Origin of the sequence: Micromonospora sp. NPDC047670 (assembly GCF_043204915.1) — a bacterium.
GTDB lineage: Bacteria > Actinomycetota > Actinomycetes > Mycobacteriales > Micromonosporaceae > Micromonospora.
The window spans coordinates 56,718-112,910 of sequence record NZ_JBIDDA010000017.1 but is presented as its reverse complement, the minus strand read 5'-3'; the positions used below and the strand labels follow the sequence as shown (position 1 = coordinate 112,910).

Genomic DNA, 56,193 nt, shown 5'->3' with positions numbered 1-56,193 from the left:
TCCCGATAGGAGTGCGATTGGGGTGGCGTCCGGGACATCGACCGGGACGTCCCGCGCTTTCCACCCTGGCAGTCGGGCGGCCCTTTGGTGGCAATTAACGAGAATTGTCCTCGCGATCCGCAGTTCCTGGGTCTTGCCTGGGAATCGGCCCTGTTTGCGAACCACCCATTCCCTGCGAACTGACCGCAGGAAACCGTGAACGGCGCGGAAAGGCGCAGGCGGGCACGCCGATGCTGATGTTCGCGGGGCGGTCGCGGGCGGTAACGTCAGCGCCGGCGGGCACGGGGGAGGAGGCGGCGTGGCGCGCGGTGGCGTCTTCTGCATCGAGGGCCAGTGGCACCGGGACCTCAACGAGCGCGGCTCCGTCCTGCCCACCCTCGAACTGCTCGAACGGCTCGGGAAGATCCGTTTCATCCACAAGGACGCGGCGACCCGCGACGAGCTCTTCTACTTCGTCGACCGCTGGCTGCTCAAGCAGTACGCCGACCACCGGGTGGGCTTCTTCGCGATGCACGGCGAACCGAGCCGGCTCTGCCTCACCGACTGGGAATCCGTCGAACTCGCCGACGTCGCCGAGTTGATGGCCGGCCGTTGCGAGGGCCGGCGGCTCTATTTCGGCAGCTGTTCCGTGCTGCGCGCCTCCGACGCCGCGCTGCGGGACTTCCTGGACGCCACCGGAGCGGCGCTGATCTGCGGTTACACCCGGGAGGTGGACTGGGTGGAATCGGCGGCCTTCGAGACCGTGCTGCTCGACGTGCTGGCCAACGGTCAACGGCACAACGCCGCCGAGCTGCGGATGGGCTCGGCGCACTGGGCGCCCCTCGCGTCGTATCTCGGCTTCCGGATCATCTACGCCAACGGCCGCGCCTGGCGGCCCTCGGCCCGCCCCCGGGTGCCCGCGCAGCCCGCCGCCGGCCGTGCCGCGCCCCGCCCGCGCTGACCGACTGGTAGAAACGGGTGGTGGCACGCAGCATCGCGACGAACACCCGGGTCGACCGGGCCGAGCTGGTCGAGTTCCTCCGGCCACGGCACCGGGTGGTGCTGATGACCACCCGCGCCGACGGGCGGCCGCAGTCCTCACCGGTCTCCGCCGGGGTGGACGCCGAGGGGCGGCTGGTGATCTCGACGTACCCGGAGCGGGCCAAGGTGAGCAACATCCGACGCGACCCACGGGTCTCCGCGTGCGTGCTCTCCGACGACTGGAACGGGCCCTGGGTGCACCTCGACGGCACCGCCGAGGTGCTCGACCTGCCGGAGGGGCTGGAGCCGCTCGTGGAGTACTTCAGGTGCATCTCGGGCGAGCACCCGGACTGGGACGAGTACCGGGCGGCGATGGTCCGCCAGGGCAAGTCGCTGATCCGGGTCACCATCGACGCCTGGGGCCCGGTCGCCACCGGCGGTTTCCCCGCCCGCCTCGCCGACTGACGCCGGTGTCGCCCGGCCCGGCCGCCCGGCCGCGCCCCGGCCGCCCGGCCCGCCCGCCCTCAGTAGGCGGCGGTGAACCGCGCGTTCTCGTGGCGCGGGGTCTCGATCTCGTCGACGATGGCGACCGCCAGGTCCTCGTAGCTGAGCACCGAGCGCCCCTCGTGGTCGGTGACCGGCTGGTCGCCGCCGGTGCGGTAGTGCCCGGTGCGCTCGCCGGGGTGGAACTCCAGCGGTGGCGGGGAGACGTACGTCCAGCTCACCCCGTCGGCCGAGGAGCGGTAGAAGTCGAGGGCGTCGGCCTGGCCCCGCGCGGCGTCGCGGTACTCGTCGGGGAAGTCCGGCTCGTCGAGGTAGCGGGTGCCCCTCGGGGTGAGCAGGGTCGACCCGCCGCCGACGTGGATGATCCGGGGCGCGGCCGGCAGGCCCCGCAGCGCCCCGACCAGGCTCCGCGCGGCGTCCAGCCAGAGGCCGCGCTCGCCGCCGCCGATCGCCACCACCATGGCGTCGGTGTCCGGCGCCAGCTCCCGGACGCTCCGCTCGCTGGTGGCGTCGCCGGTGACCACCTTGACCGCCGGCGGGAGATACGACGTGGCCTCCGGGCGGCGGACCGCCGCGGTGACCCGGTGCCCCCGGTTGACCGCCTCGGCGGTGATCCGCGAGCCCGCGGTGCCCCCCGCCCCGAACACGACGATGTTGCTCATGACCGCCTCCCGCCCCGCCCGTCCGGCCCGGCGGACGTAGCCGACTCCAGGCTATTGAGCGGCGCCGCCGCGCGCTGGCGGACCGGGGATCCCGGCGGTCCCGCCGGGCCCTCGCGCTGTCGCGCGGCGTCGGGGACGCGGCGGAGCGGTGCGCGGGCGCGTGACGATGCCCGGCGCGCTCAGTCGAGCAGGGCGGAGTAGACGAGCTGGCGTAGCTGCGGCCGCAGCGGGTGGGTGCTCGACGGCATGAGCTGGGTGAAGAGGAGCGCGGTGACCTCCTCCACCGGGTCCACCCAGAACGCCGTGCTCGCCACGCCACCCCAGTAGTACTCGCCGACGCTGCTCGGCACCCGGCTGGGCACCGGGTCCTGCACCACGGCGAAGCCGAGCCCGAAACCGATCCCGTCGAGGGTGGTCTCGGCGAAGCCGCCGGTGGACAGCGTGCCCAGGTCCCGCCCGCCGGGCAGGTGGTTGCGGGTCATGAAGCGCAGCGTGCGCGGACCCAGCAGGCGCACCCCGTCCAGCTCGCCGCCGCGCAGGAGCATCTGGGTGAACCGGTGGTAGTCGGCGGCGGTGGAGAGCAGTCCGCCGCCGCCGGAGAGCAGCAGCGGCTTCTCGTACGCCAGGGCGCCCAGCCTGTCGTAGCGGACCGCCCGGCCGGTGCGCGGGTCGGGCGCGTAGAGCGCGGCGAGCCGGTCGGCGGCGGCACCCTCGGCCCACCAGTGCGTGTCGGTCATGCCGAGCGGACGGAAGATCCGGTCGGCGAAGAAGGCGTCCAGGCTCTGCCCGGAGACCACCTCGACCAGCCGGCCGAGCACGTCGGTGGCGACCGAGTAGCCCCAGGCCGTGCCGGGCTGGAACAGCAGGGGCAGCTCGCCGAACGCCCGGCAGGCGGTCGCCAGGTCGACGTCCGCCGGCGGGTACAGGTCGTAGCCGGCGGCCCGGTAGAGGCCGTCGACCACCGAGGTCTGCATGAAGCCGTACGTCAGGCCGGCGGTGTGGGTGAGCAGGTGCCAGACCCGGATCGGCTCGATCGCCGGCACCGTGTACGGCTTGAGGGCCGAGCCCTTGGCGTAGACCCGCAGGTCGGCGAACTCGGGCAGCCAACGGCTGATCTCGTCGGTCAGCTGGAAGCGGCCCTCCTCCCAGAGCATCATCGCGGCGACGGAGGTGACCGGCTTGGTCATCGAGTAGATCCGCCAGAGCGTGTCCGCCTCGACGGGCGCCCCCGCCTCGACGTCGCGCAGCCCGTACGTGGACGAGTGGGCGATCTCGCCGCGCCGGGTGACGACCACCTGCCAGCCGGCGAGCCGGCCGTCGTCGACGTACCTGCCGAAGTGCGCGTCGATCCGAGCCAGGCGCGCCGGGTCGAAGCCGATCACGTCCGGGTCGATGCTGCGTGCCACGCTCACGCCGCCGAAACTACTAGTTGGTACGCCCGCCCGGAAGGGCCGGCCGCCACACCTGTCGCACCCCGTCAGTAGCCTGGCCCGATGCCCGAGCTGACCGAGGACGCCACCTTCCGCGACGAGGACTGGTACGGCGAGGAGCTGTTCGACCGGCACTTCGTCCGCTGCTCCTTCTTCCACGTCGACCTGACCGAGGCGGTCAGCCGGGGCGCGGTCTTCGACGGGTGCACCTTCGGCAACGTGCGGTTCAACGCCTCGCGGCACACCGACTCGGCCTTCACCCGCTGCGCCTTCCAGCGCTGCAACCTCTTCGAGGCCGAGTTCACCGGCTGCAAGCTGGTGGGCAGCACGTTCACCCAGTGCGACCTGCGGCCGTTGACGATCGCCGGCGGCGACTGGTCGTTCGTCGCGCTGCCCGGCGCCGACCTGCGCGGAGTCCGGATCACCGACGTCCGGATGCGGGAGGTCGACCTCACCGGCGCCAACCTGACCGGCGCCACGGTCACCGGCGTCGACCTCTCCGCCGCGCAACTGCACAGCTCCCGGCTCTCCGGCGCCGACCTGCGCCGCAGCGACCTGACCGCGCTCGACCCGACGGTCGTGGAGCGGGCCGGGGCGATCGTCGACCCGGAGCAGGCCATCATGATCGCGCAGGCGCTCGGCTTCGAGATCCGCTGAGAAAACCCGCCGCGGGTTGTCCGGATTCACTGCGACGCTGGGTCCCATGACATGGTGGTCTGATCTTGTGCGGGAGGAGCCCGAGTTCGCCGAGCGCGTGCGGGCCCGCTTCGCGGTACGCAAGCACGGCACGATGGCGACGCTGCGCCGGGACGGTTCGCCCCGGATCAGCGGCACCGAGTTCGACTTCGACGCCGAGCACCTGCGGCTGGGCAGCATGGCCGGCGCGCTCAAGGCCCTCGACCTGCGCCGCGACCCACGGGTGGCGCTGCACTGCCCGACCGAGGACGCTCCCGAGGCCCATCCGGGGGCCTGGGGCGGCGACGCGAAGATCGCCGGACTGGCGCACGAGGAACCGCCCGGCGAGGACGGCTCGCACCGGTTCCGGATCGAGCTGACCGAGGTGGTGCTGACCCGGGTGGGCGACCCGCCGGACCACCTGGTCATCGAGAGCTGGCACCCCGGCCGTGGGCTGCGCCGTCGCCGGCGGCACTGAACGGCCCCCGGCCCGCAACCACCGTCCGGATCGATGTCCGCTACGGTCCGGTGACGAAACTGGATACGCCCGGCCGCCCCGTCCGGCGCGCCCGACGAGCCGGCGCCAACGCGGGACGCCCCCGGCGGGCGCTCGCGTACGCCCGGGCGGCGGCCGGTGGGGAGTGGAGGGTCGGTGGCGGAGGAAGACCTGACGCGGCAGGGTGTCCGGCCGGCGCGGCACGGCGGAGGCGACGGCGACCGGGCGAGCGCCGCCCCCGCCCGGCACCGGCCGTTCCTTCCCCCACCCGGGCGGCGGACCCGCGGCGACCTGCGGCGGCTGGCCCGCGTCCGGCAGCGGCGACGGTGGGCGATCGAGAGTGTCGCCGTGCTCGTCTGCCTGGTCGCCCTCGTGACGTACCTGAACTCCGGCGACCCCGGTCCGGGCGAGGAGACCGGGGGCGGGGTGCCGGCGGGGGTCGGCGGGCCGACCGGGCTCCCCGGCGTCGAGGGGCGCGACCCCGCCGCCGGCCAGGTCTCGCCGGGACTGCGGCCCCGGCAGCGCCCGCCGAGCCCGTCCGCCTCCCCGACGCCGCCGGTGCGCCCGACGCTCGACGCCGGGATGGCCGAGACGCCGGCCGAGGTGGACCTGACCGCGGTGGGCGGCCGGGACTGGGTCCACTGGGGGTTGCGCGGCGCGGACTCGACGGTCCGCAAGCGCGGCGGCACCGGCGACATCCGGGACGAGGGCGGCCGGGGCGCCCTGGGTGGCTGGGACGACAACCAGGAGAGCTTCCGGTGGCGCGACGGCACCCCGGTCGATTCGGTGGGCGGCTCGCCCCACGGGGTCTACCGCTGCGGCGCCGGCAGCGGCTTCAGCCTCGCCGTCGTCGCCGACGGCCGACCGCGCACCGTCCGCCTCTACGCCGGGGTGTGGATGGCCCGGGGGCGGCTCGACGCGCGCCTCTCCGACGGCGGTCCGACCCGGACCCTGCGGATCGAGGACCGGCACACCAGCCGCTCCGCCGAGTTCACCCTCCGCTTCCAGGCGCGCAAGGGGGCCCGGCTGGTGCTGAGCTGGACCGCGGAGGAGGTCTTCACCGACGACTGCGGCAACGTGGGCGTGCAGGCGGTCGCGTTGCGCTGACTGCCCGACGCCCCGCGTCCGCACGGGTCAGCCGGTGCGCGGCGGCGATCGCCCGGCGCTCGGGCGCGTCCCGGAGTAGCGTGGTCGCGACGAGCAGCCGCGGACGAAGGGCAGGGCCGATGACCTCGGGCGAGCAGGTGCTGGACAGCCCGCAGGGCTGGGTGGCCGAGCACATCCGGCGGTACGTGGAGACCGACGGCGCCGAGGGGCACGAGTGGCGGCCCGGCGTCTTCACGCTGCTGCTGACCACCCGTGGCCGGCGCAGCGGAAAGCTCCGCCGGACCGCGCTCATCTACGGCCGCGACGGCGACGCGTACCTGGTGGTCGCCTCGCAGGGCGGCGACCCGAGGCATCCGGCCTGGTACCTGAACCTGCTCGACGAGCCGCTGGCCGAGGTGCAGGTGGGCGCCGAGCGGTTCACCGCGCGGGCGCGTACCGCGACGGCCGAGGAGAAGCCGCGGATGTGGTCCACGATGGCCGCCATCTGGCCGGCGTACGACGACTACCAGGCGAAGACCGACCGGCAGATCCCGGTCGTCGTGCTCGAACGGGTCTGACCAGGGGCGCCACCGGCCCCGGTCGGTCCCTCGCGCGGGGGAGCCGGTCCACCCCCGCCGGGGAGCCGGCGCGCCGCGTACGACGGCATCGTCGCAGGCATGACCACCACGCTGCCGCCACCGGCCCCGACCCGCGCCGCCGTCCGGCGGCGCCACCCCGTCCTGCCGTACGCCGTCATCGCCTGGGCCCTCGCCCACGGTGCGGTGCGGGTGCGCTGGGCCCTCGTCGGCGCGCCGGAGTTCCCGCCGCTCGACACGGACCTCGTGGTCTTCACCGGCTGGTGGGCCGTGGCGCTCTGCGCCGCCGCCGGTCTGGTCGGCGCGGGGCTCGCCGCCGCCCGCTCCTGGCGCCCGGCGCTGGCGGCGGCCGGCTGGGTCGTCTGCGCGGCGGTGCTGCTCTCCTGCGCGTTGCTGCTGCTGGACGTGGTCGGGCTGCTGATCCTCGACCCGGGCGCGGCGTTCCACCCGGGCGCCCTGCTCAGCCGGCTCGCCTGCCTCACCGGGGCCGCGCTGCTGCACGCGGCGCTCCTCGGTCACCGGCGTCGGCTGCGGGGGGACTGTCGCCGGTGCGGCCGCACCGGCCCGGTACGCGACGCGTCGGCGGCGGTGCCCGCCTGGGCCCGGGCGGCGGCCTGGGCGGCGGTTCTCGGATGCCTGCTGCGCCTGGCCGCCCAACTGTGGGTCGGCTTCGAGGACATGCCGCTCAGCCAGGGCGCGTCGATGATCGCCTTCGAGGTCGGCTTCCTGCTCGCCGGCGTGCTGCTGCCGCTGGCCCTGGTGTACTCCTGGGGGGTGTTCTGGCCCGGCTGGGTGCCGCTGCTGGCCGGCCGGCGCGTCCCCCGGCTGCTGCTCCTCGTTCCGGCGGCGCTGTTCTCCGTCGGCCTGGTCTGCTACTTCGGGGTCGGCATCGCCCAGCTCACCGTCGAGACGGTCACCGGCACGTTCGACCCGGGCGACGGCCGCTACCCGCTCGCGTTCTTCTGGGTCGCCGAGCCCGCGTACTGGCTGTGGGGCTGGGGGCTGGGGGTCGCGGCGGTCGGCCACCACCTGCGTACCCGGCGCCCGTGCCGGGGCTGCGGCCGCTGAGCCGGGACAGTTTGTCCGTCGCGCCGTGTTCAGCGTGCCGTAACTTTCTGCTGTCCACGCCCGACCATCCTCTGTGGAGGCACGACCGATGAGCAGCACCACCACCCGCACCGTCCGTCCGACCGCCCCGCGGGGCGCCGGGGAGCCGTCCGGGGAGGTGCTCCGGGAGATCCCGCTGCCGCCGTACGTCACCGCCGAGGACGCGCAGTTCGCCGTCCGGGCGGTGGTGGTGCACGCGCCCCGGCGCTGGTCCGGCGGGACGGTCTGCCGCAACGACGCCAGCCCGCACCCGTGCCGGCTGCACCGCTGGGGGACCCGGGTGCTGGCGCAGCGCGGCCTGCGCCCCGCCGACATCGCCGCGCTGATCGCGGGCGGCGACCCGGACGCCGAGCCGCCCCACCGCCCGAGCGCCTGAGCGCCGGCGGGGCCCTCGCACCGGGCCCCGCCGGCCCCGTCAGCAGGCGACGGGCTTCACCCAGGAGCACTCCCGGCCCTCCGGGACCCGGGGAGCGTCGGGCGCCCTCGGGGGCGCGACCCGCGCCGCGGTCGCGGCCTTCTCGGTGTACGAGGCGAGCGCGATGGCGATTTGGTCCTCCAGCCCCTTGACGGACGAGGCCAGGTAGTTGTTCAGCAGGATGGAGAACGCCAGCACCCGCCCGTCGGCGTCGGTGACGTAGCCGGACAGGCCGGAGACGCCGGTCAGGCTGCCGGTCTTGGCGTGCACGTTGCCGGCCGCCGGGGTGCCGCGCATCCGGCTGCGCAGCGTGCCGCCGACGAAGCGGTCCGCGTCGCCGGCGACCGGCAGGGCGGCGTACCAGGTGTCGAACCAGGGCTCGGCGCGGACGGCGGTGAGCAGGTCCACGAACTCGTCGGCCGGGATCAGGTTGCGCCGCGAGAGCCCGGAGCCGTCCCGCTGGCGCAGCGTGCCGGTGTCCATCCCGGCGTCGGCGACGTACTCGCTGATCGCCGCCAGTCCGGCGGGCCAGGTGCCGGAGCCGGTGAGCACCCGGCCGATCTCCTTGGTCAGCACCTCGGCGTGCCCGTTGTTGGAGAGCTTGAGGAACGGCACCATCAGCTGGGACAGGGGCATCGACTCGTGCCGCCCCACCTCGGCCGCCTCCTCCGGGGTGGCCTGGCCCAGCACGGTCCGGCCGAGCACCCGCACGCCGTGCTTGCGCAGCGACGCGCGGAAGACGTCGGCGGCGTAGCCGGTGGGCTCCCAGACGGTCACCCAGTCGCTCTGTGGTTGGTCGCCGAGCGCGATCTGGCCGGTGACCACGACGGTGTTGCTGCCGTGCGCGCGCTCGAAGGAGATCGAGGTCTCCCCGTCGGCGACCGTCTGCGCCCGGTTGTCGATCTTCAGGTAGCCGGTGGCCGGGGTGGTGGTGACGACCGGGCGCGCGCCGGCGCTCGCGCCGGGCGCGGCGTGCACGATGACGGTGCCCGCGTCGTAGTCGGTGTCCGGCGCCACCGTCAGGGCGGAGACCTGCGCCGCGTAGTAGTAGGGCTCGTCGTCCCACGTCCAGTCGGGGCCGAGCCGGGTGTTGTCGTAGCGGGTGTCGTCGGCGACCAGGTTGCCGGTGACCACCCGGACGCCCTTGGCGGCGACCTGCGCGGCCAGCGCGTCGTAGTCGGCGGCGAGCATGGTCGGGTCGCCGCCGCCGCGCAGGTAGAGGTTGCCGGAGACGAGGCCCGCGCGGCGGGTGCCGGTGGTGCGCGCCTCCGTGCTGAAGCGGTGCCCGGGCCCGAGCAGCTCCAGCGCCGCGGCCGAGGTCAGCAGCTTGGTGTTGGAGGCGGGCACCAGGCGGCGGTCCCCGTTGCGGTGATAGACGGGCGCACCGGTGGCGGCGTCCTTGACGACCACCGACGCCTGCGCTCCGGCCAGCCGGGAGTCGGCGAGGATCGCGTCGATGGTGGCGTTCAGACGGGTCGCCGCGGGGGTCGGCGACTCGGCGGTGGCGGTCGGGGCCCCGGCCGTGGCGGCGGCGGCCACCAGCGCCGCCAGCGCGAGCGTCCGGGGGAAGAGACGACGATGCATGCGCTGATGCTGCCACGGAGGAATCTTCCAGAGAAGACCGTTGACCGAAAGAAAAGTGCAGCGCTGGGATGTGAGCGGCGAGACGCCTTCCGGCGGGCAGCCGGGCGGCGCGTTCGTTGTTGCATTCGGCATGGACGAGCGCTCCGTCGACGTGCTGGTGATCGGGGCCGGACAGGCCGGCCTCTCCGCCGGCTACCACCTGCGCCGCGCCGGCTTCGCCCCCGGCGAGGGCTTCGTGATCCTGGACGGCGACGACGGGCCGGGCGGGGCGTGGCGGCACCGCTGGCCCACGCTGCGGCTCGACCGGGTGCACGGCTTCCACGACCTGCCCGGCCTGCCGTTCCCGGCGGCGGCGCCCGACCGGCCGGCGGCCGAGGTGGTCAGCGCCTACTTCGCCGCGTACGAGCGCGCGTTCGACCTGCCGGTACGGCGTCCGGTCCGGGTCCGCGAGGTGCGCGACCGGGCCGACGGCCGGCTGGACGTCCGGACCGACCGGGGCGACTGGTCCACCCGGGCCCTGGTCAACGCCACCGGCACCTGGACCCGGCCGTTCTGGCCGCACTACCCGGGCCGGTCCAGCTTCCGGGGCCGTCAGCTGCACACCGCCGACTACCGGGGCCCCGCCGAGTTCGCCGGCCGGCGGGTCGTGGTGGTCGGCGGCGGGACGTCGGCCGTCCAGCTGCTCGCCGAGGTCTCCACCGTCGCGGCCGGCACCACCTGGGTGACCCGCCGCCCGCCCGACTTCCGCGACGAGGAGTTCACCCCCGAGCGGGGGCGGGCGGCGGTGGCCCTGGTCGACGCGGCGGTCCGCGCCGGCCGGCCCCCGGCCAGCGTGGTCGCGGTGACCGGGCTGCCGCTCACGCCGGAGCTGCGCCGGCTGCGCGAGCGCGGCGTGCTCGACCGCCTACCCGTGTTCGACCGGATCACACCCGACGGGGTGGCCTGGGACGACGGCAGGTTCGTGCCCGCCGACGTGATCCTCTGGTGCACCGGATTCCGGGCCGCGTTGGACCACCTCGCGCCGCTGCGGCTGCGCGCGCCCGGCGGCGGTATCACCATGGACGGCACCCGGGTGGTCGCCGACGAGCGGATTCACCTGATCGGGTACGGACCGTCGGCGAGCACGGTCGGCGCCAACCGGGCCGGCCGCGCGGCGGTTCGCGAGATCCGGGCCCGGCTGACCCCGGCCGGCGCCCGGCACTGACCCCGCTCTATTTGACGGATCCCCCGACACGGGGCAACGTAGGCCGTGAAGGGGCTCTCACCTGCCCCAGGCTGCGACGGCGATGTGCGTGTCGCCCTTCCATCGCCTCCGACGTGCGCTCGTGCGCGGGCCGAGCCCGGTCCGCACCACGAATCCGAGAATCCACGAGGAGTTCCGCCATGCTCACCATGACCGACAACGCCGTGCTGGTCATCCGAGACCTCGCCAACCAGCAGGACGTCGCCGAGGACGGCGGGGTGCGGATCGCCGCCGACACCGAGGCGGGCTCGCTCACCGTCGAGCTGGTCGCCGAACCGGTCGAGGGCGACCATGTGGTCGACAACCAGGGCGCCCGGATCTTCCTGGACTCCGACGCCGCCGAGCTGCTCGGCGACGCCTCGGTGGACGCGAGCGTCGACGACGAGGGCATCGTGCAGTTCGGGTTCACCGAGAAGCAGTGACGGCCGGTCAGCCGGCCCGGCGGGTCTCCCCGCCCCGGTGCGGCCGGGCGGGCCGGCCCCGTTCCGGGCCCGCGTGACCGGACCGCCACGCCCCCGGCCGGGTCTCCCGGCCGGCGTGGGGCAGCGCCGCCAGCACGTGCGCCAGGTGGTGCGACGTGCTCCACGCCGCCCAGTTGCTGGCCGACCCCGCTCCGGCGCCCCGACGGGCGCGCCGGACGATCTCGTGGTCGCCCCAGGAGAAGTCGGCCCCGGCGGCCGGCCAGTGGGGCGCCGAGACCAGCGCCCGACACAGGTCCGCGAACCGGTCGTCGCCCCGCCCGCCCCGCCGGGACCAGCGGTACACCCACCAGGCGTCGTCGGCCGTGTAGCGCACGGTCGGCAGCCGGTCGCCCGGCTGCTCGGCGCCGGGCACCGCCGAGCCGACGCCGTAGTCGGCGTACCCGACGCCGAGGTGGGCCAGGCGCTGCCACAGCAGCCAGTCCCAGCGGTCGAGGCGGACCGGCTCGTCGGTGGGCAGGCGCGTCACCGCCGGCGGCATCCCGCCGGCCGCCACGCTCACCGAGCGCCAGGCGTGCCGGCGCGCCCACTCCAGCAGCCGGCGCAGCCGGGGCTCGGCCCCCCGCACGTCGGCCGCGCAGCACACGTCCCCGGCGTCGAGGAGCAGGTCGCACTGCTCGGGCACCAGGCGGGTGAACCGCCAGACCCGCTCCACCGCCGCCGTGGCCGCGTCCGGGCCGGTCCGGTCCTGGCCGACCCGCAGCCGGACCACCGCCCGGTGGGCGTGGGTCCGGGCCGCCACGCCGTGCGCCACGAGGCGCGGGTCGCTGTCCGCGAGCCCGATCACCGGCACCAGCGGTACGCCCCACCGGGCCAGCTCGGTCTCCGGAGCGTCGGGCAGGTCGGTGACATCGACGCCCGGGAGCAGCCCGTCGGGCAGCCGACCGAGCACGTCCAGTGTGTACGAGTCCAGGATGGACACCTGGAGGACCGGGGCGAGCAGCGGCGCCACGACGTCGTCGAGATGACTGAGCGCCTCCAGCTCGCCCCGCCGGTTGGCGAGGATGGGGCGGTAGACCGGTTCCGCCGCCCGGCCCCCGTGGGCGGGCACCATACCCCAATGTAGCCAGACATCGGTGTCGGTCACAGGGTCCTTCGGCCCCGGCCCCGGCCCCGCGCCCCGGTACGCCGTCCGCCCCGGTGCGCCTTGCGCCCCGGACCCGGCGGCCGTTCGGAGGCGATCCGCCGGGCCGACGACGACGCCGCCCCCACGGTGGGAGGCGGCGGCCCGGCGTCCCGGTCAGTCGTCGTCGCCGGAGTCGTCATCGTCGTCATCGTCGTCGACCGGCTCCTGCTCGGCCTTGACCACCGTGCCGTTGTCCCGGTCGACGTCGATCTCGTGCTCGGTCTGCCCGGCGACGATCTCCACGCTCCACACCGGGCGGCCGTCCTCCTGTTCGGCCTCGACCTCGACGACCTGTCCGCCGCCCGCCCGGGCCAGCGCGATCTCCCGGGCCCGCTGCTCGGACACGGCGTCCCCGCCGGCCGCCGGGGCGCCGCTGCCCGACGGCGTGCCGGGGGCGGCCGGAGCGCCGCCGGTCGCCGGGGCGGTGGCCGGGGAGGCGGTCGCCGTGCCGCCCGGGGTGGCGGCGGCGGTCGGGGTGGTCGTGGCGGCGGCCAGCGTGGTCGCCCGGGCCGGGCCGCCGTCGGCGGCCGCGACGCCGAGGGTCGCGCCGGCCACGGCGAGCACGGCCAGGCCGCCGACCGACGCCAGGATCAGGGGGTTGCGCGTCATCTCATTTCGCCTTTCCTCGGTTCCTGACCACGAGGATCGCGCCCGACCGGATAGCGCCACGCTGCCCGAACGCTAAGCCCGGGTTAAGGCTCCTCGGACGCGACGGCCGGGCTGCGCCGCGCGCCCGGGCGGGGCGCAGGGAGGGGCCGTGCGGTCCCGGTGTGGACGGGGGCCGGGGCGGCGCGTGCGCCATGGGCGGGCCGGCCGCCCCGCCGGCCCGGGGGCGGTGCGTGCGGTACGGGTGGGCGGGCCGCCCCGCCGGCCCGGGGCGGCGTCGTTCGGCGGGGCGGGTCAGGGCCCCGGCGGGCCGAGTTCGAGGCGCACCTCGGCGCCGCCGGAGGGTGCCGCGTGCAGGTTGAGGCGGCCGCCGGCGGCCTGGGCGGCGCGGCGGGCGATGTCCAGGCCGAGGCCCGTCGAGCCGGCGGTGCTCGCACCACGGTCGACCGTGCCGGGTGGGATCCCCGGCCCCTCGTCCGCCACGGTCAGCACCGCCCGGCCGGCATCGGCCGCCAGCCGGACGGCGAACGCGGTGCCGTCCGGGGTGTGCGCGAAGACGTTGCCGAGCAGGGCGTCCACCGCCGCCGCCAACTCGTCGGCGGGCACGCCCACCGGCAGCGGCCCCGGCGCCAGGTCGAGGGTGACGGCACGTCCGGTGTCCTCGGCCAGCACCGACCAGAACGCCACCCGCTCGGCCACCACCGCCGCCGCGTCGGCGCTGGCCGCCCTCGCCGTCGGCGCCCGCCACCGCGCCTGCCGGATCAGGCCGGTGACCGCCCGCTCCAGCCCGTCCACCGCCGCGGCCACCCGGGCCGCGTCCTCCGGGTCCCGCAGCGACTCGGCCTCCAGCCGCAGCGCGGTCAGCGGGGTGCGCAGGCGGTGGGACAGGTCGGCGACCTCCTCCCGCTCCTGGACCAGCAGCACCTGGATCCGGCCGGCGAGGTGGTTGAGGGCGCCGGCCACCTCACGCAGCTCGGGCGGTCCGGCGGGCGTGACGCGGGCATCCAGTTCGGCGTTGGCCAACCGGTGCGACACCGCGGAGAGCTCGCCGATGGGCCGGACCAGGGTGCGGGCGAGCCGGTCGGCGACGGCCAGCCCGATCAGCACCAGCAGCACGCCGAGCAGGGCCAGCACCAGCCAGGACCGGCTCACCCCGGCGGTCAGCTCCTCGGGCGGGACCACCGTCCGGATCACCCCGGTGCCGTCCGGGCGGCCCTGCACCGCGATCACCACCTCCCGCCCCCGCCCCGACTCGGCGGTGAGGCTCTGCCCCCGGGCGGCCAGCGCCACCGCGGGCGTCCGCGGGGCCGGCGCGCCGAGCACGGTGCCGTCGGGCAGGAACACGCTGACCGGCCGGCCGGACTCGGCGGCCCGTTGCTCGACCGTGAGCCGGATCGTGGCGGTGTCGGCGGTCCCGACGACGGTGACGAGACTCTGCGCGTCGGCCGTGGCCCGCACCGTGGCCCGGTCCTCGGCGACGGTACGCACCAGCAACGCCAGCGGCACCAGGAAGGCGACCAGGGTGAGCACGCTGACCGCGGCGACCAGCAGCGCCATCCGTGCCCTCATCCGGGGCTCCCGGGCACGTCCAGCCGGACCCCGACGCCCCGCACCGTGTGCAGGTAACGGGGTGCCTGCGCGCTCTCCCCGAGCTTGCGGCGCAGCCATGACAGGTGCACGTCCACGGTCTTGTCGGCGCCGCCGTACGGGATCTGCCACACCTCGGCGAGCAACTCCCGCTTCGTGACCACCTGGCCGGGGCGGCCGGCCAGATGGTGCAGCAGGTCGAACTCGCGCGGGGTCAGCTCGACGGGCTCGCCGTCGAGGGTGACCTGCCGCGACCTCGGGTCGACCCGCAGCCCGCCGACCACCAGCGCCGGGTCCTCCGGGGCGGCCCCCGCCCCGCGCCGGAGCACCGCCCGGATCCGCGCGTCGAGCTGCGCCGCCGTGAAGGGCTTCACCACGTAGTCGTCGGCCCCGGCGTCGAGCACCCGGACGATCTCGGTCTCGTCGTCGCGGGCGGTGGCCACGATCACCGGCACGACGCTGACCGCCCGCAACATGCGCAGCAGCTCCCGGCCGTCCAGGTCGGGCAGTCCCAGGTCCAGCACGACGAGGTCGGGCCGGTCGTCGAGCGCGTCGCGCAGGCCGGCCATCGCCGTCGAGGCGGCCGCCACCGCGTGCCCCCGCTCGCGCAGCGCCCGCAACAACGGCGTACGGATCGTCAGGTCGTCCTCGATGAGCAGCAGGCGGGCCACAGGTGGCAGGCTAACCGCCGCGGGACGTGCCGGCCCCCGCCTTAACCGTCCCTTAGCCTCGTCCAGGGCTCGGTCCAACCCGGGATCGGGGACACTCGGTGGATGCGCCGCCGTTCGTTCCTCGCCGTCGCCGGGTGGCTGGTCACCGCCGCCGTCGCCACCCTGATCGGGGTGGCCGCGATCCGGTGGGTCGGGGAGAGCATCGCCGGCACCCCGGGCGGGGTGCTCAGCCAGGAGGAGGTCGAGCGCGCCCTGGCGGCGCCGGCGCCGACCACTGCCGGCGGGGCGTCGACGTCACCGACCGGCGTCGCCCCGCACGGCGAGCGCAGGGTCTTCGCCACGGACGGGGGCACCGCGGTGGCCGAGTGCGGGCCCGACGGGGTGTGGCTGGTCTCCTGGGTGCCGGCGCAGGGCTACCGGGTCTCCGACGTCGACCGGGGGCCGGACGACGACGTGGAGGTCGCGTTCACCGGCCCGGCCGGGAAGTTCGAGCTGAAGGTCCGCTGCGTCGGCCGGGAGCCGGTGGCGGCCGAGGACGACGACTGAGCCCGTCACCCCCGGTGCGCCCGTGGCGACAACCGACTGCTCCACCGTGGACGTGCCGGTGGTACGGGCGGACCTGGCGTGCCGGCCGCATCGGGCCCGGACACGAGCGCACGGCGCCGCTCGACCTCTCGGGATCGGAACGTCGCCGCGCTCTGGCCGTCTCCCACCACCGCAGCCGTCCGGCGGTACGTCAGCGGGGACCTGGCTCGACCGGCGCTGTGCGCCCGTCCCTGTGTCGATCCCCGCTCACGGGGGCGGTAAACCTCCGGGCAGTGGGGAATTCCACCATCTGCGCGTCCCGGCGTGGCGTGGCGCCACAGCGGGTATGTGGGCCGACATGGAGCATTACACGATCGCGACTGTCGCCGAGAAGAGCCCGGATTTCCGGCGGGTGCTGTGGACCGGTGAACACAGCCAGCTGGTGATCATGACGATCCCGCCGGGTGGCGAGATCGGCGAGGAGGTCCACGAGGACATCGACCAGATCCTCACCTTCGTCAGCGGCACCGGCGAGGCCCGGGTGGCGGGGGAGAAGCGCGAGGTCGTCCAGGGCGACCTCGTGGTCGTGCCGGCCGGAACGAAGCACAACTTCGTCAACACCGGCCCGAACCCGCTGGTGCTCTACACCGTCTACGGCCCGCCCGAGCACGCCGACCAGGCGGTGCACCGCACCAAGGAGGAGGCCGACGCGGCGGAGGCGGCGGGCGAGGACGAGCCACCCACCTCCTGACGGAGCCGCCGACGGCCCCGCCTGAGGCGGGCGGAACGGGGTACCCGCAGCGGGTGGACCAGCCGGCGATCTCCGACTACGGATTCCTCTCCGACTGCCGCTCGGGCGCCCTGGTCGGCCGGGACGGCTCGGTCGACTGGTGGTGCCCGGACCGGTTCGACACCCCGTCGGTCTTCGGCCGGCTGCTCGACCCGACGGCCGGGCACTGGCGGCTGGCGCCCATCGCCGCCGGGCTGCCCGGGCACCGGACGGAGCGGGCGTACCTCGCTGACACCCTGGTGCTGCGCACCGTGCACCACACCCCGGAGGGGAGCGTCGCCGTCACCGACGCGCTCGCCGCCGAACTCGGCGCCCGGGGCCACGAGCTGGGGATGAACTCGCCGGCGGTGCTGCTGCGGGTCGTCGAGGGGCTGACCGGGCGGGTGCGGATGTCGCTGGACTTCCGCCCCCGCCCGGAGTACGGCCTGCTCACCCCGTACCTGCACGAGCAGCCCGACGGCGGGGTGCTCGCCGCGGCCGGCCCGGTGGTGCTGGCCCTGCACTCCGGCGGGGCTCCGCTGCCGGTGGACCGGGACCGGGTCCGGCAGGACTTCGAGGTCGCCGCCGGGCAGGTGGTCGGCTTCGACGCGGCGTACGGGCGGGCGTACGGGGCGGCGCCGGCCCGGCTGGACCCGGTGACCGCGCTGGCCGAGACGGTGCAGGCGTGGCGGGCGTACCGCGAGTCGCACCACTACGACGGCCGCTACGCCGACCAGGTGCGGCACAGCGCGACCGTGCTCACCGGGCTCACGTACGCCCGCAGCGGCGCGGTCGCCGCGGCCCTGACCACGTCGTTGCCGGAGCGGATCGGCGGCGACCGCAACTACGACTACCGCTACTCCTGGCTGCGCGACTTCGCGATGACCATGCGCGCCCTGTGGGTGGCCGCCTGCCCGTCCGAGGCGTCCCGCCTGTTCGCCTGGGCGGCCCGTTCGATCGGCCGGGTCGGCCCGGATCCCGTGCCGGTGCTCTTCGGCCTGGAGGGCGAGCGCGACGTCTCCGAGTACGAGTGCGCGCACCTGCGCGGCTACGCCGACAGCCTGCCGGTCCGGATCGGCAACGACGCCTGGCGGCAGCGCCAGCTCGACGTGCCGGGCGAGGTGATCTCGGCGGTCTGGCGGCTGCGCGACCACCTCGGCGAGACGTTCGACGAGGAGCTGCGCGAGATGGTGCTCGGCCTGACCGAGCAGGTGGCCGCCACCTGGCACCTGCCCGACCGGGGCATCTGGGAGACCCGGGACGCCGACCGGCACTATCTGTCGTCGAAGGTGCTCTGCTGGGCGGCGATGGACCGGGCGATGACCCTCGCGCCCCGGCTCGGCGGCCGGGGCGACCCGCGGCGCTGGGCGGCGATCCGCGACGAGATCCGGGCCGCCGTGCTGCGCGAGGGCTGGAACGAGCGGGTCGGCGCGTACACGGGGGCATTCGGCTCCCCCGAGCTGGACGCCTCCGCGCTGCTGCTGCCGCTGGTGCGCTTCCTGCCGGCGACCGACCCCCGGATGCGCGTCACCATCGAGGCGGTCGAGCGCGGGCTGGGCAGCGCCAACGGCCTCGTCCGGCGGTGGGACACCGACCCGGCGGGCTTCCTGCTCTGCTCGTTCTGGCTGGTGGAGTGCCTGGTGCTGGCCGGCGAGCGGGACCGGGCCGAGGCGCTCTTCGAGCGGCTGCTCGGGCACGCCAACGACGTCGGCCTGCTCAGCGAGCAGATCGACCCACGCACCGGCGCGCAGCTCGGCAACACCCCGCAGGCGCTCTCGCACATCGGCCTGATCAGCGCCGCCTGGCGCCTCACCGACCCCGGCACCGACTGACGGCGGGGGCGCGGAAGGGCCCCCGCCGGCCGGGGACTCGTGCGGGAAGACCTCTCCCTGTCATCCTCGGGCCGGCAGCACCGGCACGTCGGCGACGTCCACGGTCTCCGGATACTTCACCCCGGCCCCGGTGTTGAGCACCACCACCCGCTCGCCGGCCCGGATCCAACCGCCGGCGCGCAGGTGCCGGGCGGCGGTCAGGCAGGCGGCCCCCTCCGGGCAGAGCAGCAGTCCCTCCCGGGCGGCGAAGTCCCGCAGGTCGGCCAGGATCTCGGCGTCGTCGACCGCGATCGCGGTGCCGGCGCTGGCCCGCAGCGCGTCGAGGATCAGCTCGTCGCCGAGCGGGGCGGGCACGGTGATGCCGAACGCCACGGTGTGCGCGTCGGCCCAGGGCCGCGCCCGCTCCTCGCCGGCGGCGAAGGCGCGGACGATCGGCGCGCAGCCGGTCGACTGCACCGCGACCAGGCGGGGCAGCTTGTCCTCGATCCAGCCCAGCTCCCGCAGTTCGTGCAGCGCCTTGTGGATGCCGATCAGGCCGACCCCGCCCCCGGTGGGATAGATGATGACGTCCGGGACCTGCCAGCCGAGCTGCTCGACGATCTCGTACCCCATGGTCTTCTTGCCCTCGAGCCGGTACGGCTCGCGCAGCGTGCCGGCGTCGAAGACCGCCCCGCCGGATTCGGCGACCAGCTTCGCGACGTGCCGGCCGGCGTCGCCGATCAGCCCGTCGACCAGGCGCAGGTCGGCTCCGGCGGCCACGCACTCCCGCCGGCAGATGGTCGGCGCGGACAGCGGCATCACGATCGTCGCGCCCAGCCCGGCCCGCGCGGCGTACGTGGCCCAGGCCGCGCCCGCGTTGCCGTTGGTCGGCATGGCGATGCGCTCCACGCCCAGCTCGCGGGCCCGGCTGACGCCGACCGCCGCGCCGCGCGCCTTGAACGAGCCGGTCGGCGTCAGCCCCTCGTCCTTGACCATCAGGTCCGAGATGCCGATCTCGGCGCCGTAGGCGGGGGCGCGCAGCAGCGGCGTCCAGCCCTCGCCCAACGTGGTCTCGTGCCGCGGGTCGGCCACCGGCAGCAGCTCCCGGTAGCGCCACAGGTCTGCCGGGCGCAGCGGGAACCGTTCCGGGGTGAGCACCTTCGCCACCGCCGCAAGGTCGTAGCGGGCCAGCAGCGGCGAGCCGCAGTCGCAGAGGTTGGCCAGCCGGCCGGCGTCGTGCTCCCGCCCGCAGCGCGGGCACTCCAGGTGGGTCAGGTACACGCTGCTCCTCGCCGTCTCAGCTCGTGTCCCGGCCGGCGTCGATGCTCAGCCAGCGCCGGCTGCGCCGGCCGGGCTCGTAGGCCGAGTCCAGCCGCTTCGCCACCACGCCGGGCAGCCCCTGCTCCCGCCCGGCCCGCAGGGCCTCCGGGCCGGCGCCGGGGAACCAGGGCGGAGTCTGCCAGTGCGGGCCGGCGAGCGCCAGACCGTCGAGCAGCTCCCGGCGCTGCGCGTACGGCAGGTCGATGCTGGTCACGCCCTCCAGCCAGAGCAGGTCGAAGATCAGGAACTGCGCGTCCGGGGTCCGCCGCCCGCCGCGCACCGGACGCACCCTGCCGGCGGTGTCGATGCGGACCAGGACGCCGTCCAGCACGGCCTCCGTCGGGGCCAGCTCCTCGGCCAGCTCGCGCAGCCAGGGGTACGCCCCGGAGATGTCCTCGTCGTCCTCCGAGAGCAGCCGCAGCCGTCCCCCCGAGACGTACGCGACCGCGCGCACCCCGTCCCAGCGCAGCTCGTAGCCCCACTCCGCCTGGTCCCTCGGCAGCTTCGCCGCCCGCGTGGGGCGCATCGGGCGGACCAGTTCCGGCATGCTGGTCCAGCCCTCCGGCGGCGGGTCGGTGCGCCGGACCATCCAGTCCCGGCCACCCTTCCCGCCGGTGGCGAAGAGGACGTACCGCCCGGCGGTGCGCTCCCCGTCGAGGACCACGATCACCTCGTCGTCGCGCCACTTCTCCACGCGGTACGTGCCCCGGTCGTGGATGGTCATCCGCCCGCCGCCGTACTCGCCGGCCGGTATCTCGCCGTGGAAGTCCAGGTATTCCATCGGGTGGTCCTCGGTGTGCACGGCGAGATGGTTGCGCCCGTTGTCGCGGGGCAGCCCGCGCGGCACCGCCCAGGAGGCCAGCACGCCCTCGTGCTCCAGCCGCAGGTCCCAGTGCAGGCTGCGGGCGTGGTGCTGCTGGATGACGAAGCGGGCGGTGCCGTCGGCGGGCCTCCTCCGTCGCGGGGGTCGCTTCGGCACCGGCTCCGGGGTGCGTGCCGCGTCCCGTCTGCGCCGGTACTCCTCCAGCGGGTCAGCCACCCCCGTATTCTCCGGCACACCGCGCCCGCCCGCCGGCCTCCGGTGCGTCAGGCCGCCGCGCGCCGCCCGCCGCCCCCGGTGCTGTCGGCCCGCCGGCCCCGGGCGCCGGGTTGTCCGGATCGGCGGAGCATGTCGGGGAGCAGCACGGGTAGACCCGTCGGCATGGACCACGAGGAGCAGCCCACGGTCACGCTCCCGGGCGAGGTGCGGATGCCCCTGCTCGGCTTCGGCACGTGGCAGGCCACCGGCCAGGCCGGGTACGACGCCGTGCTCGCCGCGCTCGACGCGGGCTACCGGCACGTCGACACCGCCACCATGTACGGCAACGAGGAGGAGGTGGGCCGGGCCGTCCGCGAGAGCGGGCTGCGCCGTGAGGACGTCTTCCTCACCACGAAGCTGCCGCCGGACCGGGTCGGCCGCGAGCGGGAGACCATCGAGGCGAGCCTGACCGCGCTCGGCACCGACCACGTCGACCTGTGGTTGGTCCACTGGCCGCCGTCGAACCCGGCGGACGGCATCCCGGTGTGGCGGGAGCTGCTCGCCGCCCGCGACGAGGGGCTCGCGCGGGCGGTCGGGGTGAGCAACTACAGCACCGCCCAGATCGACGAGCTCATCCAGGCGACGGAGGAGAACCCGGCGGTGAACCAGATCCGGTGGAGCCCGTCGCTGTACGACCGGCAGCGGCACCGGGAGCACCGGGACCGGGGCGTGGTACTGGAGGGGTACAGCCCGTTCAAGACCAGCGACCTCGCCGACCCGGTGCTGACCCGCATCGCCGCCGCGCACGACGTCTCCCCGGCCCAGGTGGTGCTGCGCTGGCACGTCGACCACGAGATCGTGGTCATCCCCAAGTCGGTGACCCCGGACCGGATCCGCGCCAACGCCGACATCTTCCACTTCTCGCTCACCGCCGAGGAGATGCGCGACATCGACGCTCTCGGCAACCCCTGACCGACCCCTCCCGCGACCCCGGTCGCGGCGGTGCCGGGCGCCCGAACCGGGCCGCCGCTGCCAAATTCCTTCAGTCCGAATAGGGGCGATGAAGGGTATCGACATAGATGCTCGTGACGATATAGCGTGCGCGTCACCAGTTCATCGATCAGTCGGAACCCCTCCGCCCTCGCTGAAGGAGCCCCATGAACGCGTCACGACCCGCCCGCCTGCGCCGCCGCAGGCTGCTGGGCATGTCGGCGCTGATGGCCACCGCCGTGGCCGTCGCCGCCAAGCCCGCCGCGGCCAGCGCCGCGCCGATCGCCGCGCCGAAGGCAGAGTGCCTCGCCGACCTGCTCGGGGAGTCCTGATGGCCACGATTCCCTGGCTGGTGGACGTCCTGCGGGGGGCGGGCGTCCAGGTCGTCACCCACGGCGACTGGCTCAACCGGATGCGCCCGGGTGACTTCAACCCGATCGGCGTGCTCTGGCACCACACCGCCGCCACGTCCAGCGCCACGAACCCGCACCCGGCGCTGAACGTCTGCATCAACGGCCGCTCCGACCTGCCCGGCCCGCTCTGCCAGGCCCTCGTCGACTACCACGGCGTCTTCCACGTCATCTCCGCCGGCCGCTGCAACCACGCCGGCACCAGCGGCGGCAGCGGACCGATCCCGGCGGGGGACGGCAACACGCTGATGATCGGCTGGGAGATCGACTACAACGGGGTCAGCCAGGAGATGACGGCGGCGCAGTACAACGCGTCGATCGCCGCCACCGCGGCCGTGCTCAAGCGGCTGGGCCGGGACGCCAGCTACGCCCGGGGGCACCGCGAGACCAGCACCACCGGCAAGATCGACCCGTCCTTCATCGACCTGAACAAGATGCGCTCCGACGTCGCCGCGAAGATGGCGGGCGGCACCGCCTGGACCTCCACCGTGGACAACTCCACGGCCGGCCGGTTCACCGCGAGCGCCAACTGGGGCACCTCGACGTACTCGACCCAGCGCTTCGGCGCCGACTACCGGTTCGCGGATCCGGTGGCCGCCAGCGACGCCGCCTGGTACAAGTTCAACGTCCCGGCGACGGCGAACTACCAGGTGGACGCCTGGTGGCCGGCCAACGCCGGCTACAACGCCGCGACGCCGTACATCGTGTCCACCACGACCGGCAACCGGACCATCGTCGTCGACCAGCGGGTCACCGGCGGGCAGTGGCGCACGCTGGGCGCCTTCACGCTGCCGGCGGGCGACGCCAACCGGGTCGCCGTCAGCCGGTGGAGCTCCGCCGCCGGCCTGATCATCGCTGACGCCGTCCGCCTCACCCGGGTCTGACCGCCGGTCCGATCCGCACGACGTCCGCCAGGCTCGGGGTGGCCTGGCGGACGTCGCGCGTCCGGGCATCGCTGGCCCCGTGCGCGGGAGCGCGGGCGGGAGCGGCGATGGTGTCGACCGACCACCGAACGGTTGATTGACGGTTACTCACCGCTGTCCTTACCCTTTCGGCGATCTTCAATACCTTGAACGGGGGCTCGTATGGTTGATCGTCGATTCCGCCTGTCCGCTGCCAGTGACCCTCCGGCCCGGCGGGGCCCGTACCGACCGTGGCTGTCCGCCGCGGTGGTGACGGCGGTCGCCGTCTCGGTGGCGGCGATCGGGGTGGCGGGGACACCGGTGTCGCCCGCAGCGGCCGCTCCCGCGTGCGACGCGGTCAAGAGTTCCGAGCGCGAGGCCCTGACGGCGGCCGCCGCGTGCGACCGGCCGGTGGTGGTGGGTCCGTCCCGCTCGGAGTACGTGCAGGTGGTGGCGCAGCCCGACGGCCGGCTGCGGTTCGAGTCGGCGGTGGAGCCGCAGCGCACCCGACGGCCCGACGGGTCGTGGGCGGAGGTTGACCTCACCCTGCGGCGCGGTGCCGACGGCCTGCTGCGACCGGCGGCCTCGGTGGCCGACGTGGCGTTCTCCGGCGGCGGGGACGCGCCGATGGTGTCCCTGCGGCGCGGCGGAAAGTCGATGTCGCTGTCCTGGCCGCAGCGGCTGCCGGCACCGACCGTCTCGGGTGACTCGGCCACCTATCCGGGGGTGCTGCCCGAGGTGGACCTGGTGGTGCGGGCGACCCGGACGGGCTTCACGCACGTCCTGGTCGTCAGGTCGGCGCGGGCGGCGGCCAACCCGGCGGTCCGTTCGATCACGCTCAGGGCCGGTGGCGACGCGGACCTGACGCGGCTGCCCGACGGCGCCCTGCGAGCGGCGGTCGGAGGCGCGCCGTTCGCCCGCGCCGAGCGGGCGGTGATGTGGGATTCATCCCTGCCGGCGGGCGCCCGCGTCGCGCGCGGACAGGACGCCCCCATCGCCAGATCGAGTGCCTCGGTGACCGGGGACGGCGCCCGGACGGCAGCGGTGGCGACGCAGGTGACCCGGGAGGGCGACCTGCGGCTGGTTCCCGACGCGAAGCTGCTGGACGCCCCGGGCACGACCTTCCCGGTCTACGTGGACCCGAACTGGTCCGTGACGAGATCCAAGTGGGCATACGGCACCAGCAACGGCTGCACGAACACCGACTACACGGTGGCCCGGGTGGGGCTGAGCCCGGACGGGCCCTGCAACGACGTGCGCTTCCGGTCGTACTTCCAGTTCCCCACGTCCAACGGCTCGGTGTCGTTGAAGGGCAAGCACATCGAGTCGGCGTACGTGCAGATGAGCCTCTACCACTCGTGGTCCTGCGGCGCCACCTACACGAACATGTACCTGACGCCGGTGATCAACGCGACGATGAAGGCGTCCTACACCGGGATGGCGCTCAAGAGCTACCTGACGCGGACGGCGGGCAACGCCAACAAGGGCTACGGGTGCTCCGACTCCCCGCAGCCGGACATGACCATGAACTTCTCCGCCTCGGCGGTGACCAGCCAGGTGCAGACCGCGGCGGCGAACAGCTGGAACACCATCACGTTCGGCTTCAGCGCCCGCGACTCCGACGGCACGGACGAGTCCACCCAGGACCGTTGGAAGAAGTTCACCCCGGGCAAGGCCAAGCTCGTCGTGGACTACGACTCCCGCCCGGGCCGGGCGACCGGGATGCAGGTGGCCGGCGTCGCCTGCCCGACCTCGGGGGTGATGACGACCGGCACGCTGACGCCGACGTTCTCCGCGGTCTACCCCGATGCCGACACCACCCAGTCGCTGAACGGCGTCTACGAGTGGATCGAGGTCCCGGCGGGCGGCATCGGCACGGTGACGGACAGCTTCCCCGCGCGACTGACCCCGCCCAACAGGCCGTCCGCGCCCGCGAACGGTCGGGCGACCACCTCGGCGGTCACGGTGGTCAAGGGCAAGACGTACGCGTGGCGGGTCACCACCGTCGACCCGGCGCCGTACTCGCAGTGGAGCGGCTGGTCGGGATGGTGTCAGTTCAGAGCCGACAACACCGCCCCGGCGGTGACGGTCACGGTGGTCACCGCCCCGACCGGGCCCGGCCATCCGGCGAAGTTCCGGATCGACTCGCCGAGCGCCGACGTGACGACCTTCAGGTACGGCTGGACCGGTGCCACCACGGCAATCGCCCCGACGGGCACCGGTCCCAAAAGCGCCGAACTCACCCTGACCGTGCCGAGGTACGGGACGAACATCCTCTACGTCTCCGCGGTCGACGCCACCCTCAACGAGGGCTACGCCAGCGTCGAGGTCGACGCCAAGCGGCCCTCCCCGCCGATCGCCCGCTGGGGCCTGGAGACCTATCCCGGGCAGACCCAGGCCGGGGCCCTGGCCGACACCCAGCCCGCGCTCGGTGACAGCGACGGCACCGGGCCCCTCGTCAACGACACGTCGCTGACCGGGTCCAACGTGGCGTGGGCCGGCGACGCGCGGCTCCTCGGCGGTCAGTCGGCGAGCTTCAACGGCCTGTCGAGCTGGCTGACCACCGCCGCGCCGGTGCTGGACACCCGGAAGAGCTTCTCCGTCGCCGCCTGGGTGCGGCTGGGAGACACCAGCACCTACCGGACGGTGGTCTCCCAGATGGGGACGAAGAACGCGCGCTTCATCCTGTACTTCGACCCGTCGGCCAACGCCGGCGCGGGCGGCTGGGGCTTCTTCATGTACAACGACCCTGATGCCGCGGTCAACGCGGGAGACGTGGCGTACAGCGGGCCCGCCACGGTCAACCGGTGGACCCACCTGGCGGGCGTCTACGACGCCACCGCCAGAACGATCAGCCTCTACGTCGACGGCGTGCGGGTGAAGACCGTCGGCCACACCGTCAGCAAGAACGCGACCGGGCCGGTCAACATCGGCCGCAAGCTGTTCGACGGCGTGTCGCACCACCTGTTCAAGGGGGAAATCGCCGACGTCCAGATCTTCGACCGGGTGGTGGTGGAGCAGGACTTCACCGGCCAACTGAAGAGCGACGAGGACTCCAGCGGCTTCGACGAGCCGGGCATGCTGGCGCCGGTCCAGGTGGGCGGCTGGGACTTCAACGGCGGCGTCTCGTGCCATGCGAAGGACCGCGCGGGCGCCTGCGAGGCGCCGGACGGGACCGGCTTCGACCGCTGGCTGGCGCTGGAACGCGGCGCCGAGGTCACGGACACCGGCCTCCACCTCGACGGCTACTACTTCCCGGACGTCAACCCCGAGCCGTGGGAGGCGACCGCGGAGTGGGCCCGCAGCGCGGTGAAGACGGGAACGTCCGTGGACGGGGACGGTGAGCCGACGACCGTCTGGCAGAACACCCCGGTGCTGCGCACCGACCAGTCGTTCACCGTCTCGGCCTGGACGAAGCTCGACCGGACGGATGCGTACCAGATGGTGCTTTCCCAGGAAGGCACCGTCAACAGTGGGTTCTACCTCTATTTCGCCACTGACGACGGCGGAGTCTGGAAGCTCAAGATGCAGAAGGATGCCGCGACCGCCGACGGCGGCACCGGGACCACGTTCGCGCAGACCCCAGCCTTGGACGCCGGGGAGAGCTGGCACCACTTGGTCGGCGTGTTGGACGCGGGCCGGCGGCAACTGAGGCTCTACGTGGACGGGGACCTGAAGACCACGTCCACGCTCAATGCGGCCTGGCAGCCGTGGCAGGCGAGCGGTCCGTTGAAGGTCGGACGCGGCTACGGAACCTCACACCCCTTGTTCGGCGCCGTCGACGACATCGGCGCATACCAGGGGGCGATGACCGACGCCCAGGTGAAGGCGCTCTACGACGACGAGGTCGTCAAGGCGCCGGAGCTGTGAGGCCGGCGCCCGGCCGGCGCACGCGAGTGCCGCCGGCCGGGCGCGTCCGTCAGTTGAGGGCTGCCCGGGCTCAGGAGCGGGAGCAGGTGACCCCGTTGAGGGTGAAGCTGGTCGGCGAGGTGTACGCCCCGCTCAGCGTCCCCTGGTATCCGAAGCTGGCCGTGCCGCCCGGCGCGAGCGAGCCGTTCCAGCTCAGGTTCCGGGCGGTCACCGCCGACCCGCTCTGGTTCACGGTGGCGTTCCACGCGCTGGTCACCTGCTGCCCGGCGGGCAGGTTGTAGGCGAGCGTCCAGCCGTTGACCGCGCTCGACCCGGTGTTGGTGATCTGGACGTCGGCGGTGAAGCCGTTGCTCCACGAGTTCGGCGTGTACTTCACCGCGCACCCGCTGCCACCCGGCGGCGGCGTGCTCGGCGGGGGAGTGGTCGGCGGCGGGGTGGTCGGGTTGCCGCCGCCGTTGACCGCGGCGGAGAACGAGGTCACCGCCAGCCCGGTGCCGCCCTGCCAGGGCTCGAAGCCGGCCTGGATGCTGGTCAGGTACCAGCTGCTGGTGATCGCGCCGCGGTTCTTCACGTCGTTGATGAAGTCGAGCACGCTGAAGCTCAGGCTGCTGATCGGCGACGGCGCGACGTACGAGATGACGTTGTTGGAGCCGTTGCTGCCGCGCCACACCTCCCAGGTCCGGCCGGCCAGGGTGGTGGTGCCGACCGGGGAGCCGATGGGCTGGATGGGGCCCTGGCGGTTGAGCCAGATCATGATCTCCATCTGGTTCACCCCGTCCCGCTTCGGCGTCGGGTCCAGCCAGATGTCGTACGAGGCGTTGTAGACGGCGCCGCTGACGTAGCGGTAGGAGATGCTGCTGGTGGCGCTGCTGATCTGGCTCACCTGGATCGGCAGGTTGGTGCCGGGGGAGCAGTTGGTGTAGTGGCAGCCGAGGAAGATCGACGGGTACGCGGTCGGCGCGCCGTTGGTCGGGTTGCTGCCGTTCTGGGTGGTGATCTCGAAGCCGCTGTCGGTGACGTTGATGCACTGCTGGGCGGTGGTGCCCCAACGGTTGTTCTGCACCACGTAGCGGCCCTGGATGACGGTGGAGCCGTACTGCTCGCAGATCTGTGTGTCGGCGCTGGCGGTGCCGCCGAGGGCGACGGCGACGATCGAGCCGGCGGCCAGCACGGCGGCTGCCGCGAGGGCCCGGAGTGGACGTTTCATGACGCTCCTTGCTTCGGCGTGGAGACGCCGGTCGGATCGGTCTGGAGACGGTGCGGGAGCGCTCCCATACGCAGTCGACACATTTACATCTCTGAAACCCTCGCGCAACGGGCCTGGGGTAATAGGGCGGTAAGTGAGGTTTGTCACGCCCGAGACCGGCGGTGGGCAGGTGGTCGCCCGAGCAGTGCGTCGCACGCTCCGAGGAATGTTTCGCACGGGACGATTGACTCTGGTGTGTACCGATTGCGGCGAGTAGTGTCTTGCCTCCAACGCGTGCCGAACCCCTCCGGAGGCGTACACCACCATGGGTGGCTCCCCCCTGCGCATCCTCGTCGTCGGCGCGGGCATCGCCGGTCTGGCCGTGGCCCGAGCGCTGCGGATGGTGGGCTTCCGGCCCGACGTCACCGAGAAGCTCCCCGCGGGGGAGAACGCCGAGACCGGGCTCTACCTGCCCGGCAACGCCGCCCGCGCGCTGCGCCGGCTGGACCTCGACGGCCCGGTCCGCCCGCTCGGGCAGGTCATCCACCGCCAGCGGTTCCTCGACGCGACCGGGGCCCCGCTGTGTGAGGTCGACCTGGACGCGCTCTGGGCCGGCGTCGGCGAGTGCCGGGCCCTGCCCCGCGCGGAACTGCACCGGGTGCTGCTCACCGGGGCCGGTGGCGCCGTCCGGCACGGCGCCGAGGTGCGCACCATCGACCTGCTGCCGCAGTCGGTCGGCGTCACGTTCGTCGACGGCACCGCCACCGAGTACGACCTGGTGATCGGCGCCGACGGGCCGCGCTCCTCCATCCGGGCCCTCGCCGCGCTCGGCGGCCCGCCGTGCCCCGCCGGCCAGGTCGTCTACCGCAGCGTGGTGCGCGACGGCCCCCGGCTCGCGGAGTGGACCGCCCTGCTCGGCCAGCGCGCCGGCTTCCTGGTCGTGCCGCTCGGGGCCGGACGGCTGCACTGCTACGCCGACGAGGCCGGCACGGTCCTGCCGGCCGACCCGGTGGCCCGGCTGCGCGAACTCTTCGGCGACTACGGCGGACCGGTGCCCGAGGTGCTGGAGGCGCTGGAGCGGGTGCACGTCGGGCTCACCGAGGAGGTGGAGCTGGGACGCTGGTCCCGGGGGCGGGTGCTGCTCGTCGGCGACGCCGCGCACGCCACCGCCCCGACCCTGTCCCAGGGCGCGGCGATGGCGCTGGAGGACGCCGTCGTGCTCGCCGAGTCGCTCCGGGCGGCCGGCAGCGTGCAGGCCGCCCTGGCGGCGTACGAGAGTCGCCGCCGGCCGCGTACGCGATGGGTGCGGGACCGCACCCGCGACCGCAACCGGACCCGGGACGTGCCGCCGGCGCTGCGCGACCCACTGCTGCGCGGGCGCGGCGACCGCATCTTCGGCGAGCACTACCGGCTGTTGCTCGGCCCGCTCTAGGAGCCGGGTCGCCCCGGCCGCCGGGCCGGGTGGCGGAGGCTACCCGACCACCCCACGCGGCGCAGCCACCTGCCGGGGACTATCCTCCTTGCGGATGACGGCCCGCAGATAACCAGCGCGTGCCGAGCGGGACAACCCAGAACCGGAGGCCACTCGTGACCACCGTCGCACCCAAGCCGGTCGTGACCCGGCCCTGGCCGGTCCGAGCGCCGGTCAAGGGGTCGGCCATCGCGCGGCTGCTGCGGACCACGGACGCGAAGCAGATCGGGATCATGTACATGGTCACCGCGTTCGCGTTCTTCATGATCGGCGGCCTGATGGCCCTGATCATGCGGGCCGAGCTCGCCCGACCCGGGCTGCAGTTCCTGTCGCCCGAGCAGTACAACCAGCTGTTCACCATGCACGGCACGATCATGCTGCTGTTCTTCGCGACGCCGATCGTGTTCGCCTTCGCGAACTACGTCGTGCCGCTGCAGATCGGCGCGCCGGACGTGTCGTTTCCCCGGCTGAACAGCTTCGCCTACTGGCTGTTCCTCTTCGGCGGCACGATGGCGACCCTCGGCTTCATCACCCCGGGTGGCGCCGCCGACTTCGGCTGGACCGCCTACACGCCGCTGAGCAACGTCGAGCACTCCCCGGGCGTCGGCGGCAACCTGTGGGTCGTGGGCCTCGTCATCTCCGGTCTGGGCTCGATCCTCGGCGCGGTCAACCTGATCACCACGATCCTGACCCTGCGCGCGCCCGGCATGACGATGTTCCGGATGCCGATCTTCACCTGGAACATGCTGGTCACCAGCCTCCTGGTGATCCTGGTCTTCCCGCTGCTGGCCGCCGCGCTCATGGCGCTGGCCGCGGACCGCATCCTCGGCGCCCACGTCTACGACCCGGCGACCGGCGGACCGATGCTGTGGCAGCACCTCTTCTGGTTCTTCGGCCACCCCGAGGTGTACATCATCGCGCTGCCGTTCTTCGGCATCATCAGCGAGATCATCCCGGTCTTCTCCCGCAAGCCGATCTTCGGCTACAAGGGTCTGGTCGCCGCCACCATCGCCATCGCCGCGCTGTCGATGAGCGTCTGGGCGCACCACATGTTCTCCACCGGCCAGGTGCTGCTGCCCTTCTTCAGCTTCCTGAGCTACCTGATCGCCGTGCCGACCGGTATGAAGTTCTTCAACTGGATCGGCACCATGTGGCGGGGCCAGGTCAGCTTCGAGACGCCGATGCTCTTCTCGATCGGCTTCCTGGTGACCTTCCTCTTCGGTGGTCTCACCGGTGTGCTGCTGGCCAGCCCGCCGCTCGACTTCCACCTGCACGACTCGTACTTCGTGGTGGCGCACTTCCACTACGTGCTCTTCGGCACGATCGTGTTCGCCGTCTTCGCCGGCATCTACTTCTGGTTCCCGAAGATGTTCGGCCGGATGCTCGATGAGCGGCTGGGCAAGGTGCACTTCTGGCTGACCATGATCGGCTTCCACACCACGTTCCTGGTGCAGCACTGGCTGGGCAACGAGGGCATGCCGCGTCGGTACGCCGACTACCTGCCCAGCGACGGGTTCACCACGCTGAACATGATCTCCACGATCGGCGCGTTCATCACCGGTATCTCGACGCTGCCGTTCATCTACAACTGCTGGAAGTCGTACAAGGCCGGGCCGGTCGTCGAGGTCGACGACCCCTGGGGCCACGGCAACTCGCTGGAGTGGGCGACCACCTCGCCGCCCCCGCTGCGGAACTTCGACCGCATGCCGCGGATCCGCTCGGAGCGGCCGGCGTTCGACCACAAGTTCCCGGAGCTGGCCGCCGGCCAGTCGCTGGCCGGCCCGCCGGAGGGCGGCGCGAAGCCGCTGACCAGCGAGTCCGACGGCGGCGCGAGCTACCAGGAGGACGTCGCCTCCGACGTCGACCGGCACTGACGCTCAGCACCACGTACGACGGGCGCCACCCCCACCAGGGGTCGGCGCCCGTCGCCGTTTCCGCCCCCGTTTCTCCCGCCCCCGCTTTGTTCCGGCCCGCTCCTCCCGCTCCCGGTCGAGTCGGCAACCTCGGGGAAGGCGCTGCCTCAGCCGGCGTCGAGGCAGCGTTCTCCCCGAAGTTGCCGGGCCGGGCCGCGGACCCGACGGCTCGGAATGAGGGTGGCGGCCCGGACGGGACGGCCAGTGAGCCCGGGGTGGCCCGGCCGGGGTGGGACCGGGGGCTGGCTCGGGGCGGGACGGGGTGGGCTGGTCCGGGTGCGACTGCTGGCATGGTGGCCCGAGGCGGCCCGGAGCGGGGCCGGCGGCCCGGAGGTGGCCCGAGGCGGCCCGGAGCGGGCCCGGCGGCCCGGAGGGAAACCCGGCCCCTCCGGGCTACCGCAGGGTGCGTCAGCCGACGGCCGGGGCCAGCTCGGGCTCGGCCTCGGACGTGACCGGGACGGCCGTCCGGCGGCGTCGCAGCTCGATCGGGAGCACGGCAAGCGCCACCAGCGCGCCGATCGCGCCGGTGACCGCGAAGCCCCAGGCCGGTGCGGAGACGTCGATCACGGCGCCGGCGAGCGGGGCACCCACGGCGATGCCGACGGTGACCGCCGAGCCGTGCAGGCCCATCGCCTCCCCGCGTACGGGGGCGGGGACGAGCCGGCTCACCGCGTCGGCGGTGGCCGCGAGGGTCGGCGCGCAGAGCGCCCCGGCGGGGATCAGCGCCAGGCAGAGCAGCCACCAGTGCGCCCCGCCCAGCCCGACCGGGATGGTGCAGAGGCTGAGCGCGGCCATCAGGGCCAGCGGCGAGAAGGAGCGGCTGACGGCCCCGTACGCGAAGCCGCCGACCAGCGAGGCGACCGCCCACACGGCCAGGACCGCGCCCGTCCACCCGACGTCGCCGCTCTCCCGGAGCACGGCGACCACGGCCACGTCGGTGCCGCCGAGCACCAGCGTGCCGGCGGCGCTGATCGCCAGCACGGCGAGCAGCCGCGGGGTGAGCCACGCCCGGCGGGGCACCTTCGGTTGCGGCCCGGTCGGCTCGCCGCCGCCCCGGACGGGCGGGTTCAGCAGCCAGAACGCGATGCCGGAGGCGACGATCCCGGCGCCGACCAGATAGAGGGTCGTGCGGGCGGAGATCGCGGTGACCGCGGCCACGGCCAGCGCGGGGCCGACCATGAACGACAGCTCCACCGACATCGAGTCCAGCGCGTAGGCGGGGCGCCGCCGCTCCGGCGGCACCATCGCCGCGATGGACTGCCGGACCACCGAGAAGATCGGCAGGGCGAGGGAGCCGGCGAGGAACGCGGCCGGCAGCAGCAGCGGGTAGGGCAGCATCGGCGCGGTCGACCAGAAGACCGCCTCGGCGATCCCGGTCAGCACGAGCACCGGCCGCAGGCCGCGCCGGTCGACCAGCCGGCCGAGCAGCGGGCCGCCGATCGCGGCGCCCACGGTGATGGCCGCGCCGACGAGCCCCGCCGCCCCGTAGCCGCGCCCGAGGTCGAGCACGACGTAGAAGGTCAGGGTCACGCCGGTCGCGGTGAGCGGGACGCGGGCGAGCACCGACACCAGCAGCAACGACCGGAGACCGGGCAGAGCGAGCGCCTCCCGGTAAGGCTTCAGGTTCATGTCGGTGCGTACCTCCGCCCGACATCCTCGGCCCGGGGTAAGACACCCGCCAACGAATTACCGCCTCATGCGGCCCTGATCACAGGCTTTCCGCGCATCGTGACCCCGGCGTCCTCCATGGCCCGCAGCGCCACGTCGGTGGTGCCCGGCGCGACGCCGGCGGTGAGGCCCAGCAGCACGGTGGTGGCGAAGCCCTCCCGGGCGGCGTCCAGGGCGGTGGCCCGGACGCAGTGGTCGGTGGCGATGCCGACCAGTTCGACCGTGTCCACCCCGTGCCGGCGCAGCCAGTCGGCCAGGCACTCGCCGTCGTCGGCGTGCCCCTCGAAGCCCGAGTACGCCGCCGCGTGCTCGCCCTTGTGGAAGATCGCCTCGATCCGGTCGGTCGCCAGGTCCGGGTGGAACTCGGAGCCCGGCGTGCCCACCACGCAGTGCCGCGGCCAGGAGTCCACGAAGTCCGGCGGGTCGCCGAAGTGCGCGCCCGGGTCCACGTGGTAGTCCTTCGTCGCCACCACGTGGTCCCAGCGGCCCGGCTCGGCCGCGAGCAGGCGGGTGATGCCGGCCGCCACGCCGGCCCCGCCGCCGACCGCCAGCGAGCCGCCCTCGCAGAAGTCGTTCTGCACGTCCACGATGATCAGCGCGTTGCCCACCGGAGTGCTCCTTTCAGTCGGCCGGTACGACCGTGACCGGGATGGCCGGGTCGCCGGCGGAGAGCTTCAGCCCCTCCCAGGGGATGGAGATCAGGCACTGCCGCAGGTGCTCGCGCGACTCGTCCAGGGACGGCAGGTCGACCGGCTCGCCCCCGACCAGGAACGGCCGCTGCAACAGCCGGTCGTTGGGCTGCCGGTCCGGCACGCCCTGCGGCACGATGACCTCCTCGGTGGCGGTGCCGGTCGGCTTGTGCCGGCGTACGGCCACCTTCCGGCCGCCGATGGTGGCCTTGCGCTCGGAGCGCTTCACCACCGCGCGCCCGTCGACCTCGACCAGCTTGTAGACCAGCCCGGCGGTGGGCGCACCGGAGCCCGTGACCACGGCGGTGCCCGCGCCGTACATGTCGACGGGCTCGGCGGCGAGGGAGGCGATGGCGTACTCGTCGAGGTCGCCGGAGACGATGATCTTCGTCTCGGTGGCGCCGAGCGAGTCGAGCAGCTCGCGGGACTGCTGCGCGATCACGGCGAGGTCGCCCGAGTCGATCCGGACCGCCCGCAGGTCGGGCCCGGCCACCGCGATCGCGTTGCGGATGCCCTGGCTGATGTCGTACGTGTCGACGAGCAGCGTGGTCTCCTTGCCCAGCGTGGCGACCTGCGAGGCGAACGCGGCCCGCTCGTCGTCGTGCAGCAGGGTGAACGCGTGCGCGGCGGTGCCGGCGGTCGGGATGCCGTACCGCTGCCCGGCGGCGAGGTTGGAGGTGAACCGGAACCCGGCCAGGTACGCGGCCCGCGCCGCGGCCACCGCCGCCTCCTCGTGCGCCCGCCGGGAGCCCATCTCGATCAGGGTCCGCCCCCGGGCCGCGGTGACCATCCGCGCGGCGGCGGCCGCCACGGCGCTGTCGTAGTTGAGCACCGAGAGGACCAGCGTCTCCAGCACCACGCACTCGGCGAAGCCGCCGGAGACGGTGAGGATCGGCGAGCCGGGGAAGAACAGCTCGCCCTCGGCGTAGCCGTCGATGTCGCCGGTGAAGCGGTAGTCGCGCAGCCAGGCGGCGGCCTGCTCGTCGACCACCCCGGTGCGGCGCAGGAACTCGATCTCGTCGGCGTCGAAGCGGAAGTCGCGGATCATCTCGACCAGCCGGCCGGTGCCGGCGACCACCCCGTAGCGCCGGCCGGCGGGCAGCCGGCGGTTGAAGACCTCGAAGACGCAGCGGCGGTCGGCGGTGCCGTCCCGCAGGGCGGCGCTGACCATCGTCAGCTCGTAGTGGTCGGTCAGCAGCGCGGGGCGAAGGGTGCTCACCGCCCCAGCCTAGAGTTCACTCCGATTCCCCGCCCTCGTGGCCCGGGATCGCGCGCAGGGCGGCGCGCAGCTCGGCGCGTCCGGCCACGCCGAGCTTGCTGTAGATCCGCTGGAGGTGGTTCTCCACCGTGCGGGCGGAGAGGTAGAGCCGCTCCGCGATGGCCCGGCTGGTCACCCCGTCCGCGGCGAGCCGGGCCACCTGCCACTCGCGCTCGGTCAGCGCGGGCGCCCCGGCCTGCAACGCCGGCGTGCGGATCAGGTCGCAGCGGCCGAGCAGGGCGGCCAGGCGTTCCCTGGCCGCGGCCGCCGCCGGGGACCGCCGCCGGCGCAGCCGGTCCAGGGCCGCGGCGGTCGCCTCCGCCGCGTACACGGCCAGGTCCAGCGCCTCGAAGCCGTCGGCCACCGCGAGCAGTTCGTCGGCGGAGTCGCCCGCGGCGGCCCGGGCGTGCCGGGCGAGCAGCGGCGGCAGGTCCCCGTCGACCCGTTCGGAGAGCTCGGCCAGCCGCTGCGCGACCGTGCGCCGGCTGCCGTCCGAGCAGATCGGGCCGACCGGGGTGGTCGCCCGGTCCAGCCGGACCAGGTCGTGCAGCACGTGCACCTCGTGACCGGCGAAGCCGTCCGCGCGCAGCCGGTCGGCCAGCCCGGTCAGGTGCTTGACGGCGCCGGGCACGTCGCCGCCGGCGGCCAGCACCGCGCCGCGGGCCTGCTCCAGCCACGGGTAGAGCACCGCCATGCCGGGCGCGTGGGTGCGGTCGGCCTCCGCCATCGCCTCGGCCGCCTGCGCGCCGTCGCCGCGCAGCGCCGCCGCCTGGGCCCGTTCGGCCTGGGCCAGCCCGGCGTACACCCGGCTGGTGGCGAGGACCGCGCACGCCTCGAGGCTGGTCCGCAGCGCCGCGTCGCTCTGGCCCCGCAGGCGGGCCGCGTACGCCTGGAGGATGGCCAGGTAGCCGGTGCCCAGCCGGAAGTCCCCGGCGCCGGCCAGGTCGGCGAACTCGTCGGCCACGATCGCGTCGATGCCGGCGAGGTCGCCGGCGAGCGCCAGCCGGGTGCCGCGGGCGAGTTCCAGGGCCAGTTGCAGGTACGGCATGTCGGCCCGCCAGCGGCCCGCCTCGGCCTGCACCCGGTTGATCGCGGTGGCGCTGCGGTGCAGCTGGCCCTGCGCCGCCTGGAGGTAGGCGATGGTGCTGCGGGCCAGTTCCCGGGCGGCGACGCTGGCCGCCGGCCGGTCCAGCACCGTCTGCCCGAGCCGCAGCGCGATGCCGGTGTCCAGCCGGTGCAGCCGCATGATGCCCTCGAAGGCCAGCACCCGGGCCTGGTCGGCGGAGTCGGCCAGGGTCGACCTGCGGGCCGCGATCTCCTCCACCGTGGACTCCCGGCTCAGGCCCCAGTAGCTGACCATGCCCCGCACGGTCAGCCAGCGGCTCAGCCGCCGGTCGCCCCGGATGTCGGCGGAGACCGCGTCGAGGACCTCGATCGCCTCCTCCGGCCGGTCGGCGAACATCAGGATGGTGGCCAGCAGCTCCGCGGCGTCGAAGCCGCCGCCGGCGTCGAGCGCCGCGCGGGCCAGCCGGGTCGCCAGCGGTACGTCGTAGCGCGCGAACGCCTGCCCGGCCGCGTCGAGCAGCAGGGCCGAATCCTGCGCGGTGCCGGAGTCGAGCCGCCAGACGGCCACCCGGAGCAGGTCGTCGCGGCGCCGCTTGCCGACCTGCTCCAGCAGCTCGGCGAGGCGCGCCTGCAACCGGCGGGTCCGGCTGACCGGGCAGCGGCGGCGCATCACCTCGCCGTAGAGGGGGTGTGCCAGCCGCACGTTCGCCCGCCGGTCGTCGCGGACCACGACGATCAGCCCGCGCTCCTCGGCGAGCTCCACGTCCGCCGGGTCGACGGCCTGGTTGAGCAGGTGCAGGCCGAGCGGCTCGCCGAAGGCGACCAGCTCGACCACCGCGCGGACGCCCGGGGTGAGCTGCCCGATCCGCGTGTCGATCAGGTCGGTGAGGTTGGGCGCCAGCTCCAGCCGGCCGGTCCACTTCCAGATCCCGTAGGTGCGGGTCAGCTCCCCGCGGTCGGCGGCGAACACCAGCTCGCGCAGCAGCAGCGGGTTGCCCGCCGAGAGCCGGCCCAGCCGGTCGGCGGAGGTGGCGTCGACCGGCCCGTCCAGGATCTCGGAGAGCAGCCGGGTGGTCTCGGCCGGCGCCAGCGGGTTCAGCTCGACGTGGTCGACGAGGTCGTCGGTCCACAGGGCCCGGATCGGCAGGGGGAGCTGCTCGCCGTCGCGCAGCGTGCCGATCACCGTGGCGTTGTCCGCGCGGGCGACCAGGTGCACCAGCGCGGCCGACGGCGGGTCGAGCAGGTGCGCGTCGTCGATCGCGAGGACGATCCGGCGGCCGGCCGCCTGCTGTTGCAGCACGTCCACCGCCCAGCGCAGGATGCCGGCCGGGGACAGGCCCTGCGGCTGCTCGGCCGGGAGCACCTGGACCAGACCGCCGAACGGCAGCGCGGCGGTGGTGGCGCTGGCCGCGATCCACCAGACCGCGTACCTGTCGCGGGGCAGGGCCGCCACCCCCTCGCGCAGCAGGCGGCTCTTGCCGATGCCCGCGCTCCCGCTGAAGAAGAGGCCCCGCCCCTCCGTGCCGGTCACCGCCGACAACAGACGGTCGAGCTCATCCGTTCGGCCGACGAAACTCCACCGACTCATCGAGGCAGCATAGCCATCGAAATCCGTCCGCGCTCGCATCGTCACGCAGCGAAGTTGAGTAATCTCACGGTTACTGCTGAGTATCCGAAGTGTTCGGGCAGGGGCCCTGGTCGCCCGTACTCTTCCGGCATCCGGGTGCCCGCACCGGACGATTCCACGCGGCCGGCCGCTGCCGGTCGCCTGCCATGGGAGGCCGCTCTCGATGAAGCCCGGTCCTCTCCCCGCGGTCGACGTGCCCGACGACATGGGCGGCGCCGCCAGGCCACCGCACTGCGGCCCGTTGCCCACCAGGCTCGGGGTGACCGAGCCGCGGCCGGAGGAACCGCTGGCCGTGGTCGCCGTGGGCCCGACCGGCGCCGGTCGGCCCGAGGTCCTCGCCGACGTGCTCCGGCTGGATCCCGGCATGCTCTCCGTGCCGGCCGGCAGTTGGCTGGTGGTGAAGCACTCCCGGGTGCCGACCCGGGCCGCCTACGTCCCCGGCTACCGGCAGCCCCACTCGTACGGGGCCGACCGGCTGGCCGCCGGCCCGGCGCTGGCCCGTCCGCCGCGTCGCGTCGAGCTGAGCGTGCCCGAGCCGCTGCTGCGGCACTTCACCGTCGTCGACACGCCGGACACGGGCGCCCTCGGGGTGGCCGGCACCCGGTTGCTGCTCGACGCGGCGGGCCGGTCCGGGGCGCTGCTCTTCGTGATCGCCGCCGACCAGGCGTTCACCGCCGTCGAGCTGAACCTGCTCGCCGAGGTGGCCCGCGCCCGGGTGGAGGTCTTCTTCGCGGTCACCCCGGGCCCGGCGGGGTGGGCCCCGGTGCCCGAGACCACGGCGACGACGGAGGGCACGGGGGCGTCCGTCGCGCCGATCGGGTCGGCTTGCGGGCCGGCCCCGGTGGACCCGGTCGCGGTCACCGTCGAGGCGCACCGGGCGGCTCTGCTGGCCGCCGTTCCGGCGCTCGCCCGCGCCCGCTGGTTCCCGGTCGCCGGTGGCGACGGGGCGGACCTGCGCCGGGCCCTGGTGGGTTGGGCCGCCGACGAGGGGCTGCGGCGGGCCAGCGCCGACCCGCCGGTGCTGCCCGGGGCACACGGCCGGGTGGCGGTGGCCGCCGACCCCGGCGACTGGTCCGAGCGGCTCGACCGGCAGGCCCGCTCCTGCGCCCAGCGCATCCGCCAGCACCTCGCCCTGGAGCTGGCGAACACCCACCTGCGGGTGGTGCAGGAGATCGTCTTCGGCGTCGGCTGCGCCGGCCTGCCGCAGCTGCTCGACCGGGAGATGGAGGCGCTGTCGCTGCTGGCGACCGCCCAGTGCGACCACGCGGTCCACCGGCTCGTCGAGGACGCCGCCGGCCGCGTCCTCGGGGCGCCGCTGTCCGCGGGCGTACGCCGGCGCCTCTTCTTCGCGGTGCGCTGGGGTCTGGCCGACCACCGGGCCGACGACGAGCTGGACCGGGTCCTGCTGGTCACCAGCACCGGGGGCGTGGCCGGGCTGACCGGCGCCGGCGCGACCGACGCCCTGGCGAGCTGTCCCGGCGCCGAGCGGGCCGAGGTGCTCCCGCCCGTCGCGGTGGCCCTCTCCGGCGGCTGCTGGCAACACTGGCGCAGCCCCGGCAACCACGATCCGAACGCCGCCCGGGCCTGGGCGCAGCGCGCGCTGCGCGAGGTCGAGCTGGAGCTGTCCCGGGAGGTGTCCCGGCGGCTCGAGGTGGTCCGCCTCTCGCTGGACGGGGTGCTTGCCGATGCGGTCGACCACGGCATCCTGCTCGCCTGACGGCGGCCGCACCCCCCGCGCCGCCGGCTCCGCGCCGGGGCCGTCGCGGGCCGCCTCCGACGTGCCCGGCCAGGCCGGACGTGGTGATCCGCGGCGGTCCGGCGTTCCGGTTCCTCGGTTCGCCGAATCCGGTGGCACGATGGGGGGCATGGCGGCTCCGCAGGTTGCACCGGTCGAGACGCCGGACACCGATGAGGTGCCGGCGTCCGACCGGCCGTGGGTGACGATCGTGTGGGACGACCCGGTCAACCTCATGACCTACGTGACCTGGGTGTTCCAGAAGCTCTTCGGCTACAGCCGGGAGAAGGCCGAGCAGCTCATGCTCGACGTGCACCACAAGGGGCGTGCCGTCGTCTCCAGCGGCGCCCGGGAGCGGATGGAGCACGACGCGTCGCAGCTGCACGCGTACGGGCTGTGGGCGACGGTGGATCGGTCGTGAGCATGTTCCGTCGCCAGGGCGACCGCTACGTCGCCACCTTCGCCGTCGACGAGGTCCGGGTGCTGCGCAAGGTCGCCTCCGAGGTGGTCGGCCTGCTGACGGACGGCTTCGACCACTCCGACCCGGTGGTCGGCCGGCTCTTCCCCGAGGTCTACCCGGAGGACCCGTCCGGCACCGCCGAGTTCCGCCGCTACACGGAGGGCGACCTCAAGACGGGCAAGATCGACCAGGCCGGCGCGATACTGGCCGCGCTGCCCGACTCCGCCGGCGGCGAGGTGCGCCTCGACGCGGAGGCGGCCGAGGCGTGGCTGCGGGCGCTCAACGACGCCCGGCTGGCGATGGGCGTCCGGCTGGAGATCAAGGACGGCACGGACCTCGGCGAGGAGCTCGACGACGCGGTCGCCGAGGATCCGACATCCAGCCGGGTGTTCCAACTGTCGGTCTACGCGTACCTCGGGTATCTCCAGGAGTCCCTGCTCAACGCCTTGATCGACTAGGCGTGACCGCCGCCACCTTAAGGTCGCGGCAGGTACGCGTTAGGCTGGACCACGTGCTGAGCATCGACCGGTCGATCGTCGACGCGATCGTCGCCCACGCGCGTCGGGACCACCCCGACGAGGCGTGCGGCGTGGTCGCCGGTCCCGCCGGCAGCGACACCCCCACCCGGCACATCCCGATGGACAACGCCGCCCGCTCCATGACGTTCTACGAGTTCGACTCCATGGAGCAGTTGCGGGTCTGGCGCGAGATGGACGACCGGGACGAGGAGCCCGTCGTCATCTACCACTCGCACACCGCCACGGAGGCCTACCCGTCCCGGACGGACATCTCCTTCGCCGGCGAGCCGGGCGCGCACTACCTCCTCGTCTCCACCCGCGAGCCCGACACGGAGGAGATCCGCTCCTTCCGCATCGTCGACGGCGTGGTGACCGAGGAGCCGGTGCGCATCCTCGACGCGGGGGTGGATCCGCACGCCGTGCAGTCCTACATGTTCGGGCAGAGCCCGGCGACGGTCGACTACGAGTGTTCCGGCCGCTGACCCAGCGCCGCGTCACCCGTCCACGTCCCCGTCACCATCCGGCACACCCGATCATCACCGAGGAGCACGACACCATGGCCATCGAGGTTCGCATCCCCACCATCCTGCGCAGCTACACCGGCGGCGCGAAGGTCGTCGAGGGCGCCGGCGACACGCTGGGCGACCTGCTCACAGACCTGGACTCCCGGCACGCCGGCCTGAAGGCCCGGCTGGTCACCGACGCCGGGGCGCTGCACCGCTTCGTCAACGTCTACGTCAACGACGAGGACGTCCGCTTCCTCGGCGCGCTGGACGCCAAGCTCAACGACGGCGACAGCGTGACCGTCCTGCCGGCCGTCGCCGGTGGCGCGTTCGGCTTCGCCGCCGCGGCGGCGATCGCCGGCCACCGCGCGTCCGTCGCCGCCGGCTGAGGCGACCGCGATGGCGCGGTACGACAGCCTGCTCGACGCCTGCGGCGGCACGCCCCTGGTCGGCCTGCCCCGGCTCTCCCCGACGGTGCCCGAGGGCGCGCCGCCGGTGCGGCTCTGGGCGAAGCTGGAGGACCGGAACCCGACCGGCAGCATCAAGGACCGGGCGGCCCTGTTCATGGTCCGGGCGGCGGAGGAGGCGGGTCGGCTCCGACCGGGCGACACCATCCTCGAACCGACCAGCGGCAACACGGGCATCTCCCTGGCCATGGTGGCGAAGCTGCGCGGCTACCGGCTGGTCTGCGTGATGCCGGAGAATGTCTCCACCGAGCGGGTGCAGCTGCTCCGGATGTACGGCGCGGAGATCATCTTCTCGCCGGCCGCCGGCGGCTCGAACCAGGCGGTGGCCACCGCCAAGCAGATCGCGGTCGAGCACCCCGACTGGGTGATGCTCTTCCAGTACGGCAACGAGGCGAACGCCCGCGCGCACTACGAGACCACGGGGCCCGAGCTGCTGCACGACCTGCCCACGATCACCCACTTCGTGGCGGGCCTCGGCACCACCGGGACGCTGATGGGCACCGGGCGTTACCTGCGCGAGAAGGTGGACGGGATCCAGGTCGTCGCGGCCGAGCCGCGCTACGGCGAGCTGGTCTACGGGCTGCGCAACATCGACGAGGGCTACGTACCGGAGCTCTACGACGCCACGGTGCTGTCGCGGCGCTTCTCCGTCGGCACCCGGGACGCCGTGCTGCGGACCCGCCAACTGGTGGAGGTGGAGGGCATCTTCGCCGGCTTCTCCACCGGCGCGATCCTGCACGCCGCCCTGGCGGTGGCGCACGAGGCGGTCCGCGACGGCCGTCGCGCCGACGTGGCGTTCGTGGTCGCCGACGGCGGTTGGAAGTACCTCTCCACCGGAGCGTACGGCGGCACCCTCGCCGACGCCGAGGACGCGCTGGAGGGCCAGCTCTGGGCCTGAGGACGCCGCCGCAGGGTCGCCGCCGCGCGCCGGTGACCCTGCCGGCGGCCACCGGTCCCGGCGGCCGGTGTCCTCACTCAGCGCTACCGTTGGATGCCGGCCCGTCACGCGTCCCGCGCGGGTGCGGTGGCGGGCCCGGAGCGGGTGTCACGTTGGTGACAACTTCCGGTGGATGATTCTTGCCGCCCGCTGGGCGAGCGTAGGCTGCGCAGCGTGGCGTACGCGTCGGTAGAGATCATCGAGAGACCGATCGTCGGCGCGGGCACTACTCGGCGTGACAGCGAGACGACTCGATGCGCCTGACTGTGCTGGGCTGCGCCGGCAGTTTCCCCGGACCCGAGTCCCCCTGCTCGGCCTACCTGGTCGAGGCGGACGGCTTCCGGCTGCTGCTCGACTTCGGCTCCGGGTCGCTGTCCAACCTCCAGCGCTACGCGGGGCTGCACGCCCCCGACGCGATCCTCCTGACCCACCTGCACTGCGACCACATCCTCGACGCGGCGTCGTACGTGGTGGTCCGGCGCTACGCCCCGGACGGCCCCTACCCGCCGCTGCCGGTCTACGCCCCGTCCGGCGCGCCCGACCGGCTGGCCGCCGCGTACGGGCAGGAGGACAGCACCGTCGAGGACGTGTACCAGTTCTACGCCCTCCAGCCCGGCACCTTCCCGATCGGCCCGTTCACCGTCACCGTCGACCGGGTGAACCATCCCGTCGAGACGTACGGCGTCCGGCTGGAGCGCGGCGGCCGGGTGCTCTGCTACTCCTCGGACACGGCGCCCTGCGAGGCGCTGCTCCGCCTCGCCCAGGACGCCGACGTCTTCCTCTGCGAGGCGAGCTACCTGGACGGCGTGGACAACCCGCCCGACCTGCACCTGACCGGCCGGGAGGCCGGCGAGGCGGCGACCAAGGCGGCAGTCGGCCGGCTGCTGCTGACCCACCTGGTGGCCGCCTGGGGCAGCGAGGCGCACACCGTGGAGTCGGCGGGCGCCGCCTACGCCGGTCCCCTCGAAGTGGTCCGGCCCGGCGCCAGCTACGAGATCTGACCTGTCGTGCCTGCGGGTCGGGACACCGCGGGGCGGTTCGATCACGGCACCGCATAAGGTGCAGGCATGGCACGACCTGACGGGCGCCGGCCCGACGCACTCCGACCTGTGACGCTGACCCGGGGCTGGAGCACCCATCCGGAGGGCTCGGTACTCGTGGAGTTCGGTGACACCCGGGTGCTCTGCACCGCCAGCGTGACCGAGGGGGTGCCCCGCTGGCGCAAGGGCTCCGGGCTCGGCTGGGTCACCGCCGAGTACGCGATGCTGCCCCGCGCCACCAACACCCGCTCCGACCGGGAGAGCGTGAAGGGGCGCGTCGGCGGGCGTACCCACGAGATCTCCCGGCTGATCGGCCGGAGCCTGCGGGCGTCGATCGACCTGAAGGCGCTCGGCGAGAACTCGATCGTGCTCGACTGCGACGTGCTCCAGGCCGACGGCGGCACCCGCACCGCGGCGATCACCGGCGCGTACGTGGCCCTGCACGACGCGGTCACCTGGCTGGCGGGGCGCAAGGCGCTGGCCGGCAAGCCGGAGAAGGTGATGCACCGCTCGGTGGCCGCCGTCAGCGTCGGGGTCATCGACGGCGAGCCCCGGCTCGACCTGAACTACGCCGAGGACGTGACCGCCGAGGTCGACATGAACGTGGTCTGCACCGGCGCCGGCGAGTTCGTCGAGGTACAGGGCACCGGGGAGGCGGGCGTGTTCGCGCGCGAGCAACTCGACGCCCTGCTCGACCTGGCCGTCGCCGGCTGCGTGGAACTGGCCGAGGCCCAGCGGAAGGCGCTCCTCTCGTGAGCGCGAGGAGTGAGCTCGCGAGCCCCGCGGCCGCGAACAAAGGTGAGGTCTGATGAACAAGGTGCTGCTCGCCACCCGTAACCGCAAGAAGCTCGTCGAGCTGCAGCGGATCCTCGACGGCGCGCTCGGCGCGCACCGCGTCGCCCTGCTCGGCCTCGACGACGTCGAGGAATACCCGGAGCTGCCCGAGACCGGCCTGACCTTCGGCGAGAACGCCCTGATCAAGGCGAGGGAGGGGTGCCGGCGCACCGGCCTGCCCACGATCGCCGACGACTCCGGCCTCGCCGTCGACGCGCTGAACGGCATGCCGGGCGTGTTCAGCGCCCGCTGGGCCGGCCGGCACGGCGACGACCAGGCCAACCTCCAGCTGGTGCTGGACCAGATCGCGGACCTCCCCGACGAGCACCGGGGCGCGTCCTTCGTCTGCACGGTGGCCCTGGTGCTGCCCGGCGGCAAGGAGCACCTGGTCGACGGCCGGCAGAGCGGCCGGCTGCTGCGCACGCCGCGCGGCGACGGCGGCTTCGGCTACGACCCGATCTTCCTGGGCGACGGGCAGGACCGCACCAACGCCGAGCTGACGCCGCAGGAGAAGGACGCGATCAGCCACCGCGGCAAGGCGCTGCGCGAGCTGGCCAAGCTGGTCGCCAAGGTGCTGCCCCCGGCCACCGCCTGACGACGGACGGGCGGGCCACCGGCCCGCCCGTCGCCGGGTTCAGGCCAGCGGGCCGATCTCGCGCTCGATGGCGGCCCGCAGCTCGGGCCCGGCCAGCACGGCCCGGGCGGCCTCCATCAGCGGGGCGAGGAACACGTCCGGCCCCGGCTCGCCGGCGATCCCGCCGAGCGCCGCGACAGCGGCCCGGCCGGCCGGCGACGGGTCGAGCGGGGCACGCAGCTGGAGACCGCGTACCGCGGCGAGCAGCTCGACCGCGAGCACGCTGGTCAGGTTGTCCAGCACGGTGCGCAGCTTCTTGGTCGCCGCCCAGCCCATCGAGACGTGGTCCTCCTGCATCCCGCTGGTGGGCAGCGAGTCCACCGAGGCGGGCGCGGCGAGCCGCCGGTTCTCCGCGACGATCCCCGCGGCCGTGTACTGGGCGATCATCAGCCCGGAGTTGACCCCGGCGTCGGGGGAGAGGAACGCCGGCAGCTCCCGGGACCGGGTGACGTCGAGCAGCCGGTCCACCCGCCGTTCGGCGATCGCGCCCACCTCGCTGGCGGCGATGGCCAGGAAGTCCGCGGCGAAGCCGAGCGGGGCGCCGTGGAAGTTCCCGGTCGACTCGACGCGGCCGTCCGGCAGCACCACCGGGTTGTCCACCACCGACACCAGCTCCCGGTCGGCCACCGTGCGGACGAAGTCCAGCGTGTCCCGAGCCGCGCCGGCCACCTGCGGGGCGCAGCGCATCGAGTACGCGTCCTGCACCGCGTGCGCCAGGTCGTCCCGGTGCGAGTCCATCACCCGCGAGTCCTGCAACAGCCGGTGGATGTTCGCCGCCGAGGCCGACTGCCCGGGGTGCGGCCGGATGGCGTGCAGCTCCGGCAGGAACGGCCGCTCCGAGCCGAGCATCGCCTCGATCGCGAGGGCGGCGGTGACGTCGGCCATCGTGAACAGGTGCGCGGCGTCGCGGATCGCCAGCAGCAGCATGCCGAGCATGCCGTCGGTGCCGTTGATCAGCGCCAGCCCCTCCTTGGCGGCCAGCTCGACCGGCGCCAGCCCGACCCGGCGCAGCGCGTCGGCGGCGGGAACCCGCTCGCCGGCCGGGCCGAGCACCCAGCCCTCGCCGAGCAGCACCAGCGCGCAGTGCGCCAGCGGCGCCAGGTCGCCGGAGGCGCCCAGCGAGCCGTGTTCGGGCACCCACGGCGTCACGTCGTGGTTGAGCAGGTCGACCAGCGCCTCGGCGACCAGCGGCCGGACCCCGGAGCGGCCGAGCGCCAGCGAGCGCACCCGCAGCAGCATCATCGCCCGGACCACCTCGCGGGGCATCGGCGCGCCCACCCCGGCGGCGTGCGAGCGGATCAGCGCGTGCTGCAGCTCGGCCCGCCGTTCCGGCGCGACGAAGGTGTTCGCCAGCGCCCCGAACCCGGTGGAGACGCCGTAGACCGGCCGGCCGGCGGCCTCGATGCCGTCGACGATGGCACGGCTGGTGGTCATGGCGTCCACGGTGGCCGGGTCGAGGATCACCTTCGCGGTGCCGCGCGCCACGGCGAGCACGTCGGAGGGGGAGATCCCGGTGGGCAGAATGGTCACGGTCGTCATTGGGGCACTCCGTTGCGCAGAACCTGGCGGATCAGTGGCACACCCGGCCGGTAGGCCAGGTGCAGGTGGGACGGGGCGTCGAGGATCATCAGGTCGGCCCGGGCCCCCGGCCGGAGCACCCCGACGTCGTCGCGGCGCAGCGCCCGCGCGCCGCCGGCGGTCGCGGCCCAGACCGCCTCGGCCGGGGTCATCCGCATCTCGCGTACGGCGAGGGCGAGGCAGAAGGGCATGGACGAGGTGTACGACGAGCCGGGGTTGCAGTCGGTCGCCAGCGCCACGGTGACGCCGGCGTCGAGGAGCCGGCGGGCGTCCGGGTAGGGCGAGCGGGTGGAGAACTCGGCGCCGGGCAGCAGGGTCGCCACGGTGGCGGTGTGCCCGTTGTCGAGCCGGGTCGAGGCCAGCGCGTCGACGTCGGTGTCGGTCAGGTGGGTGCAGTGGTCGACGCTCGCCGCGCCCAGCTCGACGCCGAGCTGGACGCCCGGCCCCGGGCCGAGCTGGTTCGCGTGCACCCGCACGCCCAGCCCGGCGGCCTGCCCGCAGGTCAGGATCGCCCGGGTGTGGTCGGCGTCGAAGGCGCCCCGCTCGCAGAAGACGTCGATCCAGCGCGCGTGCGGCGCGGCGGCGGCCAGCATCGGCCCGCAGACCAGGCCCACGTAGTCGTCCGGGCGGTCGGCGTACTCGGCCGGGACCACGTGGGCGCCGAGGAAGGTGGTCTCCTCGCTGACCTCGGCGGCGATCGCCAGCGAGCGGGCCTCGTCGGCGACGGTGAGGCCGTACCCGCTCTTGATCTCGATGGTGGTGGTGCCCTGCCGCAGCGCCTCGTCGCGCAGCCGGCGCACGGTGGCCCGCAGCTCGTCGTCCGAGGCGGCCCGGGTCGCGCCGACCGTGGTCCGGATGCCGCCGCCGGTGTACGGCTGCCCCGCCATCCGGGCGGCGAACTCGGCGGCCCGGTCCCCGGCGAAGACCAGGTGGGCGTGGCTGTCCACGAAGCCGGGGAGCACGGCGGCACCCCCGGCGTCGACCCGCCGGTCGGCGGCCGGCGCGTCCCGGGCCGGCCCGACCCAGGCCACCCGCCCGTCCTCGACCAGGAGCGCGACGTCGCGCCGGACGCCCAGCGGGCCGCCCTCACCGCCGACCGGGTCGTTGGTCACCAGCTCGCCGATGTCGTCGACCAGCAGACTGCTCAAGAGGTCACCTCCTCGATGGCCGCGCCCAGCTCGGCCGGCACGTCGACCGTCAGGTGGCGGCCGTCGCGCACCACCGCCCGGCCGTCCACCACGACCTGCGTGACGTCCGCGGCGGCCGCCGCGAACCAGACCCCCACCGGCGGTACGCCGGCCGTGCGAGGGCTGTCCAGGCGTACCGTCACCAGGTCGGCGCGGGCCCCCACGGCGATCCGCCCGGCGTCGCGCCAGCCCAGCGCGGCGTGGCCGGCCACGGTGGCGGCGTCGCGCAGCTCGGCGGCGCCGAAGTGGCCGCGGCGGCGGGTGCGCAGCCGCTCGTCCAGCTCGACCGCGCGCGCCTCCTCGAAGAGGTCGACCACGGCGTGGCTGTCGCTGCCCAGGCTGAGCGGCAGGCCCACGTCGGCCATCCGCCGGGCCGGGCCGATGCCGTCGGCCAGGTCCCGCTCGGTGGTGGGGCAGAGGCAGACGCCGCTGCCGGCGTCGCCGAGCAGCGTGAGGTCGCCGCTGGTCAGGTGGGTGGCGTGTACGGCCGTGGTGCCCGGGCCGAGCGCGCCGTGGTCGGCGAGCAGCCGGGTGGGGGTGCGGCCGTGGGCGGCCCGGCAGGCGTCGTTCTCGGCGGGCTGCTCGGACAGGTGCACGTGCAGGGGCGCGCCCCGCCGGTCCGCCCAGTTCGCCACGGTGGCGAGTTGCCCCGCCGGCACCGCGCGTACCGAGTGGATCGCGGCGCCCACCCGGGCGTGGTCGCCGTCGGGCGTGAACGCGGCGGCCCGCTCCGCCCAGTGCAGCGCGTCGCCGTCGCCGAACCGTCGCTGCGGCCCGGCCAGCGGCTGTCCGTCGACCGTGGCGGTGAGGTAGCAGGTGTCCAGCAGGGTGATCCGGATCCCGGCGTGCGCGGCGGCCTCGACCAGCGCCGCGCCCATCGCGTTCGGGTCGGCGTACGGGGTGCCGTCGGGGTTGTGGTGCAGGTAGTGGAACTCGCCCACGCAGGTGATGCCGGCCAGCGCCATCTCGGCGTAGACCGCCCGGGCCAGGGCCAGGTACGAGTCCGGGTCCAGGCGGGCGGCGACCGCGTACATCCGGTCGCGCCACGTCCAGAAGTCACCGCGCCCGCCGTGGGTGCGTCCGCGCAGCGCCCGGTGGAAGGCGTGCGAGTGCGCGTTGGCGAGCCCGGGCAGGGTCAGCCCGGGCAGCCGGACGGCGTCGCCGAGCACCTCCACGCCCGCGGTGACGCCGGACCCGGCGGTCAGCGGCGTGACGCCGGTGATCCGCCCGTCGGCCGTCTCGATCAGCACGTCGGCGGTCGGCTCGGCGTGGTCGGGCAGCCAGGCGTACTCGGCCAGCCAGCGGGTCCCGGTCATCTCGCCCGCCCCCTGTCGAGCTGAATCGTCTGCGACATCAGTCGATCACCACGAGGCCGAGTCGTCTGCGACATCAGCTCGACAGGCCACCGGCGGCGATCCCGGACCGCGTTCAGCGGCATGCCAGCTCCCCGAGGACCCGGGCCAGGGCGGTCACCCCGGCGGCGCAGTCGGCGTCGGTGGCCGACTCGGCGGGGGAGTGCGAGACCCCGGTCGGGTTGCGCACGAAGAGCATCGCCGTGGGCACGTGCGCGGCGAGCACCCCGGCGTCGTGGCCGGCCCCGGTGGGCAGCACCGGCGCGTCGAGCAGGGTCGCCAACCGGGCGGCCAGGCCGCCGTCGAAGGCGACCAGCGGGGTGGCCGACTCCTCGGTCAGCGCCACCTCCGTACCGTCGCGGCGGGCCCGCTCGGCGGCCTTCGCGCGGACCGCGTCGACCAACCCCGTCAGCGTCTCCGGCTCCGCGGCCCGGGCGTCGAGCCACCCCGTCACCTTCGACGGGATCGCGTTGGTGGCGTTCGGCTCCACCGACACCCGGCCGACCGTGGCGTGGGCACCGCGCAGCCGCGCCTCCTTGTTGGCCGCCAGCACGGTGAAGGCGTACGTCAGCATGGGGTCGCGGCGGTCGGCCATCCGGGTCGTGCCGGCGTGGTTTCCCTCGCCGGTGAACTCGAAGCGCCAGCGGCCGTGCGGCCAGATCGCGCTGGCGACCGCGACGGGCGCGTCGGCCTCGACCAGCGCGCGGCCCTGCTCGACGTGCAGCTCGACGAAGGCGGCGAAGCCGCCGACCAGCTCCGGCCGGGCGCCGGCCGGCCGGATGCCCAGCGCCTCGGCGAAGCTCACCCCGTCGGCGTCGCGCAACCCGGCCGCGCGGTCCACCGCGATCTCCCCGGTGAGCAGCCGCGACCCGAGGCAGGGTACGCCGAACCGCGCCCCCTCCTCCTCGACGAACGCGCCGACCACCACCGGGCGGGCCGGCGCGACGCCGGCCGCGCGCAGCTCGTCGACCGCGAGGAACGCGCTGACGATGCCGAGCGGCCCGTCGTACGCCCCGCCGTGCGGCACGGAGTCGAAGTGGCTGCCGGTCAGCACCGCGCCGCGGGCCTCCGGCTCACCCCACCAGGCGAACAGGTTGCCGTTGCCGTCATCGGTGACCGGCATGCCCCGGCGGTCGGCCTGCTCGCGGAACCACTCCCGCAGCCGCAGCTCCGGCTCGGTCAGCGCGTGGCGCAGGTAGCCGCCGCTGCGGTCGTCCCGCCCGATGGGCGCGATCTCGTCCCACAGCGCCCGGAACCGGCCGGCCAGCTCCGTCACGCGGCACCTTCCTCCGCCATCGGCACCCGCACGCCGGTGGCCTCCGCGACCTCGCGGGCGGCGTCGTAGCCGGCGTCGACGTGCCGGATGACGCCCATCGCCGGGTCGTTGGTGAGCACCCGCTCGATCTTCTGCCCGGCCAGGGCGGTGCCGTCGGCGACGCAGACCTGACCGGCGTGGATCGACCGCCCGATGCCCACCCCGCCGCCGTGGTGGATCGACACCCAGGAGGCCCCGCTGGCGGTGTTGACCAGCGCGTTGAGCAGCGGCCAGTCGGCCACGGCGTCGGAGCCGTCGGCCATCGCCTCGGTCTCCCGGTACGGGCTGGCCACGCTGCCGCAGTCGAGGTGGTCCCGGCCGATCACCACGGGCGCGGAGAGCTCGCCGGAGGCGACCATCTCGTTGAACCGCACCCCCGCCTTGTCCCGCTCGCCGTAGCCGAGCCAGCAGATCCGCGCCGGCAGGCCCTGGAAGGCGACCCGCTCACCGGCCATCCGGATCCACCGGGCCAGCGACTCGTTCTCCGGGAACAGGTCCAGGATGGCCCGGTCGGTGGCGGCGATGTCGGCCGGGTCGCCGGAGAGCGCCGCCCACCGGAACGGGCCCTTGCCCTCGCAGAACAACGGCCGGATGTACGCCGGCACGAAGCCCGGGAAGTCGAAGGCCCGCTCGAACCCGCCGAGCTTCGCCTCGCCGCGGATCGAGTTGCCGTAGTCGAAGACCTCCGCCCCGGCGTCGAGGAACCCGACCATCGCCTCGACGTGCTTCGCCATCGACGCCCGCGCCCGGTCGGTGAACTCGGCCGGTTTCGCCGCCGCGTGGTCCCGGGCGTCGGCCAGCTCCACCCCCTCCGGCAGGTACGACAGCGGGTCGTGCGCGCTGGTCTGGTCGGTGACGATGTCGATGTCGACGCCGCGGCGCAGCAGCTCCGGGAAGACGGTGGCCGCGTTGCCCACCACGCCGACGCTCAGCGCGCGGCGGTCCCGCTTCGCGGCGAGGGCCCGCTCGACGGCGTCGTCCAGGGAGTCGGCGACCTCGTCGAGGTAGCGGTCGTGCACCCGCCGGTCCAGCCGGCTGCGGTCCACGTCGACGATCAGGCAGACGCCGCCGTTCATGGTGACCGCCAGGGGCTGCGCCCCACCCATGCCGCCGCAGCCGGCGGTCAGCGTCAGCGTCCCGGCCAGCGTCCCGCCGAACCGTTTGGCGGCCACGGCGGCGAACGTCTCGTAGGTGCCCTGGAGGATGCCCTGGGTGCCGATGTAGATCCACGAGCCGGCGGTCATCTGCCCGTACATGGTCAGGCCGAGCTGTTCCAGGCGGCGGAACTCCGGCCAGGTGGCCCAGTCGCCGACCAGGTTGGAGTTGGCCAGCAGCACCCGGGGCGCCCACTCGTGCGTACGCAGGACGCCCACCGGCCGGCCGGACTGCACCAGCATGGTCTCGTCGTCGCGCAGGTCGGTCAGGGTGCGCACCAGCGCGTGGTACGACGGCCAGTCCCGCGCCGCCTTCCCGGTGCCGCCGTAGACCACCAGGTCCTCGGGGCGCTCGGCCACCTCCGGGTCGAGGTTGTTCATCAGCATCCGCAGCGCGGCCTCCTGGGGCCAACCACGGGCGGTGCGTTCGGTGCCGCGCGCGGCGCGGACGGGCTGGGACATCTCGGGTCTCCTCTCAGCCGAGGAACAACTGGCGGCGGGCGGCGGACGCCTCGAAGGCCTCCAACCGGCGTTGGGTGTCGGCGGGGTCGGCGTCGCAGATGGCCTGGAGCAGCACCATGGCCAGGGTCATCGGGGCGGTGTGCAGGTCGAAGACGAGCTGCGCGCCGACCGCGGCGGGGAGCACCACGTCGGCGTGCTCGGTGGCCGGGCTGACCGGCGAGTCGGTGATGGCCACCACCCGCAGGCCGGCGGCCCGCGCCTCGCGCAGCGCGTCGAGGGTCTCGCGGGGATAGCGGGGGAGCACGAAGGCGAGCAGGGCGCCGGCGCCGGCCGCCGCGGCCTGTTCGAGGCGGTCGGTGAGCAGGCTGCCGCCGTCGTCGAGCACCCGCACGTCGGGGTGCACCTTGGCGGCGAAGTACGCGAAGTACGCGGCCAGCGGCGCGGCGGCCCGCAGGCCGAGTACCGGCAGGGGGCGGCTGGCGGCCAGCAGCCTCCCGGTCTCGGCGATGCGGTCCCGGTCGGCGAGCTGCCCGGCGAGCCGGTCGAGGTTGCCGATCTCGGCGCGTACCGCCTGCTGGAGCTCGTTGCCCGTGTCGGCGGGACCGCCCGACGCGCCGGCGGTCAGCTCGCGGAGCCGGCGGCGCAGCGCGGGGTAGCCGTCGTGGCCGAGCGCCACCGCGAACCGGGTGACCGACGGCTGGCTGACCCCCGCCAGCTCGGCCACCTCGGCCGCCGACAGGTACGCCACGGTCGGCGCGTGCTGCACCAGGCAGTGCGCGATCCGGCGCTGGGTCGGGGTGAGCCGGACCCCCTGGAAGAGGCCCGACACCTGCTCGGTGGGCGCCGCGACAGCTCCTTCATTCACGCCGGAACTCTATGCATAGAAACTTTCAGAGGGCAAGCCACCTGCCGGAACGCATGTGGCACGGGACCGGCGAGGAACCGCCTGCCGCCCAAGTGGGCCCGTTGCGCGTCCCGGGGCTGTCGGGCCCGAGACCGTCGGGCGGAAGCGCTGGCGCCGCCTCTGTAGGATCCGCACGGCGGTTGAGCAGAGGAGTTGGCATGCAGCCGGCAGGTCCCTACAGGTTCACCCATGTGCTCGGCGGGTCCCCGGTGGGTAAGGCGTGGGCGGCCATCGACGAGCAGGGACGCCTCGTCACCGTGGCCGTCCTGGACGCCAACGTCGCCGCTGCTCCCGGTTGGCGGGAAGCGTTCGCCGGGATGACGAACTCACTGGCGCAGGCGGCGGACCCCCTGCCCTACGCCTACGCCGACTTCTCGGCCGCCGCGCCCTGGGTGGCGTATTCGGCAGAGGTTGGACCGGGGGCGGAGAAGCTGTTCCGCGCGCTCGGCGTGGAGTACACTCCGGTGCCGACCGAACGCCCGGTCTCGGGCATGCCCCAGCCGGTCAGCGAGGTGGCTGATTCCGTCTCCGGTGTTCCGCACCAGGTCTCCGGGGTTCCCCAGCCCGTGTCGGGGGTGCCGCACGTGCCCTGGGCGGTGCAGGCGGCCCCGGTCTCCGGCCAACCGGTGTCGGCGGGCCCGGCCCCGGTCTCGGCCGCTCCGGCCTTGCCCGCCGCGTCCCAGGGCGTCCCGGTACCGGCGGCCGGCGCCACGGTCCAGATGCCGGTCGTGCAGCCCGGCCCGTCTACCGGATCGCCGAACGACCCGTTCGCCGCGCAGGACCGCCGCATCACGCCCTCCGAGCCGCGCCGTCGGCGAACCGGGCTCCTGGTCGGGATCGCCGCGCTGGTCCTGGTGGTGCTCGCCGGCGCCGGTGGCGTGTTCTTCTGGGCGGGTTCGGATGACGACGCGCCGCCGCAGGTGGCGGGGTCGCCGAGCGGCACGGCAGGACCACCGGCGTTGCCGACGTCACCGCCGCAGTCGCCCGGCATCGAGCCGCCCAAGCCCGGCGCGTGGCCGACCCAGTGGCCGAGGTTCAACGAGCGGGACACGCTGCAGACACTGACCGATCTCGAGGGAATCAGCTTCCCGGTCAAGCTTCCGACGAACTGGAAATGCACGCTCGCTGCCCGTACCGAAGGGTTCGTCAAGCACAACTGCGGCAACGGCGAGTCGGGCAACAAGATGACCGGCGGCGAGCTGATCGTGCGGGACTGCCGTGAGCCGTGCAACGAGCAGTGGCAGAACGCCATGCGCGCGGTCGAGGAGGCGTGGGGCGCGCAGTGGATCCGCAGTGGTCAGTACGCCAGCTACGCCGAGCAGATCATCGAGGTCGACGGTCAGAAGCGGCATGGCCTGGTCGTCGTCGCGTACTTCCGCAGCGGAGAATCGGGAGCAATCGATCGTCAGGTCGTGATCCGGATGACCTCTCCCGTGTCGGAGGCCTACCAGTTGCGCCGCTTCGCGAGCTACATCCGGGACGTCGTCGTCTTCTGACCACGTCGTCGGGAGCGGCCGCCACGGTTCGAGCCCATGCCATGTGAGGCTGGTCCCGCATGCCTCGCCCCTGCCATTGCCACGACCCGGAGGTCCGGATTGCGTTCCGTCAGGTGCAGGACGTGCCGTAGCCATGCTCACGCGACCGTGACCGGGCGAACCGGTTGCGTGGTGGAACGTCGATGAGCCTTGCCTCGTCGACACCCGATGCGGCGCTCCGCCCCCTCGCCGACCACTCCGTCGCGCTGATCCACGAGTGGTTCGGGGCCACGGGCGGCTCCGAGCAGGTGTTCCTCAGCATGGCGGAGGTCGTGCCGCACGCGGACCGCTTCGTCCTCTGGAAGGACGACGACGCGACGGTGGACCAGGAGCTCCACGAATCCTGGATGGCGAAGACCCCGTTGCGGCGCAGCAAGGCGCTCGCCCTTCCGCTCATGCCGCTGACGTGGCGGACGCTGACCCGCAAGAAGTACGACTTCGTCATCTCGTCGAGTCACGCCTTCGCGCACACCGTGAAGATCGGCGACCCGGACCGGACGCGGCACCTGAGCTACGTGCACTCACCCGCCCGCTACGTCTGGAGCCCGGAGCTGGATCAGCGCGGCGCGAACAGCATGCTGGCGCCGATGCGCGCCGTGCTGCAGGCCGGGGACAAGCGGCTGAGCCGGCACGTCCACAGCTATGCGGCGAACTCCCTCGAGGTACAGGGACGGATCCGTCGCTTCTGGGGGCGCGACGCCCGGGTGATCAACCCACCGGTGGAGGTGGAGTACTTCGGGGCGGCCCCGCCGGAGGTGCGCAACCAGGACCGCCGCTACCTTCTGGGCGTCGGCCGCTGGATCCCGTACAAGAACTTCGACCTGATGATCGAGATCGCCGCGGCGGCCCGCCTGCCGCTGGTGATCGCCGGCGGCGGGCCGGAGGAGGAGAACCTGCGGCGGCTCGCGGCCCGCGTCGACGTACCGGTCGAGTTCGAGTTCCGGCCAACGAAGGAACGGCTCCGGGAGCTCTACTGGGGAGCCCTGGCGCTGCTCTACCCGGCGCTGGAGGACTTCGGCATGATCCCGGTGGAGGCGCAGGCCTGCGGTACGCCGGTCGTGGGCTGGGCCCGCGGCGGGTTGCTGGAGACCGTGGTGACGGGCGAGACCGGCTTCCTGCTCAACGCCACCGACCCGGCCGCGTACGTGGACCCCGTCCGTCGGGCGGCGGAACTGTCCGTGGCGGCGACGATGGCCAACGCGCGACGGTTCACCCCGCAGGCATTCCAGGCGAACATCGCCGCCTGGTTGGCGGACGAGGCGTAGGCGACCCGACGCCGACGGAGGCGACAGCGGCCCCGGTATTGGCTTCGCCTGCCGCCTCCCCTACTCTGGCGCCGGGCTCAGTGCACTGCGAGCTGGAGATGACTTTATGGTGACGGCGTCGGCGCCGGAGCATGCCCGACTCGGCGAGGTTCCTGTGGCGAACGTGCTGATGCTGGGAACGGCCGAGTGGGACTCCCCGATCGCGACCAACCAGCACTACGTCGCGCGGGAACTCGCCCGTACCACCAACGTGACGTTCGTCGAGTCACTGGGCCTGCGCCGGCCCAAGCTCCGGCGGGACGACGTCGTCCGGATGGCCTCGCGGGTCCGGCGGGCGCTGGGTGACCGGGGGGAGACTCCGGCGCACCGGCCCCGGCCGGCCGGGGCGGAGATCGTGTCGCCGCTCGTGCTGCCGGTGCACCGGGCGCCGACGCTCCCGCTCAACCGGGCGCTGCTACGACGCGCCACCGGCACCTGGCTCCGCAGCCCGCGTCCGCGGGTCCTCTGGACGTTCACGCCGGTCACCTACGGGCTGGAAGCCGCAGCGGACGTCGTGATCTACCACTGCGTGGACCTCCTGGCGACCTTCCCCGG

Annotated in this window: 51 protein-coding genes (1 of these 51 cut by a window edge); 31 read left to right on the top strand and 20 right to left on the bottom strand. The window is 74.3% G+C overall.

All coding sequences use genetic code 11. The features are described from left to right. Positions 1-298: 298 nt before the first annotated feature. Both ACGF7U_RS28285 and ACGF7U_RS28280 read left to right on the top strand, forming a co-directional pair. Positions 299-940: a DUF6642 family protein gene (locus ACGF7U_RS28285; RefSeq protein ID WP_393111766.1), complete on the top strand. Its 642-nt coding sequence runs from the start codon at positions 299-301 to the stop codon at positions 938-940. A 20-nt stretch (positions 941-960) separates the two neighbouring features. Further along, positions 961-1,425, top strand: coding sequence for a PPOX class F420-dependent oxidoreductase (locus tag ACGF7U_RS28280; protein ID WP_393111764.1), 465 nt, complete (start codon positions 961-963; stop codon positions 1,423-1,425). A 59-nt stretch (positions 1,426-1,484) separates the two neighbouring features. Here ACGF7U_RS28280 and ACGF7U_RS28275 read toward each other — a convergent pair whose 3' ends face one another. Beyond that, entirely contained in the window at positions 1,485-2,126 is a 642-nt protein-coding gene (locus ACGF7U_RS28275) for an NAD(P)-dependent oxidoreductase (protein WP_393111762.1), read from the bottom strand. A 179-nt stretch (positions 2,127-2,305) separates the two neighbouring features. Continuing rightward, on the bottom strand, positions 2,306-3,538 hold the full coding sequence (locus tag ACGF7U_RS28270; RefSeq protein ID WP_393111760.1) for a serine hydrolase domain-containing protein: 1,233 nt from the start codon (positions 3,536-3,538) through the stop codon (positions 2,306-2,308). 81 nt (positions 3,539-3,619) lie between these two features. Between ACGF7U_RS28270 and ACGF7U_RS28265 the strand changes: the two genes are divergently transcribed. The 6 genes from ACGF7U_RS28265 (at position 3,620) to ACGF7U_RS28240 (ending at position 7,892) form a co-directional block, all read left to right on the top strand. Beyond that, positions 3,620-4,213, top strand: coding sequence for a pentapeptide repeat-containing protein (locus tag ACGF7U_RS28265; protein WP_393111758.1), 594 nt, complete (start codon positions 3,620-3,622; stop codon positions 4,211-4,213). 46 nt (positions 4,214-4,259) lie between these two features. Then, a complete protein-coding gene (locus ACGF7U_RS28260; RefSeq protein WP_393111756.1) occupies positions 4,260-4,709 on the top strand; it encodes a pyridoxamine 5'-phosphate oxidase family protein in 450 nt (149 codons plus the stop codon). A gap of 174 nt (positions 4,710-4,883) precedes the next feature. Continuing rightward, positions 4,884-5,834, top strand: a complete 951-nt coding sequence (locus ACGF7U_RS28255; protein WP_393111754.1) for a hypothetical protein — start codon at positions 4,884-4,886, stop codon at positions 5,832-5,834. Between the two features lie 119 nt (positions 5,835-5,953). Continuing rightward, entirely contained in the window at positions 5,954-6,391 is a 438-nt protein-coding gene (locus tag ACGF7U_RS28250) for a nitroreductase family deazaflavin-dependent oxidoreductase (RefSeq protein ID WP_393111752.1), read from the top strand. A gap of 99 nt (positions 6,392-6,490) precedes the next feature. After that, the gene (locus ACGF7U_RS28245; protein ID WP_393111750.1) at positions 6,491-7,477 is read left to right on the top strand and encodes a hypothetical protein; all 987 of its coding nucleotides are present in this window, start codon (positions 6,491-6,493) and stop codon (positions 7,475-7,477) included. Positions 7,478-7,565: 88 nt separating this feature from the next. Then, positions 7,566-7,892, top strand: coding sequence for a hypothetical protein (locus ACGF7U_RS28240; RefSeq protein WP_393111748.1), 327 nt, complete (start codon positions 7,566-7,568; stop codon positions 7,890-7,892). A gap of 39 nt (positions 7,893-7,931) precedes the next feature. Here ACGF7U_RS28240 and dacB read toward each other — a convergent pair whose 3' ends face one another. Further along, positions 7,932-9,515, bottom strand: a complete 1,584-nt coding sequence (dacB, locus tag ACGF7U_RS28235; RefSeq protein ID WP_393111746.1) for a D-alanyl-D-alanine carboxypeptidase/D-alanyl-D-alanine-endopeptidase — start codon at positions 9,513-9,515, stop codon at positions 7,932-7,934. Between the two features lie 130 nt (positions 9,516-9,645). On the opposite strand from dacB, the gene ACGF7U_RS28230 reads away from it, so the two are divergent. Both ACGF7U_RS28230 and ACGF7U_RS28225 read left to right on the top strand, forming a co-directional pair. Continuing rightward, the gene (locus tag ACGF7U_RS28230; protein ID WP_393111744.1) at positions 9,646-10,719 is read left to right on the top strand and encodes an NAD(P)-binding domain-containing protein; all 1,074 of its coding nucleotides are present in this window, start codon (positions 9,646-9,648) and stop codon (positions 10,717-10,719) included. 179 nt (positions 10,720-10,898) lie between these two features. Beyond that, complete coding sequence (locus tag ACGF7U_RS28225; RefSeq protein WP_393111742.1) at positions 10,899-11,180, top strand: adhesin; 282 nt, start codon at positions 10,899-10,901, stop codon at positions 11,178-11,180. A gap of 7 nt (positions 11,181-11,187) precedes the next feature. Here the strand turns inward: ACGF7U_RS28225 and ACGF7U_RS28220 are convergent, their stop codons facing one another. The 4 genes from ACGF7U_RS28220 to ACGF7U_RS28205 all read right to left on the bottom strand — a co-directional run bounded on the left by ACGF7U_RS28220 (position 11,188) and on the right by ACGF7U_RS28205 (position 15,227). Next, complete coding sequence (locus ACGF7U_RS28220) at positions 11,188-12,291, bottom strand: beta family protein (protein ID WP_393111740.1); 1,104 nt, start codon at positions 12,289-12,291, stop codon at positions 11,188-11,190. 186 nt (positions 12,292-12,477) lie between these two features. After that, a complete protein-coding gene (locus tag ACGF7U_RS28215; RefSeq protein WP_393111738.1) occupies positions 12,478-12,972 on the bottom strand; it encodes a PepSY domain-containing protein in 495 nt (164 codons plus the stop codon). A 291-nt stretch (positions 12,973-13,263) separates the two neighbouring features. After that, positions 13,264-14,538, bottom strand: coding sequence for an ATP-binding protein (locus ACGF7U_RS28210; protein ID WP_393111736.1), 1,275 nt, complete (start codon positions 14,536-14,538; stop codon positions 13,264-13,266). Then, positions 14,535-15,227 carry a response regulator transcription factor gene (locus tag ACGF7U_RS28205; RefSeq protein WP_393111734.1) on the bottom strand — a complete coding sequence of 231 codons (693 nt, stop codon included), beginning with the start codon at positions 15,225-15,227 and terminating at the stop codon, positions 14,535-14,537. Before ACGF7U_RS28205 ends, ACGF7U_RS28210 begins: the two co-directional genes overlap by 4 nt. Positions 15,228-15,329: 102 nt before the next feature. Here ACGF7U_RS28205 and ACGF7U_RS28200 point away from each other — a divergent pair, with 102 nt between their 5' ends. The 3 genes from ACGF7U_RS28200 (at position 15,330) to ACGF7U_RS28190 (ending at position 18,353) form a co-directional block, all read left to right on the top strand. After that, complete coding sequence (locus ACGF7U_RS28200) at positions 15,330-15,773, top strand: septum formation initiator (RefSeq protein WP_393111732.1); 444 nt, start codon at positions 15,330-15,332, stop codon at positions 15,771-15,773. Positions 15,774-16,110: 337 nt separating this feature from the next. Beyond that, positions 16,111-16,503, top strand: coding sequence for a cupin domain-containing protein (locus ACGF7U_RS28195; protein ID WP_393111730.1), 393 nt, complete (start codon positions 16,111-16,113; stop codon positions 16,501-16,503). 53 nt (positions 16,504-16,556) lie between these two features. Next, complete coding sequence (locus tag ACGF7U_RS28190; protein ID WP_393111728.1) at positions 16,557-18,353, top strand: glycoside hydrolase family 15 protein; 1,797 nt, start codon at positions 16,557-16,559, stop codon at positions 18,351-18,353. A gap of 60 nt (positions 18,354-18,413) precedes the next feature. Here ACGF7U_RS28190 and ACGF7U_RS28185 read toward each other — a convergent pair whose 3' ends face one another. Both ACGF7U_RS28185 and ACGF7U_RS28180 read right to left on the bottom strand, forming a co-directional pair. Beyond that, positions 18,414-19,613, bottom strand: coding sequence for a threonine synthase (locus ACGF7U_RS28185; RefSeq protein ID WP_393111726.1), 1,200 nt, complete (start codon positions 19,611-19,613; stop codon positions 18,414-18,416). Positions 19,614-19,629: 16 nt separating this feature from the next. Beyond that, positions 19,630-20,691, bottom strand: a complete 1,062-nt coding sequence (locus ACGF7U_RS28180) for a DNA polymerase ligase N-terminal domain-containing protein (RefSeq protein ID WP_393111724.1) — start codon at positions 20,689-20,691, stop codon at positions 19,630-19,632. A gap of 162 nt (positions 20,692-20,853) precedes the next feature. Between ACGF7U_RS28180 and ACGF7U_RS28175 the strand changes: the two genes are divergently transcribed. The 4 genes from ACGF7U_RS28175 to ACGF7U_RS28160 all read left to right on the top strand — a co-directional run bounded on the left by ACGF7U_RS28175 (position 20,854) and on the right by ACGF7U_RS28160 (position 26,842). After that, entirely contained in the window at positions 20,854-21,642 is a 789-nt protein-coding gene (locus ACGF7U_RS28175; RefSeq protein ID WP_393111722.1) for an aldo/keto reductase, read from the top strand. 185 nt (positions 21,643-21,827) lie between these two features. Continuing rightward, positions 21,828-21,992 carry a hypothetical protein gene (locus tag ACGF7U_RS28170; protein WP_393111720.1) on the top strand — a complete coding sequence of 55 codons (165 nt, stop codon included), beginning with the start codon at positions 21,828-21,830 and terminating at the stop codon, positions 21,990-21,992. Then, positions 21,992-22,954, top strand: a complete 963-nt coding sequence (locus ACGF7U_RS28165) for an N-acetylmuramoyl-L-alanine amidase (RefSeq protein WP_393111718.1) — start codon at positions 21,992-21,994, stop codon at positions 22,952-22,954. Before ACGF7U_RS28170 ends, ACGF7U_RS28165 begins: the two co-directional genes overlap by 1 nt. A 285-nt stretch (positions 22,955-23,239) precedes the next feature. Further along, positions 23,240-26,842, top strand: a complete 3,603-nt coding sequence (locus tag ACGF7U_RS28160; RefSeq protein WP_393111716.1) for a LamG-like jellyroll fold domain-containing protein — start codon at positions 23,240-23,242, stop codon at positions 26,840-26,842. 70 nt (positions 26,843-26,912) lie between these two features. Here the strand turns inward: ACGF7U_RS28160 and ACGF7U_RS28155 are convergent, their stop codons facing one another. Continuing rightward, the gene (locus ACGF7U_RS28155; RefSeq protein ID WP_393111714.1) at positions 26,913-28,049 is read right to left on the bottom strand and encodes a cellulose binding domain-containing protein; all 1,137 of its coding nucleotides are present in this window, start codon (positions 28,047-28,049) and stop codon (positions 26,913-26,915) included. A 304-nt stretch (positions 28,050-28,353) separates the two neighbouring features. Here ACGF7U_RS28155 and ACGF7U_RS28150 point away from each other — a divergent pair, with 304 nt between their 5' ends. Further along, positions 28,354-29,460, top strand: coding sequence for an FAD-dependent monooxygenase (locus ACGF7U_RS28150; RefSeq protein WP_393111712.1), 1,107 nt, complete (start codon positions 28,354-28,356; stop codon positions 29,458-29,460). A 155-nt stretch (positions 29,461-29,615) separates the two neighbouring features. Beyond that, positions 29,616-31,373 (top strand): cytochrome c oxidase subunit I, encoded by a 1,758-nt coding sequence (ctaD, locus tag ACGF7U_RS28145; protein WP_393111710.1) that lies wholly within the window; start codon positions 29,616-29,618, stop codon positions 31,371-31,373. A 447-nt stretch (positions 31,374-31,820) separates the two neighbouring features. On the opposite strand, the gene ACGF7U_RS28140 is transcribed toward ctaD, so the two are convergent. The 4 genes from ACGF7U_RS28140 to ACGF7U_RS28125 all read right to left on the bottom strand — a co-directional run bounded on the left by ACGF7U_RS28140 (position 31,821) and on the right by ACGF7U_RS28125 (position 37,680). Beyond that, complete coding sequence (locus ACGF7U_RS28140) at positions 31,821-33,041, bottom strand: MFS transporter (RefSeq protein ID WP_393111708.1); 1,221 nt, start codon at positions 33,039-33,041, stop codon at positions 31,821-31,823. Between the two features lie 65 nt (positions 33,042-33,106). After that, positions 33,107-33,688 carry an isochorismatase family protein gene (locus ACGF7U_RS28135; RefSeq protein ID WP_393111706.1) on the bottom strand — a complete coding sequence of 194 codons (582 nt, stop codon included), beginning with the start codon at positions 33,686-33,688 and terminating at the stop codon, positions 33,107-33,109. 13 nt (positions 33,689-33,701) lie between these two features. Then, on the bottom strand, positions 33,702-34,988 hold the full coding sequence (locus ACGF7U_RS28130) for a nicotinate phosphoribosyltransferase (protein WP_393111704.1): 1,287 nt from the start codon (positions 34,986-34,988) through the stop codon (positions 33,702-33,704). Positions 34,989-35,004: 16 nt separating this feature from the next. Beyond that, the gene (locus tag ACGF7U_RS28125; RefSeq protein ID WP_393111701.1) at positions 35,005-37,680 is read right to left on the bottom strand and encodes a LuxR C-terminal-related transcriptional regulator; all 2,676 of its coding nucleotides are present in this window, start codon (positions 37,678-37,680) and stop codon (positions 35,005-35,007) included. Between the two features lie 202 nt (positions 37,681-37,882). On the opposite strand from ACGF7U_RS28125, the gene ACGF7U_RS28120 reads away from it, so the two are divergent. From ACGF7U_RS28120 to rdgB, 9 genes are all read left to right on the top strand, one after another. Then, a complete protein-coding gene (locus tag ACGF7U_RS28120) occupies positions 37,883-39,436 on the top strand; it encodes a hypothetical protein (protein ID WP_393111699.1) in 1,554 nt (517 codons plus the stop codon). Between the two features lie 148 nt (positions 39,437-39,584). Next, positions 39,585-39,875, top strand: coding sequence for an ATP-dependent Clp protease adapter ClpS (gene clpS, locus ACGF7U_RS28115; protein WP_089001780.1), 291 nt, complete (start codon positions 39,585-39,587; stop codon positions 39,873-39,875). A 2-nt stretch (positions 39,876-39,877) separates the two neighbouring features. After that, a complete protein-coding gene (locus tag ACGF7U_RS28110; protein ID WP_393111799.1) occupies positions 39,878-40,372 on the top strand; it encodes a DUF2017 domain-containing protein in 495 nt (164 codons plus the stop codon). A 53-nt stretch (positions 40,373-40,425) separates the two neighbouring features. Then, positions 40,426-40,914, top strand: coding sequence for a M67 family metallopeptidase (locus ACGF7U_RS28105; protein WP_350676806.1), 489 nt, complete (start codon positions 40,426-40,428; stop codon positions 40,912-40,914). A gap of 74 nt (positions 40,915-40,988) precedes the next feature. After that, entirely contained in the window at positions 40,989-41,324 is a 336-nt protein-coding gene (locus ACGF7U_RS28100) for a MoaD family protein (protein WP_393111697.1), read from the top strand. Between the two features lie 10 nt (positions 41,325-41,334). After that, positions 41,335-42,300 carry a PLP-dependent cysteine synthase family protein gene (locus ACGF7U_RS28095; RefSeq protein ID WP_393111694.1) on the top strand — a complete coding sequence of 322 codons (966 nt, stop codon included), beginning with the start codon at positions 41,335-41,337 and terminating at the stop codon, positions 42,298-42,300. Between the two features lie 293 nt (positions 42,301-42,593). Next, a complete protein-coding gene (locus tag ACGF7U_RS28090; RefSeq protein ID WP_393111691.1) occupies positions 42,594-43,340 on the top strand; it encodes an MBL fold metallo-hydrolase in 747 nt (248 codons plus the stop codon). Between the two features lie 66 nt (positions 43,341-43,406). After that, on the top strand, positions 43,407-44,135 hold the full coding sequence (gene rph / locus ACGF7U_RS28085; RefSeq protein WP_393111688.1) for a ribonuclease PH: 729 nt from the start codon (positions 43,407-43,409) through the stop codon (positions 44,133-44,135). A 52-nt stretch (positions 44,136-44,187) separates the two neighbouring features. Continuing rightward, positions 44,188-44,808, top strand: a complete 621-nt coding sequence (rdgB, locus tag ACGF7U_RS28080) for an RdgB/HAM1 family non-canonical purine NTP pyrophosphatase (protein ID WP_393111685.1) — start codon at positions 44,188-44,190, stop codon at positions 44,806-44,808. 39 nt (positions 44,809-44,847) lie between these two features. Here rdgB and hutH read toward each other — a convergent pair whose 3' ends face one another. The 6 genes from hutH to ACGF7U_RS28050 form a co-directional block, all read right to left on the bottom strand. Beyond that, positions 44,848-46,386, bottom strand: a complete 1,539-nt coding sequence (hutH, locus tag ACGF7U_RS28075; RefSeq protein WP_393111683.1) for a histidine ammonia-lyase — start codon at positions 46,384-46,386, stop codon at positions 44,848-44,850. Then, on the bottom strand, positions 46,383-47,573 hold the full coding sequence (gene hutI, locus ACGF7U_RS28070) for an imidazolonepropionase (RefSeq protein ID WP_393111681.1): 1,191 nt from the start codon (positions 47,571-47,573) through the stop codon (positions 46,383-46,385). Before hutI ends, hutH begins: the two co-directional genes overlap by 4 nt. Beyond that, positions 47,570-48,928, bottom strand: coding sequence for a formimidoylglutamate deiminase (locus ACGF7U_RS28065; protein ID WP_393111679.1), 1,359 nt, complete (start codon positions 48,926-48,928; stop codon positions 47,570-47,572). Before ACGF7U_RS28065 ends, hutI begins: the two co-directional genes overlap by 4 nt. A 112-nt stretch (positions 48,929-49,040) precedes the next feature. Beyond that, on the bottom strand, positions 49,041-50,240 hold the full coding sequence (locus ACGF7U_RS28060) for an allantoate amidohydrolase (protein WP_393111677.1): 1,200 nt from the start codon (positions 50,238-50,240) through the stop codon (positions 49,041-49,043). Then, positions 50,237-51,895 (bottom strand): urocanate hydratase, encoded by a 1,659-nt coding sequence (hutU, locus tag ACGF7U_RS28055; protein ID WP_393111674.1) that lies wholly within the window; start codon positions 51,893-51,895, stop codon positions 50,237-50,239. Before hutU ends, ACGF7U_RS28060 begins: the two co-directional genes overlap by 4 nt. Before the next feature lie 13 nt (positions 51,896-51,908). Then, positions 51,909-52,760, bottom strand: a complete 852-nt coding sequence (locus ACGF7U_RS28050) for a MurR/RpiR family transcriptional regulator (protein WP_393111671.1) — start codon at positions 52,758-52,760, stop codon at positions 51,909-51,911. A 296-nt stretch (positions 52,761-53,056) separates the two neighbouring features. Between ACGF7U_RS28050 and ACGF7U_RS28045 the strand changes: the two genes are divergently transcribed. From ACGF7U_RS28045 to ACGF7U_RS28035, 3 genes are all read left to right on the top strand, one after another. Continuing rightward, positions 53,057-54,295, top strand: coding sequence for a hypothetical protein (locus ACGF7U_RS28045; protein WP_393111669.1), 1,239 nt, complete (start codon positions 53,057-53,059; stop codon positions 54,293-54,295). 182 nt (positions 54,296-54,477) lie between these two features. Continuing rightward, positions 54,478-55,599, top strand: a complete 1,122-nt coding sequence (locus ACGF7U_RS28040; protein ID WP_393111667.1) for a glycosyltransferase — start codon at positions 54,478-54,480, stop codon at positions 55,597-55,599. A gap of 154 nt (positions 55,600-55,753) precedes the next feature. After that, positions 55,754-56,193: the 5' portion of a glycosyl transferase family 1 gene (locus ACGF7U_RS28035; protein ID WP_393111665.1), read on the top strand. Its footprint extends 727 nt past the window's final position; 440 of the gene's 1,167 nt are visible here — the first part of the coding sequence; its start codon is at positions 55,754-55,756; its stop codon lies beyond the right edge, outside the window.

What these genes read in the sequence shown, in the direction of transcription:
- ACGF7U_RS28065 (WP_393111679.1), bottom strand. Translation starts at nt 48,928, where the DNA reads ATGACCGGGACCCGCTGGCTGGCCGAGTACGCCTGGCTGCCCGACCAC.
- ACGF7U_RS28265 (WP_393111758.1), top strand. Translation starts at nt 3,620, where the DNA reads ATGCCCGAGCTGACCGAGGACGCCACCTTCCGCGACGAGGACTGGTAC.
- ACGF7U_RS28260 (WP_393111756.1), top strand. Translation starts at nt 4,260, where the DNA reads ATGACATGGTGGTCTGATCTTGTGCGGGAGGAGCCCGAGTTCGCCGAG.
- ACGF7U_RS28120 (WP_393111699.1), top strand. Translation starts at nt 37,883, where the DNA reads ATGAAGCCCGGTCCTCTCCCCGCGGTCGACGTGCCCGACGACATGGGC.
- ACGF7U_RS28110 (WP_393111799.1), top strand. Translation starts at nt 39,878, where the DNA reads ATGTTCCGTCGCCAGGGCGACCGCTACGTCGCCACCTTCGCCGTCGAC.
- ACGF7U_RS28140 (WP_393111708.1), bottom strand. Translation starts at nt 33,041, where the DNA reads ATGAACCTGAAGCCTTACCGGGAGGCGCTCGCTCTGCCCGGTCTCCGG.
- ACGF7U_RS28250 (WP_393111752.1), top strand. Translation starts at nt 5,954, where the DNA reads ATGACCTCGGGCGAGCAGGTGCTGGACAGCCCGCAGGGCTGGGTGGCC.
- ACGF7U_RS28240 (WP_393111748.1), top strand. Translation starts at nt 7,566, where the DNA reads ATGAGCAGCACCACCACCCGCACCGTCCGTCCGACCGCCCCGCGGGGC.
- ACGF7U_RS28040 (WP_393111667.1), top strand. Translation starts at nt 54,478, where the DNA reads ATGAGCCTTGCCTCGTCGACACCCGATGCGGCGCTCCGCCCCCTCGCC.
- hutU (WP_393111674.1), bottom strand. Translation starts at nt 51,895, where the DNA reads ATGTCCCAGCCCGTCCGCGCCGCGCGCGGCACCGAACGCACCGCCCGT.
- dacB (WP_393111746.1), bottom strand. Translation starts at nt 9,515, where the DNA reads ATGCATCGTCGTCTCTTCCCCCGGACGCTCGCGCTGGCGGCGCTGGTG.
- ACGF7U_RS28215 (WP_393111738.1), bottom strand. Translation starts at nt 12,972, where the DNA reads ATGACGCGCAACCCCCTGATCCTGGCGTCGGTCGGCGGCCTGGCCGTG.
- rph (WP_393111688.1), top strand. Translation starts at nt 43,407, where the DNA reads ATGGCACGACCTGACGGGCGCCGGCCCGACGCACTCCGACCTGTGACG.
- ACGF7U_RS28095 (WP_393111694.1), top strand. Translation starts at nt 41,335, where the DNA reads ATGGCGCGGTACGACAGCCTGCTCGACGCCTGCGGCGGCACGCCCCTG.
- rdgB (WP_393111685.1), top strand. Translation starts at nt 44,188, where the DNA reads ATGAACAAGGTGCTGCTCGCCACCCGTAACCGCAAGAAGCTCGTCGAG.
- ACGF7U_RS28155 (WP_393111714.1), bottom strand. Translation starts at nt 28,049, where the DNA reads ATGAAACGTCCACTCCGGGCCCTCGCGGCAGCCGCCGTGCTGGCCGCC.
- ACGF7U_RS28100 (WP_393111697.1), top strand. Translation starts at nt 40,989, where the DNA reads ATGGCCATCGAGGTTCGCATCCCCACCATCCTGCGCAGCTACACCGGC.
- ACGF7U_RS28175 (WP_393111722.1), top strand. Translation starts at nt 20,854, where the DNA reads ATGGACCACGAGGAGCAGCCCACGGTCACGCTCCCGGGCGAGGTGCGG.
- ACGF7U_RS28170 (WP_393111720.1), top strand. Translation starts at nt 21,828, where the DNA reads ATGAACGCGTCACGACCCGCCCGCCTGCGCCGCCGCAGGCTGCTGGGC.
- hutH (WP_393111683.1), bottom strand. Translation starts at nt 46,386, where the DNA reads ATGACGACCGTGACCATTCTGCCCACCGGGATCTCCCCCTCCGACGTG.
- ACGF7U_RS28195 (WP_393111730.1), top strand. Translation starts at nt 16,111, where the DNA reads ATGGAGCATTACACGATCGCGACTGTCGCCGAGAAGAGCCCGGATTTC.
- ACGF7U_RS28230 (WP_393111744.1), top strand. Translation starts at nt 9,646, where the DNA reads ATGGACGAGCGCTCCGTCGACGTGCTGGTGATCGGGGCCGGACAGGCC.
- ACGF7U_RS28165 (WP_393111718.1), top strand. Translation starts at nt 21,992, where the DNA reads ATGGCCACGATTCCCTGGCTGGTGGACGTCCTGCGGGGGGCGGGCGTC.
- ACGF7U_RS28200 (WP_393111732.1), top strand. Translation starts at nt 15,330, where the DNA reads ATGCGCCGCCGTTCGTTCCTCGCCGTCGCCGGGTGGCTGGTCACCGCC.
- ACGF7U_RS28275 (WP_393111762.1), bottom strand. Translation starts at nt 2,126, where the DNA reads ATGAGCAACATCGTCGTGTTCGGGGCGGGGGGCACCGCGGGCTCGCGG.
- ACGF7U_RS28090 (WP_393111691.1), top strand. Translation starts at nt 42,594, where the DNA reads ATGCGCCTGACTGTGCTGGGCTGCGCCGGCAGTTTCCCCGGACCCGAG.
- ACGF7U_RS28125 (WP_393111701.1), bottom strand. Translation starts at nt 37,680, where the DNA reads ATGAGTCGGTGGAGTTTCGTCGGCCGAACGGATGAGCTCGACCGTCTG.
- ACGF7U_RS28245 (WP_393111750.1), top strand. Translation starts at nt 6,491, where the DNA reads ATGACCACCACGCTGCCGCCACCGGCCCCGACCCGCGCCGCCGTCCGG.
- clpS (WP_089001780.1), top strand. Translation starts at nt 39,585, where the DNA reads ATGGCGGCTCCGCAGGTTGCACCGGTCGAGACGCCGGACACCGATGAG.
- ACGF7U_RS28220 (WP_393111740.1), bottom strand. Translation starts at nt 12,291, where the DNA reads ATGGTGCCCGCCCACGGGGGCCGGGCGGCGGAACCGGTCTACCGCCCC.
- ACGF7U_RS28210 (WP_393111736.1), bottom strand. Translation starts at nt 14,538, where the DNA reads ATGAGGGCACGGATGGCGCTGCTGGTCGCCGCGGTCAGCGTGCTCACC.
- ACGF7U_RS28225 (WP_393111742.1), top strand. Translation starts at nt 10,899, where the DNA reads ATGCTCACCATGACCGACAACGCCGTGCTGGTCATCCGAGACCTCGCC.
- ACGF7U_RS28150 (WP_393111712.1), top strand. Translation starts at nt 28,354, where the DNA reads ATGGGTGGCTCCCCCCTGCGCATCCTCGTCGTCGGCGCGGGCATCGCC.